The sequence below is a fragment of the Nonomuraea ceibae genome (assembly GCF_019396325.1).
Taxonomy (GTDB): Bacteria; Actinomycetota; Actinomycetes; order Streptosporangiales; family Streptosporangiaceae; genus Nonomuraea; species Nonomuraea ceibae.
On record NZ_JAHKRO010000063.1, the window covers coordinates 1 to 54,975 of the forward strand.

The following is a 54,975-nucleotide window of genomic DNA, read 5'->3' on the forward strand; positions in this document are numbered from 1 at the left end:
CGTCATACCCCGACCCTCCTCCGGCCCCGCCCCCCGCACCACCCGCCCCCAGGGGACCCCCCTCCCCCCTCCGGGGGACCTGCCCCCCGCATGCGCCGGGCCGCTCGGCGGGGTGCCGCTCGGCGGTGGGAGGTCGCGTACGGAGGAAGGTCAGGGGAGGGTGGCGGTCAGGGTCCAGCCTTCGGGGGTGGGGCCGGCGGTGAGGGTGCCGTCGGCAAGGCGGACGCGTTCGCGGAGGCCGGCGAGGCCGAGGCCGCCGCCGATCGGGAGGGCGGGGCGGGGGCCGGTGGCGGGGCCGTTGCGGACGGTGACGCGGTGGGGGCCGATCTCGACGGTGACGGCGGCGCCCGGGGCGTGTTTGGCCGCGTTGGTGAGGCCTTCCTGGACGACGGCGTGGGCCAGCCCGGGGACGGGGCCGGTGACGTCGAGGGTGATGCGCATGCCGGAGGCGCGGGCGCGTTCGACCAGGGCGGTGACGTCCTCGTGGACGGGGACGAGCGGCGCGGTGTCGGCGTCGTCGCGGAGCACGCCGATGATCTGGTGGAGCCGTTCGGTGGCGTCGGCGGCGGCGAGGCGGAGTTCGCCGGCGGCCTTGACCTGGGCGGGGTCGAGGTTCGGCGACATCTCGAGCCCGGCGGCGCGCACGGCGATGAGGGCGAGGTCGTGGCCGAGGGAGTCGTGCATGTCGCGGGCGATCCTGGCGCGTTCGCGCAGGCGGGCCTGTTCGGCGGTGGAGTGGCGGGCCTGGGCGCGTTGCTGGAGGAGACGGCGGCGCAGGAGCCCGAGCAGGTACGGCACGGCGTAGGTGCCGACGAGGCCGGAGGTCATGGTGACCCAGAGGGCGAGGGTGCCGCCTCTGGTAAGGACGAGGACGACGCCGATGCCGGTGGCGACGGCGGCCAGGGCGAGGGCGGGCCAGACGCGGGCCAGCCGCCGTCCGGTCAGGTACGCGTACCACATGACGAACGCCGAGACCGGCAGGAGCGGGAGGATCTTGACCCCGCTGGACGGCGGCGAGAGCCAGGTGAGGTCGCTGGTGGCGAAGCCTTCGCGGAAGTCCCACGGCCCGAACGGCAGCAGCAGCGCGACGGCGGCGAGCGGCCACGGCCGGCCGACGAGGACGACCACGCCCATCAGCGCGATGCGGGGCACGGTGACCAGGGCGAAGGCGGGCAAGCCGTCGAGCGGGTCGGGGCCCATGATGGAGACCGCGACGGACAGCAGGAACCAGAGGAGCACGTCCCGGATCACCTGTTGACGGTTCGCGCGGCGCAGTCGTTTCACGGGTCCGAAGCTACCGGCGGCGCACGACCGGCCGGTGCCGCCGATGGTCGGTTCGGGACCCTGACGAAAGTCAGGGGTGGTGCGCCGTCCCCCGGTTCGGGTGGGGCTAGCACCACCACAAAGGCGGATACCTCCACTCCTGTGCCGGGCTTCCTGAACCGGTTTGATCGAAGCAGGTCGCAGGCCGCCCCTGACGAAAGTCGGGGGTGGTGCATGCCGATCGGCCGATGTGCCGGCACCCGCGGGGTTCCTAGTTTCGGAGTGCGCTGGCCCTGACCCGGCTCGGGGAAGGGCCCGCGTTCGACCGGGGGCATCCCCGATGTCCCGTCGTCCCTCACGCCACCAGGCTTGAGAGCGCTCCTGACTGATCGGAGAACACACTGATGTCCCACACCGTCCTGGAGTGGCTCCAGCAGGTGATGTCGTCACCGTGGCTGTACGTCGCGCTGTTCGCGCTGGCCCTGCTCGACGGGTTCTTCCCTGTCGTGCCGGCGGAGACCTCGGTCATCACGGCCGGGGTGTTCGCGGCGAGCGGGCAGACGAACCTGGCGCTGGTCATCGTGGTGGCGGCGCTCGGCGCGTTCTGCGGCGACCACATCTCCTACCTGCTGGGCCACAAGGGCGGGGGCAGGCTGCGGGAGCGCAAGGCGTTCGTGTGGGCGCGCGGCGCGCTGGCGGAGCGTGGCGGGCTGGTGCTGGTCGTGGCCCGGTACATCCCGGGCGGGCGGACGGCGACGACGCTCACGATGGGCGCGGTGCGCTATCCGCTGCGGTCGTTCACGTTCTTCGACTCGATCGCGGCGGTCTCGTGGGGCGTCTATTCGGGGCTGATCGGGTTCTTCGGCGGGATGGCGTTCGAGAACGACCCGATCAAGGGTCTGCTGCTCGGCCTGGGCATCGCGCTGTCGGTCACGGCCGTCGTGGAGATCGTCCGGTGGGTCAGGAAGCGGCGCGCCATCAAGGCTTCTCCCGAGCGCCTTCCGGCGGACACGTCCGTTTGACCCTTTTTGGCGACTATCCAGGTTGAAAGGAGTGGGCATGACTGTGCTGGCCGCGGTGATCGCCCTGATCGGTTCGCTGTTCTTCGCGCTCGGAGCCGCGTTGCAGCAGTTCGAAGCGGTCGGCACGGCCAAGCCCGGCCTGCTCGCCCTGCTCCGGCGGCCGCGCTGGCTCATCGGTGGCGCGTCGATCCTGGTGGGAGGCGGGTTGCACATCGTGGCGCTCGGCCTCGGCCCGCTGACGGTCGTCCAGCCGATGGGGGTGGCGAGCCTGCTGTTCGCGCTGCCGATCGCCGCCGCGCTGCACGGCCGCAGGCCGGAGCGGCGGGAGCTGGCCGCGGCGGGCGTGGTGGCCGCGGGGCTGATCGGGCTGGTGCTGCTGGTGCCGGAGTCCGACGGCCCGACCAGGCTCGACCCGTCCGGCGTGCTCACGCTGCTCGGCGTCGCCGGGGTGGCGGCGGTGCTGCTGTGGGCGGGGTCGAAGGCCGCCTCCCACGCGGGCCGGGCCGCGCTCCTGGCGACGGCCTCGGGGGTCCTCTACGGCGCCACCGCCACGCTCCTGCGGGTGCTCGTCGACGGCGGCTGGAACTGGTGGTACCTGCTGGCGCTGCCCGTCCCGGCGCTGCTGGCGCTGATGATGCTGCAGCGCGCCTACGCCGTCGGCCACTTCGGGGTGTCCTTCGCCTCGCTGCAGATCGCCGACCCGCTCACCGCCGTCGCGTTCGGCGCGCTGCTGCTCGGTGAGCCGGTGCCGACGGGGGTCCTGCCGATCGCGGCGGCGGCGCTGACCGCCGCCGGAACCGTCGCCCTGGCCCGCACCACGCCGCTGGAGGCCAGGACATGACCGCCACAGCGCGCACCACACACGTGAAGCTCCTCCAACCTCGACACAACGGAGTCACCACCATGGCCATGCCCCTGCACGCGGTCGACGATTCGGCCGCCCTCGTCCCGGTCCCCGCCCGCCCGCGCCGCATCCTGATCTCCACCGACACCTACCCGCCCGACGTGAACGGCGCCGCCTACTTCACCCACCGGCTGGCCACCGGCCTGGCCGAGCGCGGCAACGAGGTGCACGTGGTGTGCCAGTCGGACCTGGGCCCGGCCAGCGCGGACGTGGTCGACGGGGTGATCGTGCACCGGCTGCGCTCGGCTCCGGTCCTGGTCCACCCGACCATGCGGGTGACCGTCCCGACGCGGCTGGACCGGCTCGTCGCCGCGATCGAGCCGGACGTGCTGCACACGCAGGGCCACTTCGTCGTCGGCCGGGCGGCCATCGCCGCAGCCCGCCGCCGCGACATCCCGGTGGTGGCGACCAACCACTTCATGCCGGACAACCTCTTCCAGTTCGGCCACATCCCGGCGCGGCTGCGGGCCAAGGCCGGGCGGCTGGCCTGGCGCGACTTCGGCCGGATCTTCGGCAAGGCCGACCACATCACGACGCCGACGCCGCTGGCCGCCAAGCTGCTGAGCGACCAGGGCTTCACCCGCGAGGTGGAGGCGGTGTCGTGCGGCATCGACCTGGCCCGGTTCCAGCCTCGGGCGGAGCCGAAGGCGTGGGCGCGCAAGGCGTTCGGGCTGCCGGACCGGCCCACGGTCCTGTTCGTCGGCCGGCTCGACGAGGAGAAGCGGCTCGACGAGATCGTCCGCGCGCTCCCGTACGTGCTGAACGACACCGACGCGCAGGTGGCGTTCGTCGGCAAGGGCAACCAGCGGGAGGTGCTGGAGCGGCTGGCCCGGCGCATCGGGGTGGGCGAGCGGACGTTCTTCCTCGGCTTCGTGCCGGACGAGAGCATGCCGCAGGCGTTCGCCGCGGCCGACGTGTTCGCCATGCCGGGCGTCGCCGAGCTGCAGAGCATCGCCACGCTGGAGGCGATGGCGTCGGGGCTGCCGGTGGTGGCGGCCGACGCGATGGCGCTGCCGCACCTGGTGGCGGGCAACGGCTACCTGTACGAGCCGGGCGACGTGATGGCGCTGGCCCGGCACCTGTCCGGCATCCTCTCGGACGACGCGCTCCGGGAGCGGCTGGGCAGGGCCAGCCGCGAGCTGGCGCTCACCCACGATCACCAGACGTCGCTCGCCCGCTTCGAGCAGATCTATGACGAGGTCACGCGATGACATCCAGGCAGGACGCCCCGCAGGGCGCGATCGGGTTCGCCGTCGGCGGGACGGTGGCGGGGGCGCTGGTCGCCGTGCTCGCCCTCGGCTACGCGCAGCTCGCGCTGCCGTCGCAGCCGCTGCTGAGCGACTACGCGCTGGTGTCCGGCGGGCTGCTGCCCGTGCTGGCCGGCATGCTGGCGCTCGCGGGGGCGTGCCTGACGCTGGCGTACGGGCTGGCCGTACGGGAGCCGGGGCGCACGGCGGCGACCAGGGTGCTGCTGCTGGCGGCGGCGGCCGGGCTGATGATGAGCGCGGTCTTCCCCACCGATCCGGGCGGGTCGGAGATCGGCACGCTGACCGGGGAGATCCACCGGTGGGCCGCCGCCGTCGTGTTCACCACGCTGCCGGTGGCCGGGTGGTCGCTGGCGCGGGGCCGGAAGGCGCTGCCGCGCTGGAACGCGGTCCGGGCGCTGAGCCTGACGTCCGTGGTCGCGCTGGCCGTCTACCTGGCGGCGCACCCCGCCTCGTTCACCTCGGCGTGGATCGGCGGCGCCGGCTACTACGGCCTGCTGGAGCGGGCGCTGGTGGTGGCTGAGATCGCGTTGATCGTCGCCATGGCGGTGGCCGCGGGCGGACGCGCCGTCGCCGCCCGGACGCCGCTTCCCGTCCCGGCGGCCGAGCCGGTGCGGCCGCCGCAGGAGAGCGAGCGGCTGGTCGCCTGATCAGCGCGGACGACCGGCATGGTTAGACGGGCGGCGAACCGTTGCCGGGCTAGCGTGATCACATGCTCGTCACACGTCATTCCGAAGCCTGTTCCGTGCTCGCCGACTCCCGGTACGTGCCGCCGCCCGTGCGGCAGGGCGCGCCGGTGGGGACGCTCGCCTGGCTGCGCGCCCGGGTGTCCAGGTTCAGCTCCGGGGAGGAGCACGCGCGCCGCCGGGCGACGCTGTCGGCGCCGCTCACCCGGCTCGGCCCGGCGGCGCTGCGGGAGGCGGCCCGGTCGCTGACGGCGGCCCGGCGGGGCGAGTGGCGGGACGTGCCCACGGAGGTGCTGGGCGAGGCGCTCGGGTTCGCGGAGCCCGGCCGCCTGGCCGAGGCCGTCCGGGCGGCGGCGCCCGGCTACCTGTCCGGCGAGGAGTCCGGCGCGGCCGACGCGGCGGTGGCCGAGCTGGTGAAGCTCGCCGAGCGGGCGGCCGGGCCGGAGGACGAGCGGATCGCCCTGGTCACGCTGCTGCTGCAGGCGCACGCCTCCGTGGAGGGGCTGATCGGCAACGCGCTGGCCCACGCGGCGCCCGGCGTCGCGGTGGACGACCTGCTGCACGAGACGCTGCGGCACGACCCGCCGCTGAAGGTGACGCGGCGGGTGGACCGCGAGAGCGGGGACGAGGTGGTGATCGACCTGGTGGCCGCCAATCGCGACCCTGAGGTGTTCGCGTCGCCGGAGCGGTTCGACCCGGCCCGCGGGGAGGCCCCGCATCTGACGTTCGGCGCCGGGCTGCGGCCCTGCCCGGCGTCACGGCACGCGCTGGCGCTGGCCGCCGGGGTGCTCGACGCGCTGGTGGAGATCGGAGCGGGACGATGAGCGAGAGGTTCCGGGCGCTGCACCGGCCGGGCGAGCCGCTGCTGCTGCCCAACGCGTGGGACTACGGGTCGGCCGCGGTGCTGGCCGGGGAGGGGTTCGCGGCCGTCGGCACCACCAGCCTGGGCGTGTCGGCCGTGCACGGCAAGCCTGACGCGGGCGGCGCGACCAGGGACGAGACGGTGGCGCTCGCCGCGACGATGCGGACGCTGGACGTGATGGTCAGCGTCGACGTCGAGGGCGGGTTCAGCGACGACCCCGGCGAGGTGGCCGAGCTGATCGCGACCTTGGCGGGGCTGGGCGTGGCCGGGGTCAACCTGGAGGACGGCCGGGCCGACGGCACGCTGCGGCCGATCGGCGTCCACCAGGCGATCATCGAGGCGGCCCGCGGGCACGGCGTGTTCGTCAACGCGCGGACCGACACCCGCTGGCTCGGGACCGGCGACACGCTGGAGCGGGTGCGCGCGTACGGGCACGCGGACGGCATCTTCGTGCCCGGTCTGAGCGATCTGGGGGAGATCGCCCGGCTGGTGGAGAGCACGCCGCTGCCGGTGAACGTGCTCTACCAGCCGGGCGGCCCGTCGCTCGCCGAGCTGGCCGGGGTGGGCGTCGCCCGGGTGAGCACCGGCTCGCTGCTCTATCGGGCGAGCCTGCGCGGCGCCCTGTCGGCGCTGCGGGCCGTACGCGGACAGGGCGAGCCGGACCTGCCCTCCTACGCGGACATCACCGCCATGCTGCCCGAGCCACGATAATCGGGGCATGCGCTTCGAGATCCTGGGACCCAGCGCCGCGCTGGGCGACGACGGCACCCCGGTGCCGCTGGGCGGGCCCCGGGTGCGCGCGCTGCTCGCGCTGCTGGCGCTGGAGGCCGGCCGGGTGGTGGGCGCCGAGCAGCTCGTCGACGGCCTGTACGGGTCGCGCCCGCCGGAAGGGGTCGCCAACGCGCTGCAGTCGCAGGTGTCGAGGCTGCGCCGGGTGCTGGGGCGGGACCGGGTGGAGTTCCATCCGGCGGGCTACCGGCTGGTGGCCGATCCGCTGGACGTCGACGCGCACCGGTTCGAGCGGCTGGCCGGTCAGGGCCGGGAGGCGCTGGCGGCCGGTGACGCGCGCCGGGCGGCGGCGCTGCTGCGCGAGGCGCTGGAGCTGTGGCGCGGGACGGCGCTGGCCGACGCGCCGCACGCGGAGGCGGCGGCGGCCCGGCTGTCGGAGCTGCGCCTGGCCGCCGTCGAGGACCGCGTCCAGGCCGACCTGGCGCTGGGCGGCCACCGCGAGGTCGTCGCCGAGCTGAGACGGCTGACCGCCGACCATCCGCTGCGCGAGCGGCCGCGCGCCCAGCTCATGCGCGCCCTGTACGGCAGCGGCCGGCAGGCGGAGGCGCTGGCCGCGTTCGAGGAGGGGCGGCGCATCTTGGACGAGGAGCTGGGCGTCGAGCCGGGCCCGGAGCTGGCCGCCGCCCACCTGGCGGTGCTGCGGGCCGATCCGTCGCTGGGCGCGCCGGCGGCGGGCTCGACCCGGCAGGGGCTGCGCGCCCAGCTCACCAGCTTCGTCGGCCGGGCCGAGGAGCTCGCGCAGGTGCGCGCCGAGCTGGCCGAGGCCAGGCTCGTCACGCTGATCGGCCCGGGCGGCTCCGGCAAGACGCGGCTCGCGGGCGAGGTGGCCGGGCGGGCCGCGGGCGACGTGTGCTTCGTGCAGCTCGCGCCGGTGTCCGACGGCGCGGAGGTGGCGGCGGCGGTGCTGGCCGCGCTGGACATCCGCGACCGCACGCACGGCGCCGAGCTGCCCGCCGTCGAGCCGGCCGAGCGGCTGGTCACCGCGCTCGCCGACCGCACGCTGCTGCTCGTCCTGGACAACTGCGAGCACCTGGTCGAGGCCGCGGCGGACCTGGCCGACCTGCTGCTGGCCTCCTGCCCGGGGCTGCGCGTGCTGGCGACCAGCAGGGAGGCGCTCGGCATCATCGGCGAGCGCATCCTGCCGGTGCCGCCGCTGCGGCTGCCGCCGCCGGACGCCGCCGACCCGCTCGGCTATCCGGCGGTGCGGCTGTTCGCCGACCGGGCGGCGGCGGTGCGGCAGGGGTTCACGGTCGGCGACGGCAACGCCGCGGACGTGACGCGCATCTGCCGGGCGCTCGACGGGCTGCCGCTGGCCATCGAGCTGGCCGCGGCCCGGCTGCGCACGCTGACGGTGCGGGAGGTGGCGGCGCGGCTGGACGACAGGTTCCGGCTGCTGGCGCGCGGGAGCCGGACGGCGCTGCCCCGGCACCAGACGCTGCGCGCGGTGGTGGCGTGGAGCTGGGACCTGCTGGACGAGGCGGAGCAGCGGCTGGCCAGGCGGCTGACGGTGTTCGTGGGCGGGGCGACGGCGGAGGCCGCCGAGCGGGTGTGCGGGGAGCCGGAGGAGGTGCTGTTCTCGCTGGCGGAGAAGTCGCTGGTCGAGTCCGTCGGCGGCCATTACCGGATGCTGGAGACGATCCGGGCGTTCTGCGCGGAGCGGCTGGAGGAGTCGGGCGAGAGCCACGAGCTGCGCGACAGGCATGCCGCCTACCACCTGGAGCTGGTCCGCACCGCCGACGCCCACCTGCGGCGCAGCGAGCAGCTGGAGTGGCTGGCCCGGCTGGACTCCGCCGGCGACGACCTGAACGCGGCTGTGCGGTGGGCGACGGAGTCGGGCCAGGCCGAGCTGGCGCTGCGCCTGGTGGCCTACTCCGCCTGCTACTGGTGGATGCGCGGGCACCGGGTCACCAGCGCGACGCTGGCGGCCGACCTGCTGGGGCGGCTGGACGACACGGTCCCGGAGGGCATGGACGAGGAGTACGCGATGTGCGTGCTCGTCGCCGCCTGGACCGGGCGGGCGATCGACGACCAGATGGCGGCGCGGCTGGAGGCGCTGCACGGGCTGCTGCCGGAGGAGTACCTGCTGCGGCGGCTGGAGTTCCTGACGCTGCTGCTGCCGATGTTCACCGGCCCGCCCACCGACTACCGGTCGGTGGACGTGGCCCGGCAGCTCGTCGACCGGCTGCCGCCCTGGCAGCGGGCGCTCATGCACAGCGGCGAGGCGTTCATCATGCAGTTCGAGGGCCGGCTGGAGGAGGCCAAGGCGCAGTTCGAGCAGTCGCTGGACATCTTCCGGGCGATGGGCGAGCGGTGGGGCGCCATGCTCGTGGTGTCGGGGCTCGGCGACGTGGCGTTCATGCAGGGCGACTACGCGGCGTCGGCCGCAATGGCCGACGAGGCGCTGCGGCTGTCGCGCGAGCTGGGCGCGCTGGCCGACACCAGCGACAACCTGTGCCGCCGGGCCGACACCCGGGCGCGGGTCGGCGACTTGGAGGGGGCGCGTGCCGACTACCGTGAGGCCGCGCGCCTGTCGCGGCGGATCGGCGCGTCCGACACGCTGGCCCGGGCGCACTGCGGGCTGGGCGAGCTGGCGCTGGCCGCGGGCGATCTCGCCACGGCGCGGCGGTGGGCCGAGCAGGCGAGCCAGGAGTGCCCGGAGGAGTGGCACAGCACGGCCGACGTGCGCGAGCGAGTCGCCGCCCTGCTGACGCGGGTCGGCGGGGCCGTCAGCCGGCGGTAGGCGGGCGGTCAGCGCCTGCCGCGACAGTGGCGGCATGACGAAGAAATGGGCCTGTCTGGCTGTCGCCTGCCTGGCCACGCTCCTGCTCTCGCTGGACATGACGGTCCTGCATCTCGCACTGCCCCGGCTGGTCGGCGACCTGGGCGCGAGCTCGACCGAGCTCCTGTGGATCGGCGACATCTACGGGTTCGCGCTGGCCGGCCTGCTCATCACGATGGGCAACCTCGGTGACCGGATCGGCCGCAAGCGGCTGCTGCTGATCGGGGCGGTGGCGTTCAGCGCGGCCTCGGCGGTCACCGCGTACGCGCCCAGCCCGGAACTGCTGATCGTGGCCAGGGCGCTGCTGGGCGTGGCCGGGGCCACGATCATGCCGTCCACGCTGTCGATCATCCGCAACGTGTTCACCGACGCCGCCGAGCGGACCACGGCCATCGGGATCTGGAGCGGCATGAGCGCCGCCGGGTTCGCGGTGGGGCCGGTGGTGGGCGGGCTGCTGCTCGACCACTTCTGGTGGGGCTCAGTCTTCCTGATCAACCTGCCGATCATGGCCGTGGTGCTGGTGTGGGGCTTCCTGGTGCTGCCGGAGTCGCGCAACCCGGACGCCGGGCGGATCGACCTGCCGAGCGTGGTGCTCTCGTTCGCCGGGGTCGTGGCGGTCATCTACGCGGTCAAGGAGGTGGCGCACCGGGGTCCCGACGCGGACGTGCTCGTCGCCGCCGCGCTGGGCGTGCTCTGCCTGGTGGTGTTCGTGTGGCGGCAGACGCGGCTGGCCGAGCCGCTGATCGACGTGCGGCTCTTCCGCAGGCGCGCGTTCACCGCGTCCATCAGCACGAACCTGCTGGCCATCTTCACGATGATGGCGATGTCGCTGATCTTCGCCTGGTACTTCCAGCTCGTGCTGGGCTGGTCGCCGCTGCAGGCGGGGCTCGCGGGGCTGCCGGGCGGCCTGAGCGGCGCAATCGGCGGCATCCTGGCCGGCAAGCTCATCGGCGTCATCGGCAGGAACGGCGTGGTCGCGCTGGGGCTGGCGATGAACGCGCTGTCGTTCCTCTACTACAGCACGCTCGGCATGGAGGTGAACTACCTGGCCATCGCCGCCGTGATGATGCTGGGCGGCATGGGGATCGGCCTGGCGTTCACCGTCAACAACGACAACGTGCTGGCCACGGCGCCGGCGCGGCGGGCGGGGGCGGCCGCGGCGGTGTCGGAGACGTCGTTCGAGCTGGGCGGCGCGCTGGGCATCGCGATTCTCGGCACCGTGCTCAACAGCACGTACACGAGCGGGGTGCGGGTGCCCGCCGGGGTGCCGGAGGAGCCGGCCAGGGAGTCGATCGCCGGGGCGATGGCGCTGGCCGAGACGCTGCCCGCCGAGCAGGCCGGGCAGCTCGTGCAGGCGGCGCGGACGGCGTTCGTGGAGGCGGTGCACGTCACCTCGCTCGCCACGGCCGGCATGCTGGCGCTGGTGGCTCTGCTGGCGCTGGTCGGGCTGCGCGGCGTGCCGAAGGTCATCCCCGAGGAAGTGCTGGCACGCGCTCACTCGTGACGGCCGGGCGGGGCAGCAGGGCGCGGCGGCGGGCCAGGACGAGGGCCGCCGCCAGGCCCGTGATCAGCGGCGGCACGACGAAGGCGAGCGACGGGCCGAACCGGTCCACGAGCTGCCCGGCCGCCGACGAGCCGACGGCTATGCCCAGCCCGATGGCGCCGTTGAGCCAGGTGAACGCCTCGGTGCGGGCGGCGGCGGGCACCAGTCCGTCGATGATGGTGTAGCCGGTGATCACGACGGGCGCGATCACCAGCCCGGCCAGCGCCGCCGCGCCGTACAGCAGGGGCAGGGAGCCGGCGAGGACGAGGGCGCTGGTCGCGGCGGCGAGCAGGACGAGCCCGCAGCCGAGCCGGACGGTCGCGGGGACGCGCCAGCGCACGGCCCCGTACAGCAGCCCGCCGGCCAGGCTCGCGCCGGAGAACGCGCCGTAGACGGGTCCGGCGGAGGCGGCGGTGCCCAGAGCCTCGGTCAGCGAGGTGATGCCGACCTGGAGGCTGCCGAACACCGACCCCATCGCGAGGAAGGCGGTCGCCAGCAGCGCCACGCCGCGCAGGCGCAGCACCCCGGCCGCCCGCTCGGGGCCGGGCGAGGCCGCCGAGCGGGCCGAGCCCGGCGGGGCGGCGGTGCGCACGGCGGCGAACGTGAGCGTGCCGGTGACGACGAGCACGAGCGCCACCAGCAGCGCCACCACCGGCGAGTACGACGTCGACAGGGCGACGAGGACGACCGGGGCGAGGGTGAAGGTGAGCTCGTCGGTGACGGACTCGACGGCGAAGGCGGTGTTGAGCGCCGGGCCGCTGAGCCGGTGCGCCCATCGGGCCCTGACCATCGCGCCCACCTGGGGCGCGCTCGCGCCGGTGAGCGCGGCGGCGGCGACCAGCAGCGGCACGGCGGCGTGGGCGGCGGCCAGCGCCACCAGCCCGCCGAGGGCCAGCGCGTGCGCGCCGACCTGCGGGACGAGGACCCTGGCCTGGCCGTGGCGGTCGGCGAGCCGGCCGAAGCGGGGCCCGGCGAGGGCCTGGGACACGGCCGCCGCCGCGGCGGCGACGCCCGCCGGCCCGTAGGCGCCGGTGGACCATTCCACCAGCAGCAGGACGCCGAGCTGGGTCATCGCGAACGGCAGCCGGGCCACGAGCGCGGGCAGCAGGAAGCGCCAGGCGCCGGGCGTGGCCAGCACCGGGAGGTAACTCTTCAAGGGGGGTCTCCGTCCAGGTCAAGACGGAGCCGTCCCGGAGGAGCGCACCGTCTGGTGGGCTTCGACCGGGGTGATACCGGCAGGAGGGCCGGCCGCCGAGCGGTCTATCAGGCGCGTGCGAGACGCGACGGAGTCATCCTACGCGGTCGGCCCGGCCTCGCAGGCCCGGGTCCTGCTGGGCGCGAGGGCGTCCAGGCGGTCGCCGACGAGCTTGGCCAGGCCCTCGATGGTGGCGATGCCGTGGCTCTCGCCGGGCTGGTGGTCGGTCTGGACCGACAGCAGCAGGTCGCGCCCCGGCCCGGTGACGCGGCCGTAGCTGGTAACGGCCCAGGTGTTGTGCACGAACGGCCGGGGCGTCCAGCCGTTCTTGAGCGCCACCCGCTCGCCGGGCCTGGCGGCGGCGCTGACGCCCCAGTCCTGGTCGCGGTGGACGCGGCCCATCAGCCCGAGCACGTGCTCCCGGTCGGCGGCCCGCAGTCCCCTGCCGCCTTCGGCGAGCAGTTTGAGCACCTTGACGCGGTCGGCGGGCGTGGTGGTGGTGCCGCCCCAGTAGCGGCCCGCTCCGGGCGTCGTCTCGCGCAGGCCGAGCTTGCGGTAGAAGGCGGCCAGCCCGGGGCCGCCGCCGGCCCGCCACCACAGCGTGTCGGCGGCCTGGTTGTCGCTCTCCCTGATCATGCGCGCGGCCAGGTCGCGCTCGCTGCCGCGCAGCGGCTGCTTCCGGCGGGCCAGCAGGGCCATGAGGATGTCGACCTTGGACCCGCTGGCGGTGATCATGCCGCGTTCGTGCGCGCGGTGGCCGATCGTCACGCCGGAGACCAGGTCGAGCGCGCTGTAGGCGACGCGCCCCGGCCTGCGGTCGAGGTAGCGGGCCACCTGGCGTGTCAGCTTGGCCTTGGCCGTCCGGCCCGCCTTCGCGTCGGGCAGCGTCAGCACGCACCGGGCCGCCGCGGCGGGCAGCCGCGCCGCCACGCCCGCCGAGCCCCGCACGGGCGCCGCGGCCTCGCTCTCGCACCCTGTCACCAGCAGCAGAACCGCCACCGCGGCCCATGATCGCGCACGCACGCCCTACCCCCCGTGATCTCACCGGGGGTCAGCCGATCTCCTGCCCAGCCGCCGCGCGCGCCAACCCTAGAGGTGCTCGCGCAGGAACCCGGCCGTCGCCTCGACGGCCTGCGTCACGTACGGCTCGCGGTCGTAGAGGTCGACGTGCTGCTTGGCGTCGATCCAGACGAGCCGCTTGGGCTCGTCGAGCCGCTTGTACGCCTCCTCGGCGCCCTCCGGCGAGCAGAACCGGTCCACGACGCCGTGCACGATCAGCGCCGGGCGGGGCGACAGGAAGTCGGCGCCCATCATGTTGTCCATCGTGACCAGCTCGCGGACGCTCGCCCGGGTGACCCGGTTGTCCCAGTGGGGGGACGCTGAGCGGTCGGTCCCGTAGTAGGCGTACGGCTCGTCGCCGGGCATGGCGGCCTCGCCCTCCTCGGCCACCGCGGGCAGGTAGGCGACCGGCCCGCCCTGGTCCTGGCGCTCCAGCACCTCGGCGAACGAGGCCAGCACCGCCGCGTAGTCCATCCCCGACCGCATCGCGTACGGGTTGTTGTAGGCCCCGGCGATGCCCGCGAACGCCTTGACGCGGGGGTCGAAGGCGGTGAACTTGAGCGCGTAGCCGCCGCCCAGGCAGATGCCCACGGCCCCGATCCGGCCGGCGTCGACCTCGGGCCGGGCGCGCAGGAACGACACCGCCGCGCGCAGGTCGTGCAGCTTGCCCTGGGGGTCCTCGTGGCAGCGCGGCTCGCCGCCCGACTCGCCCCAGTTGCGGTGGTCGAAGGCGAGCGTGACGAAGCCCTCGGCGGTCAGGCGCTCGGCGTAGAGCCCGGTGACCTGGTCACGCACGCCCGTGAAGGGGCCGGTGAACACGAGGGCGGGGTGCGGCCCCGGCCCGCCGGGCACCCGCAGGTCTCCCGCCAGCACGACGCCGTCGACGGCGAACTCGACTCTCATGCTCCCAGTGTGACGCGGAACGCCCGCGGCGCGGGGCCGCGGGCGTCGCGATCAGGAGTCGAAGCCGAGCCCCATCCGGTCCAGGGTGCGCAGCCACAGGTTGCGCCTGCCCTGGTGCTGGTCGGCCTGGGCGATGGACCAGCGGGTGAACTGGATCACCCCCGACCGCACCGGCTCGGGCGGGAACGGGACGGGCTTCTCCTTGACCATGCGCAGCTCGGTCCGCTCGGTCCGCTCGCCGGAGAGCAGGTCGAGCATGACGTTGGCGCCGAAGCGGGTGGCGCCGACGCCCATGCCGGTGTAGCCGGTGGCGTAGGCGAGCCTGCCGCCGTGCGCCTGCCCGTAGAAGGCGCTGAACCGGCTGCACGTGTCGATCACGCCGCCCCACCGGTGGGTGAAGCGCACCTCGTCGAGCTGCGGGAACGTGGTGTAGAAGTGCCCGGCGAGCTTGACGAACGTCTCGTCGCGCTGGTCGTACTCGGCCTTGACCTGGCCGCCGTTGTAGTAAACGGCGTCGTAGCCGCCCCACAGGATGCGGTTGTCGTCGGTCAGCCGGTAGTAGTGGAACTGGTTGGCCGAGTCGCCGACGCCCTGCCGGTTGCGCCAGCCGATCTCGGCGAGCTGGGCGTCGCTGAGCGGCTCGGTCATCAGCGCGTAGTCGTACACCGGCACCACGAAGTGCTTGAGCCGGCGCAGCAGCGGCGGGAAGACGCCGGTGCCGAGCGCCACCCGACGGCCGGACACGGCGCCCCGGGGGGTGCGCAGCTCGATCGTGTCGCCGTCGTCGTGCATCGAGCGGACCGGGCTGCGCTCGTACACCCGCACGCCGAGGCGCACGCACGCGTCGCGCAGTCCCCAGGCGAGCCGGGCCGGGTCGAGCATGGCGCAGCCGCTGCGCTCCCACAGCCCGCCCAGGTAGGTGGGCGAGTTGACCTCGGCCCGGACCTGGTCCTGGTCGAGGGGCACGTAGTCGAGGCCGAGCCGGTCTATGACGTCGAGGTTCTCCTGGAGAGCGTCGAGCTGCCACGGCTCGGTGGCGACGTTGAGCTCTCCGGTGCGTTCGAAGGAGCAGTCGACGCCGTAGCGCTCCAGCGTCCGCTCGATCTCGTCGAGGTTGTCGGCGCCCATGCGCTCCAGCCGGTCGATCTCGTCCGGCCAGCGCTCCAGCCCGTTGGACAGGCCGTGGGTGAGGGTCGCCATGCAGAACCCGCCGTTGCGGCCGGATGCCGCCCAGCCGATGCGGCGGCCCTCCAGCAGGACGACGTCCTGGCCGGGGTCGCGTTCCTTGGCCATCAGGGCCGTCCACAGCCCCGAGAAGCCTCCGCCGACGACGACGAGGTCGGCGGTGGTGTTGCTGTCGAGCCGCGGTCGCGGCTCGGGTCTGGCCGGGCTGTCCAGCCAGTACGGCTTGCGCTCCGCGTCAGCCAGCGCCTTCAGCGGATCCACAAATCCCACTTCCCTTACGGTGTCTTATTTTGTGAAATTGCGGGACCAAATTGGTGATCACGCGCGGGTTCCCCCCGCCGGAATCCGATCTCGCCTCCCTGTTCTGGGTCGGAAACTGCTCGTGGCAGAGAAGTACGTGTCACATCCGGCGGCGGGCGGCGACCGCGTTGACGATCGCGATCAGCACGCCGATGCCGAAGATCAGCGTACCCATCACGTTCACCTGCGGGGGAATGCCCGTCTTCACCGACCCGATGATCCACAGCGGGAACGTCGGGGTGGAGCCGTTGACGAAGCTCGTGACGACATAGTCGTCGATGGACAGCGCGAACGCCAGCATCGCCCCGGCCAGCACGCCGGGCATGATCGACGGCAGCGTGACCTGCCGGAACGTGCCCCACGCGGACGCGCCGAGGTCCTTGGCCGCCTCCTCCAGCGCCGGGTCCAGCGTGACGACCCTGGCCCGGACCGTCACGGTCACGAACGACAGCGAGAACAGCACGTGCGCGATCGTGATCGTCATCGCGTCACGCCAGACGCCGGCCGAGACGAACAGCGACAGCAGCGACGCGCCCATGACCAGCTCGGGCGTGGAGATCGCGGCGAACACCAGGAAGTTCGTCGCGCCCCGGCCGCGGAAGCGGTGCCTGCCGAGCGCCAGCCCCAGCGTCGTGCCGAGCACCACGGTGATGACGGTGCTGGCCAGCGCGATCTTCAGCGAGTTCGCGAGCGCCTCGGTCAGGCCCTCGATCGCGAACAGCTCCTCGTACCAGCGCAGCGTGAAGCCCTGCCAGCTCGCGTTGGACTTGCTCTGCTTGTCGTTGAAGCCGAACAGCACCATGACCGCGATCGGCGCCGACAGCCAGGCGATGATGAGCCAGGTGTAGGCGTGCAGCAGCCGGTCGCCCAGCCTGCCGCCCCTCATCGGGCCGCCGCCTCGAGGACGTTCTCGGTGCCCAGCACCCTGGCGTACGCGAAGATGCCCACCAGCAGCACCGCCATCAGCGTGAACGACAGCGCCGAGGCCGTCGGGTAGTCATTGTTGACCAGGTACTCGGTCTGGATGATGTTGCCGATCATGGTGTTGCCGGTGCCGCCGAGCACCTGTGCGTTGACCGGGTCGGCCGTCGCCGGCACGAACGTCATCAGCACCCCGGCGAACACGCCCGGCAGCGACAGCGGCAGCACCACCTTGCGGAAGGCCGCCCCGCGCGTCGCGTACAGGTCCTGGGCCGCCTCCACCACGCGCGGGTCGACCCGCTCCAGCGCCACGTAGATCGGCAGGATCATGAACGGCAGCCAGTTGTACGTCAGCCCCGCCACCACCGCGAACGCCGTGGCGAGCACGTGGAAGCCGGCCGGCAGCAGCCCCCACGACTTCAGCGTGCCGAGCAGGACGCCGTCGTCGGCCAGCAGGAAGCCCCACGAGATCGTGCGCAGCACGAACGACACGAAGAACGGCAGCAGCAGCAGGAACAGGTAGACCGACTTGCGGCTGCCGCCCTTGAACGCGATCCAGTACGCCACCGGATAGCCGATGACCAGCATCGCCACCGTGGCGCACGCCCCGTACACGAGGGAGCGGACGAGCTGGGTGCTGTAGCCGCCGATGGCGTCGCCGTAGTTGGAGACGCTGAACGTCATGACGAAGCCGTCGATCACGTTGCCGGTCTGCAGCGACACCGACGCCATCGCGGCCAGCGGCACCACCAGGAAGATCGCCAGCCACATCCAGCCCGGCAGCGCGAGCAGGTAGGGGGTGAGACGTCGCATCGGCCTAGGCCTGGGTGATCGACTGGAAGATCGGGTTGAACACCTGCTCCTGCGCCGTGGTCAGCTTGGTGTAGTTGCGCAGCTTGGCGTAGTCGGCCTCGGTGGGGAACATCAGCGGGCTGTCGGCCATGTCGAGCAGCGCCTGCTTGTCCTCGCCCGAGGCGGTCTCAGCCTTCTTGCGCAGCAGGTCCTGCACGGCGGGCACCGGCGTGACGAACTGGATGAACTCATCCAGCTCGGCGGCGATCTCCGGCTTGTAGAAGTAGTCCATCAGCGTCATGGCGTCGACCGGGTTGGCGGCGTTCTTGGGGATGAGCATGTTGTCGGTCCAGATCGTGCCGCCCTCCTCGGGCACGTAGAACTTGACCGGCTCACCCGCGAGCTGCCGCTGGAACACGTCGCCCGACCAGGCCATGGTCAGCCACACGTCGCCCCTGGAGACGGCGTCGATGTAGTTCTGGTCGTAGTACTTGCGCACGATCCCGGCCTCGCGCTGCGCCTTGAGCTTCTCGCCGGCCCGCTTCCAGTCGTCCTCGGTGGACTTCTCCGGGTCGACGCCGAGGGCGATCATGCCGAAGTTGCCGATCTCCTGGGCGTCGGCCATCATGCCGACCCGGCCCTCGTACTTGGCGTCGAACAGCGCCTCGATGCTGGTCAGCTCGTCCTTGACGTACTTGGTGTTGTACGCGATCCCGGTCACGCCGGAGGCGTAGGGCATCGTGTAGACGTTGCCGGGGTCGTAGGAGCGCTCCTTGTACTTGGCGCCCGCGTTGGCCTGGAAGTTCGGCATCCTGCTCTGGTCGAGCGCCACCGCGTAGCCGAGCTCGATCATGTGCTGGAGCTGGATGCCGTTGGTCATCACGACGATGTCGTAGCCCAGCGACTGGCCCGCCCGCAGCACCGGGTCCGCCTTGCCGAAGAACTCCGCGTTCTCGTTGATGTCCTCTTTGTACTCGTAGGAGATCCCGGTCTCCTGCTGGAACTTCTTCAGCGGCCCGTGGTCCTCGGGCATGTACTCGGGCCAGTTGGCGAAGACGACCTTGCCGTTCTTCTTCTGCTTGGCCCAGAAGTCCTTGACGGCGTCGGGCTTGGGGGGCGCGGCCTTCTGGCCCTGAACGCCGCAGGCGGCCAGCGCGAGCCCGGCGGCGGACAGGCCGGCCAGCCTGAACGCGTCGCGGCGGGTGCGGGGCTGGGTCATCCCTCTGACGAGGGCGGGGGTGTGCAGGCGGTCCATGATGTGCTATCGACTCTCCATCACGTAGGAGTGGCGCGCCTGCCACGACAGCCACACGGAGTCGCCCCGCTCCGCGGTGGTGGTCGCGTCCTGCGCGTTCTGCTGGAACACCGTGATCTCGGCCCCGTCGGCGAGGGTCACGGCATAGCTGGTGTAGGTGCCCAGGTAGACGACCTCCGCCACGGTGCCCGGCAGCGCGCTCAGCTCGCCGTCGGGTTTGTCCGCGGAGATGCGGATCTTCTCGGGCCGGATCGTCACCGACACCTCGCCGTCGTGGCCGGGCACCAGCACCCGGCCGCCGCCGGTCTCCAGCACGCCGCCGGCCGCGGTGCCGGACAGCAGGTTGGAGGTGCCGATGAAGCCCGCCACGAAGGTGCTGGCGGGCCGCTCGTAGATCTCGCGCGGCCCGGCGAGCTGCTCGACGAGGCCGTCGTTCATGACCGCGATGCGGTCGCTCATGGTCAGCGCCTCGCTCTGGTCGTGCGTCACGTACACGAACGTGATGCCGACCTCGCGCTGGATGCGCTTGAGCTCCAGTTGCATCGCCTGGCGGAGCTTGAGGTCGAGCGCGCCGAGCGGCTCGTCGAGCAGCAGCGCGCGTGGCCGGTTGACCAGCGCCCGGGCCAGCGCGACCCGCTGCTGCTGCCCGCCGGACAGCTCGCGCGGGCGGCGCTTCTCCCGGCCGCCGAGGTCGACGATCTCCAGCATCTCGCCGACCCGCCGCCGGATCTCCTCCTGCGGCGTCTTCTTCTGCTTCAGCCCGAAGGCCACGTTGTCCCACACGCTCATGTGCGGGAACAGCGCGTAGGACTGGAAGACCATGTTCACGTCACGCCGGTTCGGCGGGACGTTCGTGACGTCCTGGCCGTGCAGCCGGACCACGCCCTTGGAGGGCTCCTCGAAGCCCGCGATCATGCGCATCGTCGTGGTCTTGCCGCACCCGGACGGGCCGAGGAGGGAGAAGAACTCCCCCTCGGCGATGTCCAGCGTCACGCCCTTGACCGCCTGGACGACCTCGCCATGTGAGAGGTATTCCTTGACAACCCCCTCAAGCTCGATCGCACTCCGCTCGATCAAACCTTGCTCGGCCATATCCAGGTTTCGTCCCTTGTACGTTATTCGCCGATGTAGTGCATGACGTGCTTGACCCTCGTGTAGTCGTGCAGGCCGAACACCGAGAGGTCCTTGCCGTAGCCGGAGTGCTTGAAGCCGCCGTGCGGCATCTCCGAGACGAACGGGATGTGCGTGTTGACCCACACGACGCCGAAGTCGAGCCGGTTCGACATCCGCATCGCCCGGCCGTGGTCGGAGGTCCACACCGAGCTGCTCAGCCCGTAGCGGACGTCGTTGGCCTTGGCCAGGGCGTCGGCCTCGTCGGTGAACGTCTGGACGGTGATGACGGGGCCGAAGACCTCGTTCTGCACCATCTCGTCGTCCTGCTTGAGGCCGTCGATGACGGTCGGGGCGAAGAAGTAGCCCTTCTCCCCCACGCGGTGACCGCCGGTGAGCACCTTGGCGTGCGCGGGGGCGCGCTCGACGAAGCCCTGCACGCGGGCGAGCTGCTGCTCGTTGTTGAGCGGGCCGTACAGCGCGTCCTCGTTGGACAGGTCGCCGGTCACGGTCGCGGCGGCGGCCTCGGCGAGCGCGGCGACGAACTCGTCGTGGACGCTCTCCTGCACGAGCACGCGGCAGGCGGCGGTGCAGTCCTGGCCGGCGTTGTAGAGGCCGGCGACGGCGATGTCGGCGGCGGCCTTGCGCAGGTCCTTGACGTCGTCGAAGACCACGACGGGCGCCTTGCCGCCGAGCTCCAGATGGACGCGCTTGAGGTCGTCGGCGGCGCTCCTGGCCACCGACATGCCGGCGCCGACGGAGCCGGTGATGGCGACCATGGCGGCGGTCGGGTGGCCGACGACCAGGGCGCCGGTCTCGCGGTCACCGGTGACGACGTTGAACACGCCCGCGGGCAGCACGCTGCCCAGGATCTCGGCCAGCTTCAGCGTGGAGGCCGGGGTGGTGTCGGACGGCTTGAGCACGATCGTGTTGCCGGCCGCCAGCGCGGGGGCGATCTTCCAAACCGCCATCATCATCGGGTAGTTCCACGGCGTGACCTGGCCGATGACGCCGATCGGCTCGTGCCTGATGACGCTGGTGTGCTCAGCCAGGAACTCCCCGGCCGTCGGGCCCTCCAGGGTGCGGGCGGCGCCGGCGAAGAAGCGGAAGTGGTCGGCGGCGACCGGGGTCTCGTCCTCGGCCATGCGGGCGCGCGGCTTGCCGGTGTTGAGGCACTCGGCCTCGTTGATCTCGTCGGCCCGCGCCTCGATCGCGTCAGCGACCTTGAGCAGCAGGTTCGCCCGCTCCCCCGGGGTCGTCCGCCCCCACGACTCGAACGCGGCTGCCGCGGCGGCGTACGCCGCGTCGACGTCCTCGGCGCTGGAGATCGGGGCCTGGAGGTAGGCCTCCCCGGTGCACGGGTCGACGACGTCGGAGAAACGGCCGCTCTTGGCGTCCACGAACTCACCGTTGACGTAGTTCTGCAGACGGGTGGTCAAGGTGATGACCTCCTGGTGGGGTGGCTGAGATGCCGCGACTCTTACAGAGCACTTGCATCAGGACAAGGGATTTCGTGGTGAAGATATCAAATTGCTACGAATTCGCTTGACAGAGCGCCGAGAACTGACAACATGTCGCACCAGGACGGCAACCCGGCGGGAACGCCCCCGTAACGCCGGACCGCTAGGAGGATTCCTCGCCATGACGACGCCGCCTCGGGTGCGCCGCGGCTCCGGCGCCTCGCCGGGTCCGGTCGTTCTCGACGACCTGGCCAAGCAGATCATCGAGCAGCTCCAGGCGGACGGCCGCAAACCCTACGCCGCGATCGGCAAGGCGGTCGGCCTGTCCGAGGCAGCCGTGCGGCAGCGGGTCCAGCGCCTCCAGGACGCCGGGGTCATGCAGATCGTCGCGGTGACCGACCCGCTGACGCTCGGCTTCCCCCGCCAGGCCATGATCGGCGTCACCTGCGAGGGCGACCTGGAGGCCGTGGCCGACGAGCTCTCGGCGATCGCGGAGATCGACTACGTGGTGCTCACGGCGGGCTCCTTCGACGTCATCGTGGAAGTGGTGTGCGAGGGCGACAGCCACCTGCTGGAGATCCTGAGCAAGATCCGCGCCATCCCGGCGGTGCGCGCCACCGAGTCGTTCGTCTACCTGAAGCTGCGCAAGCAGACCTACTCCTGGGGCACGCGCTGACCCAGGCGGGCCACCGCCCGCACCGGCGCCCCGTCGGCGCCGCCGAGCCGGATCGGCATCAGCCACACCTCGACCGCCAGGCCCGCCGCCTGCGCCTCCAGCAGCCGGTCGAGCCCGGTGAGGTTCTCGGCGATCACCGCGTGGGCGCCGCACAGCACCCGGTGCGCGGGGAAGTCCGCCGCCGGCGTCGGGTCGACGCTCAGCGCGTCGATCCCCACCGTCCGCGTCCCCGCCGCGACCAGCAGCTCCGCCGCCTCCTCGGTCAGGTACGGATGCGCCTGGTACGCCTCGCTCCCCCAGTGGGCCGACCAGCCGGTGGCCACGAGCACGATCGGCGCCCCGGCAGGCACGGCCCCCAGACGCTCCGGCGTGATGGCCGCCCGCGGTCCCAGCCCGCGCGCGTCCACCACCACGGCGGGCCCGGCGAAGCGGTCCAGCGGCAGGGCGTCGAGCCGGGGCAGCGTGTCGTCGACGTGGTAGGGCGCGTCGACGTGGGTGCCCGACTGCGAGCCCAGGTGCAGCCGCAGCACGTTGACGCCGTCTCGGCCGGTGGTCAGCGCGGGCTCGACGCTCACCTCGGGGTCGCCCGGGTAGACCGGCATCCCGGTGGTCAGCGGCACCGACAGGTCGACGAGCTCCCCGCTCACGCCGCCGCCTCGGCCCCGGCGATCGGCGGCACCGGGGTGTCGGCCGAGCGCACCAGGCGCGGCCCGTCGGGGCCGTAGACCTCGCGCGGCTCCGGGAAGGCGGCCAGCAGCGCCAGGTAGAGCACCGCCGCCATGCCCAGGCCGACCGGCAGCGAGATGTCGATCCCGCCCGCCAGCCCGCCGAGCGGCCCGACGAACTGGCCGGGCAGGTTGACGAACGCCAGCGCCAGCGCCGCCGAGACGAGCCAGGCGGCCAGTCCCCGCGCGTTCCAGCCGTGGGCGAACCAGTAGCGGCCGCCTGTCTGCCTCCGGTTGAACACCTGCAACGCCTCCGGGTCGTACCAGCCCCGGCGGGTCACGTACCCCAGCATCATGATCACCATCCACGGCGCGGTGCAGGTGATGATGAGGGTGGCGAACGTGGAGATGCTCTGCGTGAGGTTGGCCGCGAAGCGGCCGACGAAGATGAACACGATCGACAGCGTCCCGATGAACACCGTCGCCCGCACCCGCGAGAAGCGCGGGAAGACGCTGGAGAAGTCCAGCCCGGTGCCGTAGAGGGACGTGGTGCCGGTGGACATGCCGCCGATCAGCGCGATGAGGCAGACGGGCACGAAGTACCAGGCGGGAGCGATGGCCAGCAGCCCGCCGACGTAGTTGGGCGCGGCCGGGTCCATGTACTCGGCGGCCTTGGCGGCGATGATCGACGCGGTGGCCAGGCCGAAGAAGAACGGCAGGATGGTGGCGATCTGCGACAGGAACGCGGCGGCCATCACCTTCGAGCGCGGCGTCGAGGCCGGGATGTAGCGGGACCAGTCGCCCAGGAACGCGCCGAACGACACGGGGTTCGACAGCACGATGAGCGCCGCCCCGATGAACGACGGCCAGAACAATGGGTCACCGGCGGCCAGCGTCCCCGGGTAGGACGGGTCGAAGTCGCCGGCGAACGCGACCGCGCCCAGCACGAACAGCAGCGACGCCGCCGCCACCGCGATCTTGTTGACGAACAGCATGAAGCGGAACCCGTACACGCACACCACCAGCACGAGCCCGGCGAACAGCGCGTACGCGACGCCGTAGGTGACGTCGGTGTCGGGCAGCCCCACCAGCCGGTGCGCGCCGCCGACGAGCGCGTCGCCGGAGGACCACACGGAGATGGAGAAGAACGCGATCGCCGTCAGCAGCGACAGGAACGAGCCGACGATCCGGCCGTGCACGCCCAGGTGCGCCGAGGACGACACCGCGTTGTTGGTCCCGTTCAGCGGCCCGAACAGCGACAGCGGCGCCAGGATGAGCGCCCCGACGGCCAGCCCGAGCACGGTCGCGGCCAGCCCCTGCCAGAACGACAGCCCGAACAGGATCGGGAAGGCGCCCAGCACACAGGTGGCGAAGGTGTTCGCGCCGCCGAACGCGACCCGGAACAGGTCGACCGGCCGGGCGGTGCGCTCGGCGTCGGGGATGCGCTCGACGCCGTACGTCTCGATCTCGGTGATGCTCGTGCTCATGGCTTCTCCCGCAGGGCGAGCAGGCTGACCAGGTCGTAGGCGACGTGGGAGGCGGCGACGGAGGTGATCTCGGCGTGGTCGTAGGCGGGGGCCACCTCGACCACGTCCGCGCCGACGAGGTTCGTCCCGGCCAGGCCGCGCAGGATCTCCAGCAGCTCGCGGCTGGTCAGGCCGCCCGCCTCCGGGGTGCCGGTGCCGGGGGCGTGCGCCGGGTCGAGCACGTCGATGTCGACCGACACGTACAGCGGCCGGTCGCCGATCCGCTGCCGCAGCGCGTCGATCACCTCGTCGAGGCCGCGGCGCAGCACGTCGGCGGCGGTGAGGATGCCGAAGCCGAGCCGCCGGTCCTCCTCCAGGTCCTTCTTGCCGTAGAGGGGGCCGCGGATGCCGACGTGGCTGAGCGCCTCGGTGTCGAGGATGCCCTCCTCGACGGCCCGCCGGAACGGGGTGCCGTGCGTGTACTCGGCGCCGAAGTAGGTGTCCCACGTGTCGAGGTGGGCGTCGAAGTGCAGCAGCGCCACCGGCCCGTGCTTCCTGGCGGCCGAGCGCAGCAGCGGCAGCGCGATCGTGTGGTCGCCGCCGATCGTCACCAGGCGGGCGTCCAGCGCGTCGGCGGCGGCCTCGATGCTCTCGATGGCCTCGCCGATGTGGAACGGGTTGGCCGCGATGTCACCGGCGTCGGCCACCTGGACCCGCTCGAACGGGGAGACGTCCAGGCCGGGGTGGTAGGGCCGCAGCAGCCGCGACGCCTCGCGCACGGCCGACGGGCCGAACCGGGCGCCGGGCCGGTAGGAGACGCCGCTGTCGAACGGCACTCCGACCACGGCCACGTCGGCGCGGCCCACCTCGTCGAGGCGGGGCAGACGGGCGAAGGTGGCGGGTCCGGCGAAACGCGGGACCCGGGCGGAGTCGACGGGGCCTGTGTGCATGCACGCAGTCAACGTCACGCCGCTGACCTGCGGCAATTGGGCGATTCACGAAGTACTACGGTGGGGGTTGTGGCTGAGCACAAGGTGACGGTCGAGGATCTGCTGCGCTCGCCCGCGCTCCAGCTCCGCCTGCTCGCCGGCGAGGCCGGGGTGGGGCGGTCGGTGTCGTGGGCGCACGTGAGCGAGCTGGACGACCCGACGCCGTGGCTGCTCGGCGCCGAGGTGATCATGACGACGGGCATCGGCGTGCCACGCGCGGCGGCCCGGCAGCGCGCCTACCTGGAGCGGCTGGACGACGCGGGCGTCTCGGCGCTGGCGCTGTCGGCGCAGCTCCACGTGCCGCCGCTGCACGAGGCGTTCTTCGAGGCGGCCGAGGCGCGCGGGATGCCGGTGCTGGAGGTGCCGCTGGCGGTGCCGTTCATCGCGATCGCCCAGGAGGTGGCCGCGGCCGTGCAGGAGGACGCCCGGCACCGGCTGGGCGCGCAGTTGCAGGTGTTCGGCGCGCTGCGCTGGCTGGCCGCCGAGGACCTGGACACGGCCACGCTGTTCAAACGGCTGGAGCGGCTGTCGGGCTACGACGTCTACCTGTGCACGCCGCAGGGGCGCCCGCTGCTGCCCGGGGTGCCCGTGCCGTCGCTCGACGCGCTGCCGTCGGCCCCCGACGCGCCGCCCACGATCCCGGGCGGCTTCGCGCTGCCGGTGCCCGCGCCCGGCGGCCCGGCCGGGTTCCTGGTGGCCTTCGAGCGGGAGGGCGCCAGGCCCGCCGGGCTGGCCGTGGTGCAGCACATCGCCACGGTCGCGGCCCTCCAGGTGGCGATGGCCAGGCACGAGCGCGAGACGCTGCGCCGCGAGGGCGCCGAGACGCTGGCCGAGCTGCTGCAGGACGTGCTCGACCCGGCCACGGCCCGCCGCCGCCTGGCCCGGCTCGGCCTGGCCGCCGACGGGGAGACGGTCCTGATGGTCGTACGGGGCGCGGCCGACGACGCGCTGCGCCGGGCGCTGGCCGACCATCCGCACCTGATGCTGCGGCGCGGCAGCGACCACTACGTGCTCGGCGCCCCCGGGCTGGGCGACGCGCTCACGGCGCCGGCCGGGGCGCGGACCGGGGTGAGCAGGCCGTTCGCGGCGGGCGGCTCCACCCGGGTGGCCCGGCGCGAGGCCGTCTGGGCCGCCGACCGGGCCGCCGCGTCAGGCCGGCCGCTCGTCCACTACGGCGACGACACCACCGGCCGGTGGCTGCCCGACGACGCCGACACGCTCACCGCGCTGGTGGACGACGTGCTGGGCGAGGTGCTCGCCTACGACGAGGCGCACGACTCACGACTGCTCACCTCGGTGCGCACCTGGATGGAACGCGACCGCCGCACCGAGGACGCGGCGGCCGCCCTGCACGTCCACCCCAACACGCTCGCCTACCGGCTGCGCCGCTTCGCCGCCCTGACGGGCCGCGACCTGTCGTCCAGCGCCGCCTTCGCCGAGGTCTGGCTGGCCCTCCAGGCGGCCCGTCAGCTCGGCCTGCACGACTAGGAGAGCTGCACCGTCGCGATCTCCCAGGCCGACAGCGGCAGCCGCAGCACCCCGCCGGTCAGCGGCACCTCCGCGCCGGGACGCCCGCGCAGGTCGGCGAGGCGCGCCCGGGTGAACCCGCCCTCGACGACCGCCTCGGTCGACTCGTCCGTGAGCGCGACCACGCGCAGCTCCTGCCACCCGTCGCGGACCCGCAGCGACGTCATGACGACGCCGTCACCGGCCACCGACAGCCCCGCGGCGGGCGCGGGCAGCGGCAGCGCCGGGTCGCCGGTGCCCGCCACGGCCAGCAGGTCGTGCCGGAACGTCTCGGCCGCCTCGGGCACCGCCTTCCAGGTGCCGCTGTAGGGCATCAGCGCCAGCTCCACCGAGCGCAGCCCGCGCGACTGCGCCGCCGGGGTCGGCAGCTGCGGCCCGGCGGGCTCGGGGCGCAGCACGTGACGGTTGCGCGACAGGAAGCCGATCGAGCGCAGCAGCGTGAGCGCCAGCTCCTTCCCGTCGTCGACCAGCTCGTACTCGGTGACGTGCTCCAGCAGCGCCGCCACTCCCCCGGCCGCCACCCACGAGGAGGCGGGGAACGTCGGCAGCGGCTCCTCGCCGCAGCCGCCCTCGGCGTCCAGGCCGCGCGTGACGACGGCGAACTGCCCCTCGGCGTGCGACCGCGTCGCCCGCTCGGGCAGCGGCACGTGCAGCCGCACCCGGTGGTCGGCGCACCGGTTGTCGAACTCCACGGTCAGCCGCGCGAACGGCTCGCCCGCGCGCAGCTCGACCCGGGTGCGGACGGCGATCTCCTCGGTGACCTCGGTACGCGACTGCGCCGGGATCTCCGGGGTGCCGTCGATCCCGTCGCCGGCGGCCGGCCACTGGTAGGTGCGCCACACGTCGAACGCCGCCACCAGCGGCCCCGAGCACACCTTCGACACGTGCACCGACTCCGGGTCCTGCACGACGCGGTCGTGGGCCGGAGGCGCGTAGTTGTAGCTGTCGCCCACGTCGCCGCCGTCGACGATCCGCCCCGCCCCGGTCAGCGTGACGCCGTCGGCGCTGGTCAGCGTGAGCGTGCCGTCACGCGCCACCTCGACGTTGAGCAGCCCGTTGTCGAGCATCCGCTCCTCGGCGCGCACCGGCACGAACGGGTCGCCGGACGGGGCCCCGGCCACCTCCGAGTAGGGGGCGGTGCGCACCGCGGCGTGGCCGAGCGGCGGCGTGCTCACGTACGCGGCGAGCGTGCGGCGGGCCTCGGCGAGGATGCGGACGCGGGTCACGCCCTCCAGCGCGCCGCGCACCTGGCCCACGTTGAAGGCCGCGCTCGACTCGCGGGCGACGGTGAAGGTCAGCACGCCGTCGTCGACCGACCAGCCGGTGATGTGCTGGCCGTACAGCTCGGTGCCGTGGATGAAGGTCAGCGCGGTGGCCGGGTCCATCTCCTCGTCGAGCAGCAGCGTCGGGGCGTACTCCAGCGGCTGGAGCGGGACCTTGACCCCGTCGGCGTCGAGCAGCGGGTCGCTGCCGGCCACGTTGATCGCCACGACGCCGCGTCTCGGGGCGGGCGTCGGGTTGACGACGAGCACGGCGCCGGACGGCACCGTTCCGGCCAGCCGGGCGGTCACCATGTCGCGCACGGCCTGGCCCAGGTGCTCGGCCTCGGCGATGCGGGCCGCCACCTGCTGGGCGGTCTCGTCCACGCCGCAGCCGGTGACCGAGTCGTGGCCGCTGGCGTCGACCAGCCGCCACCAGGCCATGTCGAGGAAGCGGCCGGGCCACTCGCCGCCCCAGAGCGCGGCCAGCGGCTCGGCGTAGCGCTCGACCATCCGCTCGGCGCGGCTCATCGCCTGCTTGACGTGGGCGCGTACGGAGATCACGCCCGGCAGGATGTTGGCCCGGGCGTGCGAGCGCAGCTCGCCGGTGACGCGGGGCAGCCCGGTCACGTCGGCGGAGTGCGCCTCGATGTAGCCGGACAGGGTGTCCATGCGGGCGCCGAGCTGCTTGACCATGTCGGGCAGGCCGCGCACCGGGGCCGAGTGGTCGGTGCCGTACATGGCCAGCAGCGGCCCGTCGGGACCGTGCCAGCCGCGCATGGTGCGGACGAACGCGGCGCCGCGCTCGCCGAGCTGGGCGGGGTCCTCGAACAGGTGGGCGCCGTTGCCGTAGCCGCCGGCGGGCAGGTACTGGGCCCGGATGGCGGTGCCGTCGGGCGCGACCCAGGCGAAGGCGTCGGTGGTGACGGACGCGGGCACGCCCCGGTAGACGCAGGCGTGCAGCAGCCCGGCCCGCCTGAGGATCTGCGGCATCTGCGCGGTGTGCCCGAACATGTCCGGCAGGTAGCCGACGGCCATCGCGCCGCCGAGCTTGTCCGCCCTGGCCATGCCGAGCTCCAGGTTGCGCACGATGTTCTCGCCCGAGCACAGGAACTCGTCGAGCAGGATCTGCCACGGCCCCACCGCCAGCCGCCCGGACTCGACCAGGGCGGCGATCCGGTCGCGGTTCTCCGGGCGCACCTCCAGGTAGTCGTCCACGCAGGCGAGCTGCCCGTCGAGCGTGAAGTGGTAGTCGGGGTCCTTCTCCATCGTGTCGAGCACCTCGTCCAGCAGCGCCACCAGCCGCAGCCGGAAACGCTGGAAGGGCTCGTACCACTCGCGGTCCCAGTGGGTGTGCGGGACGACGACGATCTCCGCGGTCATGCGGCTTCGCCTCCGATCGGCAGGTCGTGCTGGACGGCGTAGCGGGCGGCGATGCGCTGAGCGGTGACGATGTCCTCCAGCGCTCCGGCGGCGTCGGTCAGCGGCGGCTTGCCGTCGTTGACGAACGCGTGGAAGGCGGCCAGCTGCACCTCGAACGCCTCGGTCACGTCACGCCACTCGGTGCGGCTCTCGCCGCCGGACACGACGGTGAGCGTGGTGGGCGCGTTCATCAGGTAGGGCGAGGGGAAGACCAGTTCCAGCGAGCCGCTGTCGTGGTGGATGACCACGCTCTCGCGGTAGGCCGGGTAGTCCTCCAGGTAGTGCCAGCGGATGGCGAACCGGCCGGCGGCGGGCAGCGGCCCGGAGATCTCGATCGACCCGGGCGCCTCCCCCCAGGTCTCGACGTACGCGATCTCGTGGGGGGAGCCGGTGAAGCGGCGCAGCAGTGACAGGTCGTGACAGATCGACCCAAGCGCCACCCCGTACAGGGAGCGCACGGCGGCGGGCGCGGACTCGCCGAGCGCCTTCGACACCAGCCCGTCCTCGGCCGCCCGCAGCGAGGCGAGCAGCTCCGGGGACACGTCGCGGGCCTGGGTCAGGTTGGCGAAGGCGAGCTGCGACTCCCCGCTCGGGTGCAGCACGGTCACCTCGACCGACCGGATCCGCCCCGGGCCGCCGAGCTCGGCCAGCAACTCCTCGGCCCGGCGCACGGCCGGGTCGTACTGCTTCATGTAGCCGACCATGAGCCGCCCCTCGGGCAGCGCGTCCACCTCGGCGCGGGTCAGCGCCAGCGGCTTCTCGCACAGCACGGCGTAGCCGGCCGCGAGCGCCTGCCGCACGGTCTCGCCGTGGGAGCCGGAGGCGAGCACGAGCACGGCGTCGAAGCCGCCGGCCTCCAGCATCCGGGCGAGCTCGGTGTGGCGGCCGGGGGCGCCGAGCCGGTCACCCACGGCGTCGGCGAGCGTCCGCGACAGGTCGCAGACGGCCGTCACCTCGAACAGATCTCGGCGGCGCGACAGCAACGGCACGTACACCGCTTGCGTGACGGCTCCGCATCCGACAAGCGCGATCTTCAAACCCGCTCCTCCAGCATGGTCTCAACCAGCCAGCCCCTCCGGCGTGGCCTCAAAGTCCGAGTTCCCGTAGCTTCTCGCGATTGGCAGCTTGATCGGCGATGTTCCGCTCAACTGACCGGCGTCCGGGCAGCGTGTCCTGCTCGATGATGACCCAGCCCTGGTAGCCGATCTCGCCGAGCGTGCTGATCACTCCGGGCAGGTCGAGCTCGCCCTCGCCGAGCGGCGCGAAGCCGCCGCGGCCCATCAGCTCGCGCAGGTCCACGCCGTCGGCCAGGGCCTGGGCGAGGATCGCGCGGTCGCCGTCCTTGACGTGGACGTGGCCGACGCGGCCCGACCAGTCGCGCAGCGCGGTCACCGGGTCGCCGCCGGCCAGCAGCAGGTGGCCGGTGTCGAGGCAGAGCTGCACGTCGGTCAGCTCCAGCAGCCGCTCGACGTCCTCGGGCGTCTCGACGTACGTGCCGAGGTGGTGGTGGAAGGCGGGCTCGTAGCCGCGGTCGCGGCAGCGCTGGGCCGCCTCCTGGACGCGGGAGGCGTAACCGGCCCACTCGGACGCCGCCAGCCCGGGCGCGTTCCCGCCGGGGCGGGCGAAGCGCGCGGGCGAGCCGGAGCAGCCGAGCGTGGGCCGGGGCGCCAGGTGCGCGGGCGCGGCCGGGGCGGCGTCGAACACGTCGAGCGTCGCGTCGAGCGCGGCCAGCCCCTGCTTGAACGCCTCGGCGTCGCTGTAGCGCAGGTCGGCCCAGCCGCCTGCGAGCAGCAGCCCGCCCAGCCGCTCGGCCAGGTCGTCCTTGGTGCCGAGGTAGCCGATGGGGCCGAGGTCGATGCCCGCGTAGCCGGCGCCGGCGATCGCGCCGACCATCTCGGCGGCGGTCAGCGGCGGCGGGGCGTCGCTCAGCTCGAACACGCCGAAGCTCACCGGGGCGTTGGCGACACTGATCAGGCGCATAGAGCCATCACCTCGTTCTCGTAGGTTTCGAGTCGGTGCCGCCCTTCGGCGGCGGGCAGCAGCACGCGGTCGCCGCGGATCACCTGGCGGGCGCCGCCGGGGCGGACCAGGATGAGCCCGTCGGCGTCCAGGGCGAGCAGTTCGTCGCCCAGCCGCAGGAGCAGCGGCGCGCCGGGCCCGGCGGAGATCGCCGTGCGGCCCGCCGCTACGGCGTCGAACGCCGCGCCGGGGTCCTCGGCCAGCACCCACGTGGTGGGCGAGCCGGGCAGCCCGTCGGAGCCGGGCCGGTGGAAGTCGCTGGCGCCGATCGCCACCAGGTCGGGGTGCCAGGCGTCGGCCCAGGCCAGGGGCGCGCCCCAGCGGCGGTCCCACCAGCCGGAGTGCCAGACCTCGGCGATCCTGGGCCGCTCGGTGAGCGGCTGCAGCCACGCGCAGTCGCCGCCGAGCGGGTGGTTGATGGAGATCAGCCCGCCCGCCCGATCGGCGTGCTCGACCCAGGAGTCGGCGGGCTGCCGGAAGTCGACCCAGCCGACGTCGCCGAACACGTTGGCGTGCCCCCGGTCGGTGGTGACCTCCTGGCCGGGCAGCAGCGTGATGGCCCGGCCGGCCTTGGCCAGCTCGGGGTGGTGGCTGACGGTGTTGTGGTCGGTGACGGCGAGGAAGTCCAGGCCGCGCCCCAGCGCCAGCTCCGCCAGCTCGGCGACGGTGAGCGCCCCGTCGCTGTGCAGCGTGTGGGCGTGGAAGTCGCCGGCGAACCAGCGCAGCCCGCCGACGTCCGGGATGTCGCGGCGCGGCGGGCGCTCCCCGTGCGGCGGCTCGGCGCTCTCCGGCTCGGGCACGGGCGCGGTGTCGATCTCCAGCGTGTAGTCGAGGCCCTGCGGCGGGACGCGGTGCAGCCGCAGCCACACCTGCCACTGGCCCGCTTCGAGCTCGCCGGGCAGGTAGCCGGGCGTGGCCCAGCCCGGGGTGATCGTGTAGGAGTCGCGGGCGCCGCCCGACCAGCCGCGGAACCCGCCGGGGCCGCCGCAGCCGAGGTCGAGCACGCCCTGCGACCGGTCGTAGGACAGCCGTACGGTGACCGCCGGGGCGCCCTCGGGCACCTCGAAGGGCACCTCGCGCAGGATGCGCTCCAGCCGGTCGTCCAGGCTCCAGTGCCCGCGGATCACGCTCATGCCGTCACCAGCTCGCCGTCACGGTAGACCAGCGCCCGGTCGCCCCGGGGCACCGCGTAGCCCTGCTCGCCCAGCGCCGGCTCGTGCCCCTCGGGGACGACGGCCTGCACGAGCACGCCCGCCACGTCCAGGGTGACCAGGTGGGAGGCCCCCAGGTTCTCCAGGATGACGACGCCGCCGGTCAGCGACCCGTCGACCGGCTGCGCCGAATAGGTCATGTATTCGGGACGCACCCCGTACACCAGCTTCTCCCCCTCGGTCAGGAGTCCTTCCGCGGAGGCGGGGACGGGCAGCTTGCACCCGGCCACCTCCAGCGTGTCACCCCTGACGACGGCGTCCAGCAGGTTCATCGGGGTGGAGCCGATGAAGGCGGCCACGAACGTGTTGGCGGGCCGCTGGAACACCTCGGCGGGGGTGCCGATCTGGCGGATGTGCCCGGCCTCCATGACGGCCATGCGGTCGGCCATCGCCAGCGCCTCGGCCTGGTCGTGGGTGACGAAGACGGTCGTGACGCCGAGCTCGCGCTGGAGCTTCTTCAGGAACGTGCGCGCCTCCAGCCGCAGCCGGGCGTCCAGGTTGGACAGCGGCTCGTCGAACAGGAACGCCTGCGCTTGGGTGGCCATGACGCGGGCCAGCGCGACGCGCTGCTGCTGGCCGCCGGAGAGCTGGCCGGGCCGCCGGTCCATGAGCTGCTCCAGGCCGAGCCTGGCGCCGACCTCGGCGGCCTTGGCGTGGCGGGCGGCCTTGGGGACCTTCTTGATGCGCAGCGGGTAGGCGATGTTGTCGCTGACGTCCATGTGCGGGAACAGGGCGTAGTCCTGGAAGACCATGGCGATGTCGCGTCCGCCCGGCTGCACGCCGGTCACGTCCCGCCCGCCGATCACGACGGCGCCGCCGGTGGCGGTCTCCAGCCCGGCGATCGTGCGCAGCAGCGTGGTCTTCCCGCAGCCCGAGGGGCCGAGCAGGGCGAAGAACTCGCCGTCGGGGACGGTCAGGTCGAGCGAGTCGAGCGCCTTCACCCCGCCGGGATAGACCTTGGTCAGGCCCCGAAGTTCGATAGCGGCCATTTAGCGCTTGATCCCTCCGTGGAAGCGGAAGCCGTACTTCTTGCTGACGAACAGGTACATGAGCACGACCGGTACCGAGTAGAGCAGGCCGAAGGTCGACAGCACCCTGAGGTTGGCCTGGCCGCCCTCGGTGTAGAGGGTGTACATGATCACCGCGGCCGGCTGCTTCTCCACGTCGCTGAGCAGCAGGAACGGCATCAGGAAGTTGCCCCACACGTTGGCGATCGTCCACACCGCGATCGTCGCCAGGCCGGGCCGCACCACGGGGGTGACCACGTGGCGGACGATCTGGAGCGGCGAGGCGCCGAACACCCGCGCCGACTCCTCGTAGGACTTCGGCGTGGCGTCCATGAAGTCCTTGATCATGAAGATCGCGGCCGGCAGCAGGCCGCCGGTCAGGATGAGGATCAGCCCGGTGTGCGAGTCGATCAGGCCGAGCTCGATGGCGAGCTGGAACAGCGGCACCATCGCGGCGGTCCCGGTGATGATCGACGAGAGCAGCAGCAGCGCGTAGAGCAGCGCGTCGCGGCCCGGGATGCGCACCCGGCTGAGCGCGTAGGCGGCCAGCGCCGACAGCACCACCACGAGCAGCGCGGTGCCGATCGCCAGGATCAGCGAGTTCACCAGCGAGCCGAGCGCGTACGGGTGCTCGATGATCGTCTGGAAGTTCTCGAACGTGAAGTCCGGCATCCGGACCTCGTACGTCGGGTCCGAGGTGAACGGCGCCGCCGCCAGCCACAGCAGCGGGATCGTGAAGAAGGCCAGGAGCACCGCGATCAGCGTGTAGAAGCCGATCCGGCCGGCCCAGGTGCGGGTCATTTCTTGCTCCTGAGCAGCCGCAGGTAGAACACCGCCACGACCAGGTTGATGAGCAGGATCACGGTGGAGATCGCCGCGCCGTAGCCCAGGTCGCCGTTCTGCAGCGCGACCTTGTACACGTGCACGGCCAGCACCTCGGACTTGCCGTCGGGGCCGCCCGCCGTGAGCAGGAAGGGGCTGAAGTCGTTGAACGTCCACAGGCTGATCAGCAGCAGGTTGGTCAGGATGTGCCCGCGGATGTGCGGGAACACCACGTCGCGCAACTGCTGCCAGCCGGACGCCCCGGCCAGCCGGGCGCTCTCCAGGTGCGACGGCGGCACGTTCCCGAGCGCCGCGCCGTAGAGCATCATCGAGAACGCGGTGCCGCGCCAGGTGTTGAAGATGATGATCGACAGCATCGGGTGGTCGAGCAGCCAGGCGAAGCCGGGGATGCCGAGCAGCGCGTTGAGGGTGCCGGCGTCGCGGTCGAGCAGCGCCACCCACAGGAACGACACCACGGCGCTCGGCAGGATCCAGGCCAGGATGACCAGGCCCTCGACCACGCTCTTGAGCGTGCCTCGCCGGTCCTTCAGCATCCAGGCCAGGGTGAAGCCGAGCACCACCTGCCCGATGACGGCCGAGCCCAGCACGAACTGGAAGGTCAGCCAGGTGGAGTCCCAGAACTCCGGGTCGGTGACGGCCTTGACGAAGTTGTCCAGCCCGACGAACTGCGGCTCGGCCGCGGCGGCGCCGGTCAGCCGGTAGTTCGTCAGCCCCAGGTAGATCACCCAGAGCGCGGGGAAGACCAGGAAGACCGCGATCAGCGCCAGAGCGGGCGCCACGAAGGCGCCCGCCCGCAGCCGGCCCAGGCCCGCCGCATCGGAGCTGTAGCGGCGGGCAGGGGCCGGGCTGACGACCTCGGCCGGCTTAGGAGGCGATGTTACCTGCGCCACCGACGAGCCCTTCGAGCTTCTTCTGGTAGTCCGCGGCCGCCTGGTCGGCCGGGGTGCCGCCGGCCACCGCGGCGGTGGCCTCCTGCAGCGCGACCGACACCTGCGGGTAGAGCGCGACCGGCGGCCGGTAGGCCGTCAGCGGCAGCACCTGCTCGGAGATGTAGGTCAGCAGCGGCTCACCGGCCAGGATCTCCTTGTTGACGTCGCTGCGCGGGGTGATCCGGACGTTGCCGTCCTTGGTCTCCTCCTTCAGCGCGTCGGCCGAGAGCGTGAAGGCGAGCAGTTCGAAGGCTTCCTTCGGGTGCTTGGTGTTGGGGTTGACCGTGCGCAGCGCGCCGCCGGACATGCTGACGAAGTCCTGGCCGCGGATGCCCTTGCCGGGCTCGATGGCCGGGATCTTGGCGTAGCCGACGACCTGGTCGCGGTCGTCCATCTTGGCGACGCCGTCCTTGGGGTTGACCACGCCGCGCCAGAAGTAGTCGCCTTCGAGCAGGATGCCGATCTTGCCCTCGGCGAACTGCTGGAACGACTTGTCGCGGCCCTTGGCCTCCTGCTGGAGCTTGGGGTCGCCGAGGCCGCCGCCGTAGATCTTCTGGTAGAGGCCGAGGGTGTCCTTCAGCGGCTGGGACGCGCCGGTCCACTTGCCGTCCTTCTGCACCTCGCCGCCCGCGCCCGCGAGCAGCGGCAGCACGCCCTGCATCGTGGTGGCCTCGCCCATCGCGGTGCCGGCGTTGATCTGGATCGGCACGGGGACGCCGGACGACTTGAGCTTGGCGGCCGCGTCGAGGATCTCCTGCCAGCTCGCGGGCTGCCAGTCGGCGGGCAGCCCGGCCTTGGTGAACAGCGTCTTGTTGAAGTAGAGGACGCGGCCGTCGGTGCCGACGGGCAGCGCGTACTTCTTGCCTTCGAAGGTGGCCAGGCCCTGCACGGCCTCGGGGATCTGCTGCCAGCCGTCCCAGCTGTCCGCCTCGGGGCCGACCAGCTCGGCCAGCGGCTTGATGTAGCCGGCCTCGGCGAACTCGCCCGCCCAGATGCCGTCGATGTCGATCACGTCCGCGCCCTTGCCTGACTTCAGGTCCAGGGAGAGCTTGGTCTTGTACTGTTCGTCGTCGACTCCGCTGGGGACGAACTTGACCGTGACGTCCTTGCCCTTGGCCTTCTGGGCCTCCTCGAACTTGGGGATCACCCAGTTGGCGATGTGGTCGGCGGCTGCCGCGTTCTTGCCGCCGGCGATGGCGTTCTGGCTGATCGTCAGCTCGATGGCGTCACCTCCGCCACCGCCGGACGACTGGCCGCACCCGGCGAGTCCCAGCGCGGACGCGGCCAACACCGCGACCACCGACCTTTTCCGCAACACCATGCAAACCCTCCGACACGTCCTAAAAGGGAGGAAGTCAGGGCCAATATGTCATGACATCCATATGACGTAAAGACCTTGCCATATCCAGGAGCGTGCCCTCATGCTGCGACTTTGCCCGTTGGGAGACGGACCGCCAGCCCGACACTATGCGACGCGCCGGCGGGGCCGCCCATCGGGGGATACGGCCAGGGCACATTCAGTAACATAGCGGACATCCGAATGTCATGACAATATGCCATAGTGTTGGGCGGAAGGCTCCATCTCTGGAGGTGCGTTGTTCGACCTGATCACGATCGGCCGCTGCGGCGTCGACATCTATCCGCTGCAGACCGGCGTGGGCCTGGCTCACGTCGAGACCTTCGGCAAGTTCCTCGGCGGCAGCCCGACCAACGTCGCGGTGGCGGCGGCCCGACACGGGCTGCGCTCCGCCGTGGTGACCGCCGTGGGCGCGGATCCCTTCGGCGAATGGGTACGGCAGGCGATCCGCGGGTTCGGTGTGGACGACGCCTTCGTGGGCACGGTCGACGGGCCGCCCACCCCGGTCACGTTCTGCGAGATCTTCCCGCCCGACCACTTCCCGATCTACTTCTACCGGGGCGAGCATCCGCCTGACCTGCAGGTGAAACCCGAGTCGCTGGACCTGGCCGCGATCCGCGAGGCGTCGGTCTTCTGGTTCACCGGCACCGGGCTGAGCCAGGAGCCCAGCCGGTCCGCGCACGCCACCGCGCTGGAGGCCCGCACGTCCGGGTGGACGGTGTTCGACCTGGACCACCGCCCCACGCTGTGGGAGTCGCCCGAGGCCGCCCGCCGCGAGGTGCGCCGCGCGCTCGGGCACGCCAACGTGGCCGTCGGCAACCTCGACGAGGTGGAGATCGCCGTCGGCACCCGCGACCCCGAAGAGGCGGCGCAGGCGCTGCTCGACGCCGGTATGGAGGTGGCCGTGGTCAAGCTGGGCCCCGCCGGGGTGCTGGCCCGCACCAAGGACGAGCACGTCGTCGTCGAGCCCGTGCCCGTCGAGGTGGTCAACGGGCTCGGCGCCGGCGACGCGTTCGGCGGGGCGCTCTGCCTCGGCCTGGTGCGCGGCTGGCCGCTGGAACGTACCCTCCGCTTCGCCAACGCGGCCGGCGCGCACGTCGCCGCCCGCCTGGCCTGCGCCGACGCGATGCCCTCCACCGACGAGGTGCTCGCGCTCCAGACGGGAGCCCGTCCTTGAGCGACATCACGCTGCCCCGAAGCGTCGGCTACGAGCAGCTCACCCACATCCGCGCCACCCGGCCCGAGGAGATCGCCCACGCCGCCGCCCGCAGGCAGCGGCGCGGCCTGCCCGCCGAGGACGAACGCCTGCTGATCATCGCCGCCGACCATCCGGCGCGCGGCGCGCTGGCCGTACGCGACCGGCCGCTGGCCATGGCCAGCCGCGTCGACCTGCTCGACCGGCTCCAGGTGGCGCTGGCCAGGCCCGGCGTCGACGGCATCCTGGCCTCCCCCGACGTGCTGGAGGACCTGCTCCTGCTCGGCGCGCTCGAAGGCAAGCTCGCCTTCGGCTCCATGAACCGGGGCGGGCTCCAGGGCTCGGTGTTCGAGCTGGACGACCGCTTCACCGGCTTCGACGCGGCCTCCATCGGCGACATGCGCCTCGACGGCGGCAAGATGCTCTGCCGCATCGACCCCGGCGACCACGCCAGCGTGGCCACCCTGGAGTCGTGCGCCCGCGCCGTCACCGACCTGGCCCGGCGCCGGCTCCTGGCCATGGTCGAGCCGTTCTGGTCGGTGCGCTCGGAGAGCGGGGCCGTGCGCAACGACCTGTCGCCCGACGCCGTCATCCGGGCCATCAGCGTCGCCCAGGCCCTCGGCGTGACCTCCGCCTACACCTGGCTGAAGATCCCCGCGGTCGCCGAGATGGAGCGCGTCATGGCCGCCACCACGCTGCCCGCGCTGCTGCTCGGCGGCGACCCGCCCGACGTGGCCGCCGCCTACGCCGACTGGGGGCGCGCGCTCCTGCTGCCCGGCGTGCGGGGGCTCGTGGTCGGGCGCGCTCTGCTCTACCCTCCGGACGACGACGTCGCCACCGCCGTGGACGGCGCCGCGACCCTGGTGCGAGAGGCTGGTTCATGACTTACATTCCGTACGGCAAGGCCGCCGCGGCTCCCTGGGCCGTCGAGATCACCCCCGGCCTGGCCGGGTGGGACTACTCCGGGCTGCGGATCGCCGACCTGGACGGCGCCCCGGTCGCCTTCGACACCGGCGGCGAGGAGATGCTGGTCCTGCCGCTGTCGGGCTCGTGCACGGTCACGCACGGCTCCGGCACGTTCGAGCTGTCCGGCCGGCCGTCGGTGTTCGACGGGCCGTCCGACTTCGCCTACGTCCCGATCGGCGAGCACGTCGTGCTGGAGGGCGCCGGCCGGATCGCGCTGCCGTCCGCGCGGGCCGGCCGCCGCCTGGAGGCCCGGTACGTGCCCGCGTCGGCGGTCTCCGTCGAGCTGCGCGGCGCCGGGCAGGCCAGCCGCCAGGTCAACAACTTCGCCTCCCCCGAGGCGTTCGCGTGCGACAAGCTCGTGGCCGTCGAGGTGCTCACGCCGGGCGGCAACTGGTCGTCCTACCCGCCGCACAAGCACGACACCGCCGGCCCCGGCGAGGCCGTGCTGGAGGAGATCTACTACTTCGAGGTGGCCGACCAGGGCCTCGGCTACCAGCGCGTCTACGGCTCCGGACGGGGCCACGTCGACACGCTGGCCGAGGTCGGCTCCGGCGACGTGGTGCTCGTGCCCTACGGCTACCACGGGCCGTCGATGGCCGCGCCCGGCTACGACCTGTACTACCTGAACGTGCTGGCCGGACCCGCCGCCGAGCGGTCGATGGCGTTCTGCGACGATCCCCGCCACGCCTGGATCCGCGGCTCCTGGACCGGCCAGGAGATCGACCCCAGGCTGCCCTTCGGGAGGACCTCATGAGGCTTACCGTGGCCCAGGCCGTGGTGCGCTTCCTCGCCGCCCAGCGCACCGAGCGCGACGGCGTGGAGCACCGGCTGTTCGGCGGCTGCTTCGGCATCTTCGGTCACGGCAACGTCGCCGGGCTCGGCCAGGCGCTGGCCGCCCCCGGCGCGGAGCTGCCCTACTACCTCAGCCGCAACGAGCAGGCGATGGTGCACACCGCCGCCGCCTACGCCCGCGCGAGCAACCGGCTGTCCACGCTGGCCTGCACGAGCTCCATCGGGCCCGGCGCGACCAACATGATCACCGGCGCGGCCGGGGCGACGATCAACCGGCTGCCGGTGCTCCTGCTGCCGGGCGACATCTTCGCCACCCGCGTGGCCAGCCCGGTGCTCCAGGAGCTGGAGGACACGCGCTCGTACGACATCTCCGTCAACGACGCGTTCAAGCCGGTCTCCCGGTTCTGGGACCGGATCAACCGGCCCGAGCAGCTCCCGTCGTCGCTGCTGGCGGCCATGCGGGTGCTCACCGACCCTGCCGAGACCGGCGCGGTGACGCTGGCGCTGCCGCAGGACGTGCAGGCCGAGGCCGCCGACTGGCCCGCCGAGCTGTTCGCCCCGCGCGTGTGGCACGTCCCCAGGCCCCGGCCCGAACGCGCCGCCCTGGCCCGCGCCGCCGAGGTGATCAGGTCGGCCGAGCGCCCGCTGATCGTCGCGGGCGGCGGCGTCCTCTACAGCGAGGCGTCCGCCGAGCTGCGCGCCTTCGCCGAGACCTACGGCGTCCCCGTCGCCGAGACGCAGGCGGGCAAGGGCGCGCTGCCGTACGGGCACCCGATGGCGATGGGCGCCGTCGGCGCGACCGGCACCACGGCCGCCAACGCGCTGGCCCGCGAGGCCGACGTGATCATCGGGATCGGCACCCGCTACAGCGACTTCACCACGGCCTCCCGCTCGCTGTTCGCGCCGGACGCCCGGTTCGTCAACCTGAACGTGACCGGCTTCGACGCGGCCAAGCTGTCCGGGCTCCAGCTCGTCGCCGACGCCCGCGAGGGCTTGGCCGACCTGGCCGCCGCCTGCGACGGCTGGGCCGCCCCCGCCGCCCACCGCGCCCGCGCCGCCGAGCTGTCGCGCGCCTGGGACGCGCTGGTCGACGAGGCGTACGCGCTCGACGGCTCGCCGCTCCCGCAGCCCGCGGTGATCGGCGCGGTCAACGCCGCGGCCGGCGACGACGGCGTGGTGATCTGCGCCGCCGGGTCCATGCCCGGCGACCTGCACAAGCTCTGGCGGCCCAGCGGGCCGGGCAGCTATCACGTCGAGTACGGCTACTCGTGCATGGGCTACGAGATCGCCGGCGGGCTCGGCGTCAAGCTCGCCGACCCGTCACGCGAGGTGTTCGTCATGGTGGGCGACGGGTCCTACCTGATGATGGCGCAGGAGCTCGTCACGGCCGTCGCCGAAGGGGTCAAGCTGACCGTGGTCCTGGTGGACAACTCCGGCTTCGCCTCCATCGGCCGCCTCTCCGAGAGCGTCGGCGCCGAACGGCTCGGCACCGCCTACGCCTACCGGGGCGGCGGACGCTACGACGGCGGGCCGCTGCCGGTGGACCTGGCGGCCAACGCGGCCAGCCTCGGCGCCACCGTCGTGCGCGCCGGCACGCTCGCCGAGCTGCGCAAGGCCCTGGACGAGGCCCGCGCCGCCACCACGACCACGGTGATCCACGTGGTCACCGACCCGCACGTCGACACCCCGTCGTCCGAGGCGTGGTGGGACGTCCCGGTCGCCGAGGTGTCCACCACCCGGGCGGCGGGCGAGGCGCGCGGCGCGTACGAGAAGGACAAGCTGGAGCAACGCCCGCACCTGGCTCCGCCCGCTTAGCCCTCTCGGAGGGGTTGCCCCGGGCCGCGGAGGGAAGGCCTCTGAGCAGCGAAAAGGGGGCGGGGATGAGGCCGTGGCGGGCGCTGGGCTGGATCGCGATCATCGCGGTGGTGCTCTACTGCTACTCCATCGTGAGCACCGTGGTCCTCTCGGTGATCATCGGCCTGTTCATCACCGCCCTGCTCTACCCGCCCGCCCGCTGGCTGATGCGGCGCGGGCTCAACCGGGCGCTCGCCACCACCGTCGTCTTCGTCGGCGGCCTGCTGCTGGCCGTCGGCCTGGGCGCGCTGCTCGTGCCGCCCACCATCGCCAGCGTGGCCGAGATGCACGCCAGCGTCGGCAAGGTGCTGGAGGAGCTGCACCGGTTCACCGCCTGGCTGGGGCTCGACGACCAGCAGCTGCTCCAGCAGGCGCGCGACTACTTCGCCAAGCAGGAGCACCAGATCACCACGGGCGCGATCGCCGGCGTGCGGACCGCCGGCGAGATCGTGGTGGGCGGCGTGCTGGCCGTCATCCTGGCGGTCTACTTCGTGCACGGCGGCGACCGGCTGTGGCACTGGCTGGTCGAGCTGTTCCCCGCCTCGGCACGGCAGCGGCTCATGGAGACCGGGGAGCTGGTGTTCTCCGTGATCGGCCGCTACATCCGCGGGGTGGCGCTCGTCGGGCTCGTCGACGCGTTCTTCATCGGGCTCGCGCTGTGGATCCTCGGCGTGCCGATCGCGCTGCCGCTGGCGGTGCTCACGTTCGTCGGCGCGTTCCTGCCGGTCGTGGGGGCGTTCATGGCCGGGCTGCTGGCGGCGGTGGTCGCGTTCGTGGCCAAGGGCTGGCTGATCGCGCTGATCGTCGTCGCGGTGACCGTGCTCGTGCAGCAGATCGAGGGCCACGTGCTGGCGCCGCAGATCTACGGCAAGGCCCTCGACCTGCCCGGCGCGGTCATCCTCGTGGCCATCACGGTCGGCAGCGTGATCGCCGGCATCACCGGCGCGTTCCTGGCCGCCCCGGTGACCTCGGTCATCGTGGCCCTGCTCAGCCACGGGCACCTCAGAGGATCCGGCACTCCGGCTCCGGCTCGCGCCTGACCGGCGCGACGGGTCGCGTAAAGATCGCCAAGGGCGCATGATGAGCCTTATGCGATGGGTCACGTTCGACTGTTTCGGCACGCTCGTCGACTGGCGGCACGGCATCCGCTCCGGCGCCGAGCTGATCGCCCCCGGTCACGGCGAGCGCCTGCTGGAGGCGTACGTCAGGCACGAGCTCGACGTGCAGGCCGAGAACCCCGCGATGCGCTACCGGCAGGTGCTGGCCGAGGCGCTGCGCCGGGCCTGCGCGCAGGAGAAGGTGACGCTCGCCCCCGACGACGCCTTCGTGCTCGGCGACACCCTGCCCTACTGGCCGGTCTTCCCCGAGGTCGGCACCGAGCTGTCGGCCGTGCGCGAGGCCGGCTGGAACCTGGCGCTGCTCACCAACTGCGACCGCGACCTCATCGCCGGGACCCTCCGCCGGCTCCCGGTGCCCTTCGACGCCGTGGTGACCTCCGAGCAGGTGGGCGCCTACAAGCCGTCGCACGCCCACTTCAGCGCCTTCGAACGCGCCCACCGGCCCGCCCACTGGGTGCACGTGGCGCAGAGCTACGTGCACGACCTCGTCCCGGCGCACCAGCTCGGCATCCGCCGCGTGTGGATCAACCGGCAGGGCGAGCGGCCCGCCGACCCCGCGATCCCCCAGGAGACGCAGCCCGACCTGCGCGGGCTCGTCCGGGCGATCTGAGCCGCCCTCGGGTCCTCAGGCCCGCTGCTCCAGCACGTCCGCGATGCCCGCCAGGAACTCGTCCACGTCGGCGATCAGATAGCCCGCCCGGAACATCACGGTGGCGAACTTCGCCTCCCTGACCTCGGCCGCCGACACCGGGTAGTCCGTCGTGCCCCGCAGCGTGGCCACGATCCGGTCCAGGAACGCGTCGACCTCGTCCTCGTTGTAGCCGGTGCCCATCCGGCCGGGCCGGAACGCCACCCGCTCCACCCGGGCCGCCTGGCCCTCGAACCACTCCTCGCGCAGCATCTCCCCCGTCGGCTCGGCCATCGCCAGCCGGACCGGCGCCTTGGCCATCGTCTCCAGCGCCACCACGAACGCCTCCAGCGCGAAGTCGACCGCCGTCTCCTGATAGCCGCCGCGCCGCGCCCGGAACGTCGCCGTGCGCACCTCGTCGGCGGTGACGCGCTCCAGGTCGCGCGGCCCCCTGCCCAGCGTCGCCTCGATCCGCCCGATCAGCGTGTCGACCTCGACGGGGTCATAGCCTGAACGCATACCCATGACGCGCGGAAAGCGGTTCAAGCCCACTCCTCCTGAGTTCTGCCGGGGTCGCCTCCCATTGTGGAGTTCATTTATCACGACAATGCGAGCCGGGCTATACCGTTACAGCACCATGCGCCTGACCAACGTGTCCTTCCGCTACAGAAGACGTGACCAATCCGTCATCCGGGATGTCAACGCACAGGCGTCCCCCGGCGACGTGATCGAGCTGACCGGCGTCAACGGCGCCGGCAAGTCCACGCTCCTGCGCCTGCTGGCCGGGCTGCTCACCCCCACCTCCGGGACCATCGCGGACCGGCCCGCGGTCGTCGGCCTGGCCCCCGACCGCTTCCCCACCGAGCAGCCGTTCACCGTGGCCCGCTACCTCGACCACATGGCCCGGGTGCGCGGCGGCGCCCGCTGGCGGCCGTGGGCCGAGCGCCTCACCATGCAACACCTGCTGGACGTGCGGCTCGGCGAGCTGTCCAAGGGCAGCGCGCACAAGGTGGGGCTGGCCCAGGCACTGATGGGCGAGCCGGGGCTCCTGCTGCTCGACGAGCCGTTCGCCGGGCTGGACGCCGACACCCGCGACGCCCTGCCGCCGATCGTCGCCGACCTGTCCGCGCGCGGCGTCGTCGTCGTGGCCAGTGACCACCAGGGCGGGCTGCGCTGCCTGCCGTCGCTGCGCCACTGGTCGCTCACCGGCGGCCTCCTCACGGAACCCGCTGCCCCGGCGGAGCCGGTCCAGGAGACGCGGCCCGTCACGGTCGAGGTGACGGTGCCGGCCGGGGAGGTCGGCGCGTTCCTCGGCCGCATGCGCGCCGAAGGCTACGCGGCCCGCGAGCTGAGCGAGGAGACCCGATGATCGCCCTGGCCGCCTTCCGCGTCGCCGCCTACGTCCGCTCCCACCGCGTCTACCAGGCGCTGCTGGCGATCCTGGCGCTGCTCGCCATTCTGCACGGCAGCCGCGCGCCCCGGGGGCTGGAGGCGGCGGCGCTGACCGACTCGGCGGCCCTGATCATTCCGTTCCTCGCCTGGGCCGCCAGGAGCCTGCTCGACACCGAGCCGGACCGCCAGCGCGAGCTGTCGGCCACCCTCGCGGGCGGGCGCCGGCGCGAGCTCGCCGCCGGGCTGCTGGCCGCCCTCGCCGCCTGTGTCGCCTTCGACGCGCTGGCCCTGGGGTGGGGGCTGCTGCTCGGCGTGAGCGCCACCCCGCAGGGCGCCGAGCTGGCCGCCGTCCTGGCCCTGCACGCCCTGGCGATCCTCACCGGCCTGGCGCTCGGCGCGCTCACCAGCCGCGCGATCCTGCCGTCACCGGCCGTCTCGATCATGGCGCTGGTCGGCGGCTTCCTGGCGATGCTGATGGTGAGCGCGTCGCCGCTGCACTGGCTCAGCGTGCCGGTCACCGCCTGGATGCGCGCCGCGAACTCCGGGCTGCTGGCCGACCGGCTCCCCGCGCTGGCCGCCGCCTCGCTGGCCTGGTGCCTGATCGGCCTGGCCGCGTACGCGTGGCTGCGCCGTACCCGCCCCTGAGGCGGGGGCTTCCTTTCGGGCGGGTGTTATTCGGCGGCGGCGAGCTGGCCGCAGGCGCCGTCGATCTCGCGCCCGCGCGTGTCGCGGACCGTCACCGGCACGCCGTGGAACTGCAGCCGCCGCACGAACGCCCGCTCGTCCTCCGGCCGCGAGGCGGTCCACTTGGAGCCCGGCGTCGGGTTGAGCGGGATCAGGTTGACGTGCACCAGCTTGTTCTTGACCAGCTTGCCGAGCAGGTCGGCCCGCCACTCCTGGTCGTTGATGTCCTTGATCAGCGCGTACTCGATGGAGACCCGCCGCTTGGTCCTGGCGGCGTAGGCCCAGGCGGCGTCGAGGACCTCGGCCACCTTCCAGCGGGTGTTGATCGGCACCAGCGTGTCACGCAGCTCGTCGTCGGGCGCGTGCAGCGACAGCGCGAGCGTCACCGGCAGGCCCTCGTCGGCGAGCTTGCCGATGGCGGGCACCAGGCCGACCGTGGAGACGGTGACGCCCCGGGCCGAGATGCCCAGGCCGTGCGGCGCGGGCTCCACCAGGCGGCGCACCGCCCCGATCACCTGCTTGTAGTTGGCCAGCGGCTCGCCCATGCCCATGAACACCACGTTGTTGACCCGGCCGGGCCCGCCGGGCACCTCGCCGGCCGCGAGCGCGCGGGCGCCGGAGACGACCTGCTCGACGATCTCTGCGGTGGACATGTTACGGGTCAGCCCCGCCTGGCCGGTGGCGCAGAACGGGCAGTTCATGCCGCAGCCGGCCTGCGACGAGACGCACATCGTGGCCCGGTCGGGATAGCGCATGAGCACCGACTCCACCAGCGCGCCGTCGAACAGCCGCCACAGCGTCTTGCGCGTGGTGCCGCCGTCGGTGGTCATCTCCCTGACGGAGGTGAGCAGCGGCGGCAGCAGCGCCGACAGCTTCTCGCGGGCGGCGGCGGGCAGGTCGGTCATCGCCTCGACGTCGGTGGTCAGCCGCTCGAAGTAGTGGCGGGAGAGCTGGTCGGCGCGGAACGCCTTCTCGCCGAGCTCGGCGACGGCCGCCCTGCGCTCGGCCATGGACAGGTCCGCCAGGTGCCTGGCCGGCTTGGCCCGGCGCGGCGCGACGAAGGTGAGCTGGCCTGGCTGCTGGGACACGTTCCTGCCTTTGTTCGTACGGTTTCCGACCAGGGTAGTGAACGCCTACCTCGCCGGTGTCATTCCGGAGAGCCTGGCCGGGGATCTACAGTTCTCACGTATGGCGATTTTCCGGTCTGCGTCGGGCGAGGGGCATACCGAGGTCGTCCTCACGGCCGGCAATCCCTACGGTAGCCGGACGCTCGTGGTCGAACGGGACGAGGACTCCTCGGTCGCTTACCTGTGCGCGCCCGACGGCGCCGTGCGGGGCGCGGTCTGGCTGGCCAACCATCGGCCCGCGCCCGCCGTGATCGACCTGTCGCGTGTCAACGCCGGGCTGCCGCCGCTGATGCCCCGCCCCAACACCCTCCACCCGGACGGGCGCCGGCCGCTGGGGCAGCTCACGCCGCTGTGGTTCGAGGAGGGCGACGGGGTGGCGCTCTACGAGGAGGACGACCTGCTGGCCGTCATCCCCGGCTGGGCCAACATGCACCGCGGCATGCCCGGCTACGCGCGTGACGCGGTGGGCGAGTCGCCGTTCGCCTGGGCGCTGTCGGAGGCCCTGGAAGGGCTGCGCCCGCGCATCTCCAACGCGCACTCCTACTGGCGCTGGCGGCAGGCGGAGGGGTCGTGGCCGTCGTTCCAGGAGTTCGTGCTGGGCCACCTCGACCGGGTGCTCGGCCCGGCGGGCCGCTACTGGGACGCCAGCGGCGACCGGCTGCCCACGGTCGGCATCACCGAGCGTCCGCCCCACGGCGAGCGCGGGTTCACCGTGCTGTCGACGGTCGGGATGAGCTGCCAGCGGATGCCGACGGTCGAGCAGTGGCTCGACACGCCAGGCGCGTACGCCAGGATCGAGCTGGCCGTCGCCACCCGCGAGGATCCGCGCGACGCGGCGCTGCTGCTGGTGTGGCTGGCGCAGTATCCGTGGCACTCGGTCACCTGGCTCGGCAACGGGCACACCGCGAAGTGGTATCACGACCCGTCGACGTTCCCGATGGGCGCGCGGTACGCGGGGGTGACCATGGAGGCCGACGCCCCCAATATGCCCGACATGTCAGGATTTGCGTTTGGCGGGGAGATCGTCCGCTGGCTCTGGCTCACGCCCGCCACCGCCGACGCGCTCAGCTGACTTTCACACGAGCAGCCGGCCCTCAGACGAACAGCGCCAGGAGCAGCCACACCGGCACCAGCGTGGCCACCAGCGAGTCCAGCCGGTCCATCAGCCCGCCGTGCCCCGGCAGGATCGTGCCCAGGTCCTTGATGCCGAGATCCCGCTTGATCATCGACTCGATGAGGTCGCCCACGGTCGCCAGCAGCGCCGCCAGCACCCCGATCACCGCGCCCTGCCACGGCTCGCCGTCCAGCAGCCACGTCACCAGCCAGGCCCCCACGGCCGTGCACGCCACCGCCGACCCGGCCAGCCCCTCCCACGTCTTCTTCGGGCTGATCGGCGAAAGCTGGTGCCTGCCGAACAGCACCCCCGCCACATAGCCGCCGACATCACTCGCCACCGTCACCGCGATGAACACCACCACCCGGTGCGCCCCGTCGTCCGGCGCCAGCAGCAACGCGACGAACCCGGCCAGCAACGGCGGATAGAACAGAGTGAAGACCGACGCCGTCGCGTCCCGCACGTACCCCTCGGTGCCGGCACTGACCATCCGCCAGATCAGCAGCGCGAACGCGAACACCACGAACGTGCCCAGCAGCCACACGCCGCCGCCCCAGTAGGCGCCCGCCTGCATGGCGACCACGCCCGCCAGCACCGGCACGGCCGGAACCTGGATCCCGCGGGTCGCGAACGCCCGCACCAGTTCCATCACGCCCACGCCCACGGCCCCCGCGACCACCACGAGGAAAAGCTCCTTGATGGTGTAGAGGGAGACGATGACCAGCGCGCCCAGCCCCACGCCCACCGCGATCGCGGCAGGCAGGTTCCGGCCGGTGCGGCTGGTCCCGGCCGTACGTTCTTCCACAGAGTCTCCATGAGCCACGGCCCCCGCCATCAGGCGAGGGCCGCGCGGCGAACCGCTCAGACTTCGAGCAGCTCGGCTTCCTTGTGCTTCAGCAGCTCGTCGATCTTGGCGACGTGCTTCTGCGTGAGGTCGTCAAGCTCCTTCTCGGCACGCCTGACCTCGTCCTCGCCCGCCTCGCCGTCCTTGACCATCTTGTCGAGGATCTCCTTGGCGGAGCGGCGGATGTTGCGCACCGACACCTTGGCGTGCTCGCCCTTGTTCCTGGCGACCTTGATGTACTCCTTGCGGCGCTCCTCCGACAGTTCGGGGAACGACACGCGGATCACCTGGCCGTCGTTGCCAGGGTTGACGCCGAGGTCGGAGTCGCGGATCGCCTTCTCGATCGCGGCCATCGAGCCCTTGTCGTAAGGCTGGATGATGACCATGCGGGCCTCGGGCACATGGAACGAGGCCAACTGCTGGATCGGGGTCGGCGAACCGTAGTACTCAGCGTTGATCTTGTTGAACATCGAGGGGGTGACACGGCCCGTACGGATGCCCGCGAAGTCTTCCTTCGCGACCGAAACGGCCTTGTCCATCTTTTCCTCGGCTTCGAGGAGGGTTTCGTCGATCACAGCGGCTCCCTGTCTTCTAGCTGGCGGTGTCGGGCTCGCACCCTCATTTGCCTGCGGGACTCACCAGCGTGCCGATTTTCTCACCGCGGACCGCACGCAGGATGTTGCCCTCGCCCATCAGGTCGAAGACCACGATCGGCAGGTCGTTGTCCTTGCACAGGCTGATCGCGGTGGCGTCCATGACCGCCAGGTCACGAATCAGCACCTCGCCGTAGTCCAGGTGGTCGAACCTCACCGCATCGGGATTCTTCCGTGGATCGGAGTCGTAGATCCCGTCCACCTGGGTGCCCTTGAGCAGCGCCTCCGCGCCGATCTCCAGGGCACGCTGGGACGCGGCGGTGTCGGTGGAGAAGTACGGCGAGCCGAGCCCGGCGCCGAAGATGACCACGCGCCCCTTCTCCAGGTGCCTGATCGCCCGGCGCGGCAGGAACGGCTCGGCGACCTGCTGCATGGTGATGGCGGTCTGCACGCGCGTCTCGACGCCGCGCCGCTCAAGGAAGTCCTGCAGCGCGAGGCAGTTGATGACCGTGCCGAGCATGCCCATGTAATCGGCGCGGGCCCGGTCGATGCCCCCCTCCGACAAGGTCGCGCCGCGGAACATGTTGCCGCCGCCCACCACGACCGCGACCTGCACGCCCTCGCGCACGGCCTCGGCGATCGAATCGGCCAGCTGCTCGACCACGCCGGGGTCGATGCCCAGCGGCTCGCCGCCGGCGAACGCCTCACCCGACAGCTTCAACATCACCCGCTTCCAGCGCAGCGGACTCTGGTTCCGGGACGAAGAAGCCGCCGACGTGGCGGGCTCCTGACTGTCCTGCACGGCGGCGGCCTCCCTCTATTGGCGGTTCTGTTGGACTTGCTCCGGCCGGCGGGGCGTTCAGCCCCGATCCGACCGGATTCCACGCGTTACGTCGCGTGACGTCGCACCGGAACCGGCCTTGGCCGGTGCGACGCCGGAGAACTTCGCTCCAGCCTATGCCTGGCCGACCTTGAACCGGACGAAAGCCAGAACCTGCGCGCCGTTCTCCTCGGCGTACTTGCCCACGCTCTTCTTGTTGTCCTTCACGAACGCCTGCTGGAGCAGCGTGAAGTCCTTGTACCAGCCGTTGACCCGGCCCTCGACGATCTTGCCGATCGCGGCCTCGGGCTTGCCCTCCTCGCGGGTCATCTCCTCGAAGAGCTTGCGCTCCTTCTCGATGACCTCGGCCGGCACGGCGTCCGCGTTCAGGTACTGCGGGGCCATCGCGGCAGCGTGCTGCGCGACGTCCTTGGCCACCTCGGGGTTGGCCTTGTCGAGCTGCACGAGCACGCCGACGGCCGGCGGCAGCGCCGGGTCGGTGCGGTGCATGTAGGCGCCGATGTAGCCGCCCTCCAGCACCTTGAAGCGGCGGATCTCGATCTTCTCACCGAGCGCGGCGTTGGCCACGTCCAGGTGCTCCTTGACCGTCTTGCCGTCGAAGGACGACTCCAGCAGCGACGGCACGTCGGCCGGCTTGGTGGCCAGCACGTGCGCGACGACCTGGGAGGCCAGCTCCTGGAAGCGCTCGCCCTTGGCCACGAAGTCGGTCTCGCAGTTGAGCTCGAGCAGCGCCGCGGCGGAGTCGCCGTCCTGCTGGAGCGCGACCAGGCCGTTGGAGGCGGTGCGCGCCTCGCGCTTGCCCACATCCTTGGCGCCCTTGAGACGGAGCAGCTCGATGGCGCGGTCGAAGTCGCCCTCAGCCTCCTCAAGAGCCTTCTTGCAGTCCATCATGCCTGCAGCGGTGATCTCGCGAAGCCGCTTGACGTCGGCCATGTTCACGGAAGCCATTGCGTTTTCCTCGTGGGATGTCGTCGTGGGTTGTTCGTCGTGGAAGGGGTGGGGGCCGCCCACCCGCTTGTCGGTACGGCACCGGGTGCCGCACAGAAGCGTCTCGATGGGCCCGGGAGCCATACCCTCTGCCCCGGGCCGTGCCCTTCGACCCTCGCCCGGGGGCTCCCGAACCGCTTCACCGTCTCATCCGCGGCCCCTGAGTCCGACCCGCAAGCCGTACGCCCTGAGCCGTCGCCCGTGAGCCGTGGCCCTTGGACCGTGGAGCCTGGGACCGTGGCCCTTGGATCGTGGCCCTTGGAGCCTGGGACCGTGGCCTTGTGGGGCCTCGGGACCCTGGGCCTCGGGGCTTTGGCGGTCACCCGCCCGAACCCCGCGGCCCGCCGTACTGCCGCCTGCGACCCCGGCCCTGCGCCCACCTGCGGCGGCCCACCGACCGGACGTGCGGTCAAGCGTCCCGCCACCTGCGGCTGCCCGCCGATCCCGGCCCGTGGCATCCACCGACCGGAGCCTGCGGACCCCACCGACTGCGGCCTGCGGACCCCACCGGCCTGAGCCTGCGGAAGTCCACCAGCCCGTCGCCTGCGGCGTCGGCCCACCGCTCCAAGCTAGCGGTCCGCCTACCGGAGCCTGCGGCGGCCCACCGGTCCGGCCGGCGATCCGGCGGCTCACCGCTTGCGGCGGCCTGTCGGCTGCGGCGGGCTCACCCCGGGTGCCACCTGTGGCGGCCACTCGCGGCGGCCACCGAGCCGGCCCGGCGGCGAGCCGTCGACCCGAGGGCGGTGGCGAACCACCACCCCGAGCCCCTGGCCCGCCGGTCCGATGCCCCGGCGTCCCGGTGGGCGTCCGGCCGACCTCTCGATCAGCCGGACCCCGGAACCCCTGGCCCGGTCCGGACCCGAAGGCCCGGGCGGGAAGGCGTCAGGCCTGCTGCTCGGTCTCGGCGGCCTCGACGGTCTCGCCCTCGGCCGCGGCCTCAGCCTCGGCGGGAGCCGCCTCAGCCTCGGGAGCGGCTTCGGCGACCGGGGCCTCAGCGGCCGGAGCCTCGGCGACGGCCTCCTCAGCGGCGGGCGCCTCGGCCGCGGCGGCCTGCTCGCCACCACCCTGCTCGATGAGCTCGCGCTCCCACTCGGCCAGCGGCTCGGCGGCGGCCGGCTTCTCGTCGCCGCGGGCGGCGCCGGAGCGGGCCATCAGACCGGCGGCGACACCGTCGGCCACGACGCGCGTGAGCAGCCCGACGGCGCGGATGGCGTCGTCGTTGCCCGGGATCGGGTAGTCGACCTCGTCGGGGTCGCAGTTGGTGTCGAGGATCGCGACGACCGGGATGCCAAGCTTCTTGGCCTCGCTGATCGCGATGTGCTCCTTCTTGGTGTCCACGATCCACACCGCGCTGGGCACGCGGCCCATGTCACGGATGCCGCCGAGCGTGCGCTCGAGCTTGTCCTTCTCGCGGCGGCGCATGAGGAGCTCCTTCTTGGTGAGCCCCGACGCGGCGACGTTGTCGAAGTCGAGCTCCTCGAGCTCCTTCAGACGCTGAAGCCTCTTGTGCACGGTGGAGAAGTTGGTGAGCATGCCGCCCAGCCAGCGCTGGTTCACGTACGGCATGCCGACCCGGGCGGCCTGCTCGGAGATGGCCTCCTGAGCCTGCTTCTTGGTGCCGATGAACAGGATCGTGCCGCCGTGGGCGACGGTCTCCTTGACGAAGTCGTACGCACGGTCGATGTACGACAGCGACTTCTGCAAGTCGATGATGTAGATGCCGTTGCGCTCGGTGAAGATGAAGCGCTTCATCTTCGGGTTCCAGCGGCGGGTCTGGTGGCCGAAGTGAACGCCGCTCTCGAGCAGCTGTCGCATGGTGACGACGGGGGCCATGTGCTGGTCCTCCAAGTCAGGGCGCCCCGCGAGTGGGCGCGATTCTCGGTTGTGCCGCGGCAGCCGGCGAGCTACCGCCCTGATGCCCCGGAACCGCTCCAGCCGGGCCGAGGCCCGGACCGATGGTGCGGTCCTTCGTGAGGCATGCGAAGTCGGCCTGTGGTCACAGGCCATCGAAAAGTCTACCTCCCATGCCACCCCCGCCTGACCGTCGAGGTCAACCGGCGGCGCGCACGGCTCAGCCGCCGGCGTCGTGGTCCTCGCTGGGCAGCCCGGGCACCGGCCGGTCGGCTTGCGGGAACAGGCTCACCTGCGCCTCCGCCACCCTCGCCCCGGGTGGCGCGTCCTCCGGGCTGCGGTGACGGGCGATGTACGGGGCGAGCAGCTTCTCGATGTCGGCGTAGAGGCGTCCCATCTCCTGCGCGTCGAGGCGCAGCGTGATCCGGCTGAAGCGGCTCGCGTCCCGCCATTCTTCGGGCTCCTGCGGCAGGTTGGACAGGGCCCGCTCCAGCTCCTTCTCGGCGTCCTTGCGCACCGCCCGGATGAGCAGGTCCTTGGCCTCCCGCACCTCGGGCCGGTCGCCGGGCAGGATGCCGATCGCGAGTGACCTGTCGACGGCCTTCCACAGCCGTTCGCGCCCGTCGCCGCGCGGCGGGGCGTCCTCCACGAAGCCGTACTTGGCGAGCATCCGCAGGTGGTAGCTGGCCGCGCTGGGGGTGATCCCGGCGTCCTCGGCGACCTCGGTGGCGGTCGCGCTCCTTCCGGCGCCGAGCCGGTTCAGTATGGCCAGCCTGGCTGGATGGGCCAGTGCCCGCATCGCCTTCGGATCGTCCAGCTCCATGCGCCAACGGTACCGGGACATTCGTGAAAGGTTGCCTTCACAACTCTGAAGGACTACTTTCAGAGTTGTGAAGGGTTTCCTTCACAACTTTGCATCCTCTTGGAGTCCCCCATGACCGGCGCGCCCCACACCGATTCCCCGCTGCCAGACCCTCCGCTGTCCGACCTTCCTCTTCGCAAGCAGCGCGACTACCGGCTGCTGTGGTCGGCCCGTACGATTTCCATCACCGGCTCGGAGGTCTCCAAGCTGGCGATCCCCCTCACAGCGGTCACCCTCCTGGCCGCCGGCCCCGCCGAGATGGGCATCCTGACCGCCGCCGCCTCGCTGCCCGCCCTGCTGTTCGGCCTGCAGGCAGGAGCCATCGCGGACCGCCTCAGCCGCCACCGCCCCCTGATGATCGCCTGCGAGCTCGTGTCGGCCGTGGCCGCCGTGACCGTCCCCGTGGCCTGGCTGCTGGGCGTGCTCACGGTCCCGTGGCTGATCGTCGTCGCCCTCGTGATCGGCACCGCCGGCGTCACCTTCCGCGCGGCGAACTTCCCCCACCTGGCCGCGATCGTCCCCGAGAACCAGCGGACCAGCGCCCTGGCCGGCTTCCACGCCTCCTACTCGATGGCGTCCGTGGCGGGCCCCGGCCTCGCCGGCCTGCTGGTGCAGATCCTCACCGCACCGCTGGCCGTGCTCGCCGAATCGCTCTCCTTTCTGAGCTCGGCGCTGCTCCTGCGCTCGATCCGCACCCCCGAACACGCCGAACCCGCCCCCACTCGCGGCATGTGGCGCGACATCGTCGAGGGCCTGCGCACGAGCATCACCATCCCGACCCTGCGCGCCCTGCTCGGCGCCGGCGTCACGATCAACTTCTTCGCCATGGCCTACACGGCCGTCCACATCCTCTACATGGTGAACACCCTGGGCATCCCCCAGGGCCTGATCGGCGTCCTCATCGCCCTCAGCGGCGCCGGCGGCCTGCTGGGCGCCTGGGCCACCACCCGCCTGGCCAAGCGCTTCGGCGAGAACCGGATCCTCCTCGGATCGGTGCTGTTCTTCCCCCTGGAGATCCTCGCGGTGGGCCTCCTCAACGGCGCCCTCTGGTGGAAGCTCGTCGTCCTCGCCACCACGGGCGTCCTCACCGGCGGCATCGTCGTCGCCTTCGCCACCTGCATGGGCGCCATCACCCTGCGCGACTCCCCCACCGAACTCCGCGCCCGCGTCAACGCCACCATGACCTTCGCCGTCCAGGGCGTCATGGCCCTCGGCGGCCTCGCAGGCGGCCTCCTCGCCGAGGTCCTCGGCCTACGCCCCGTGATCTTCATCTGCGCGGCGGGCATCGCCCTCAGCACCGCCTGGATCTGGGCCTCCCCGCTCCGCTCCCGCTGAGCCCTTCCCCTTATCCACAGAACCCCTTATCCACAGAACCCCGCTCGGCCCCCCGCACCCCCTGCCCCCGCCGCAGACTCCCCCCATGCCCCGCCGCCCCTCACCCCGCACCACGCTGAGGTTCCTGGC

49 protein-coding genes are annotated in these 54,975 nt (G+C 72.6%); 20 read left to right on the forward strand and 29 right to left on the reverse strand.

The genetic code is table 11. From position 1 onward, the window contains the following. Nucleotides 1-150: 150 nt before the first annotated feature. The gene (locus tag KME80_RS30850; protein ID WP_219509954.1) at nucleotides 151-1,284 is read right to left on the reverse strand and encodes a sensor histidine kinase; all 1,134 of its coding nucleotides are present in this window, start codon (nucleotides 1,282-1,284) and stop codon (nucleotides 151-153) included. Between the two features lie 383 nt (nucleotides 1,285-1,667). Here KME80_RS30850 and KME80_RS30855 point away from each other — a divergent pair, with 383 nt between their 5' ends. The 8 genes from KME80_RS30855 to KME80_RS30890 all read left to right on the forward strand — a co-directional run bounded on the left by KME80_RS30855 (nucleotide 1,668) and on the right by KME80_RS30890 (nucleotide 11,074). After that, nucleotides 1,668-2,285, forward strand: coding sequence for a DedA family protein (locus tag KME80_RS30855; protein WP_219509955.1), 618 nt, complete (start codon nucleotides 1,668-1,670; stop codon nucleotides 2,283-2,285). 37 nt (nucleotides 2,286-2,322) lie between these two features. Beyond that, nucleotides 2,323-3,126, forward strand: coding sequence for a DMT family transporter (locus KME80_RS30860; RefSeq protein ID WP_246646047.1), 804 nt, complete (start codon nucleotides 2,323-2,325; stop codon nucleotides 3,124-3,126). A 62-nt stretch (nucleotides 3,127-3,188) separates the two neighbouring features. Continuing rightward, nucleotides 3,189-4,400, forward strand: coding sequence for a glycosyltransferase (locus KME80_RS30865; RefSeq protein ID WP_219509957.1), 1,212 nt, complete (start codon nucleotides 3,189-3,191; stop codon nucleotides 4,398-4,400). Next, nucleotides 4,397-5,104: a DUF998 domain-containing protein gene (locus tag KME80_RS30870; RefSeq protein WP_219509959.1), complete on the forward strand. Its 708-nt coding sequence runs from the start codon at nucleotides 4,397-4,399 to the stop codon at nucleotides 5,102-5,104. The genes KME80_RS30865 and KME80_RS30870 overlap by 4 nt, the downstream gene beginning before the upstream one ends. A 62-nt stretch (nucleotides 5,105-5,166) precedes the next feature. Further along, nucleotides 5,167-5,964, forward strand: a complete 798-nt coding sequence (locus KME80_RS30875) for a cytochrome P450 (protein ID WP_219509961.1) — start codon at nucleotides 5,167-5,169, stop codon at nucleotides 5,962-5,964. Next, on the forward strand, nucleotides 5,961-6,713 hold the full coding sequence (locus KME80_RS30880; protein ID WP_219509963.1) for an isocitrate lyase/PEP mutase family protein: 753 nt from the start codon (nucleotides 5,961-5,963) through the stop codon (nucleotides 6,711-6,713). The genes KME80_RS30875 and KME80_RS30880 overlap by 4 nt, the downstream gene beginning before the upstream one ends. A 7-nt stretch (nucleotides 6,714-6,720) precedes the next feature. Next, a complete protein-coding gene (locus KME80_RS30885) occupies nucleotides 6,721-9,531 on the forward strand; it encodes an AfsR/SARP family transcriptional regulator (protein WP_219509966.1) in 2,811 nt (936 codons plus the stop codon). A gap of 34 nt (nucleotides 9,532-9,565) precedes the next feature. Further along, nucleotides 9,566-11,074 carry a DHA2 family efflux MFS transporter permease subunit gene (locus tag KME80_RS30890; RefSeq protein WP_219509967.1) on the forward strand — a complete coding sequence of 503 codons (1,509 nt, stop codon included), beginning with the start codon at nucleotides 9,566-9,568 and terminating at the stop codon, nucleotides 11,072-11,074. On the opposite strand, the gene KME80_RS30895 is transcribed toward KME80_RS30890, so the two are convergent. The 9 genes from KME80_RS30895 to KME80_RS30935 all read right to left on the reverse strand — a co-directional run bounded on the left by KME80_RS30895 (nucleotide 11,037) and on the right by KME80_RS30935 (nucleotide 21,272). After that, entirely contained in the window at nucleotides 11,037-12,269 is a 1,233-nt protein-coding gene (locus KME80_RS30895; protein ID WP_219509968.1) for an MFS transporter, read from the reverse strand. The genes KME80_RS30890 and KME80_RS30895 overlap by 38 nt on opposite strands. 138 nt (nucleotides 12,270-12,407) lie before the next feature. Then, nucleotides 12,408-13,307 carry a serine hydrolase gene (locus KME80_RS30900; RefSeq protein WP_219509969.1) on the reverse strand — a complete coding sequence of 300 codons (900 nt, stop codon included), beginning with the start codon at nucleotides 13,305-13,307 and terminating at the stop codon, nucleotides 12,408-12,410. A gap of 90 nt (nucleotides 13,308-13,397) precedes the next feature. Further along, complete coding sequence (locus tag KME80_RS30905; protein WP_219509970.1) at nucleotides 13,398-14,270, reverse strand: alpha/beta hydrolase; 873 nt, start codon at nucleotides 14,268-14,270, stop codon at nucleotides 13,398-13,400. A gap of 51 nt (nucleotides 14,271-14,321) precedes the next feature. Next, nucleotides 14,322-15,716 carry an NAD(P)/FAD-dependent oxidoreductase gene (locus KME80_RS30910; RefSeq protein WP_219510006.1) on the reverse strand — a complete coding sequence of 465 codons (1,395 nt, stop codon included), beginning with the start codon at nucleotides 15,714-15,716 and terminating at the stop codon, nucleotides 14,322-14,324. 139 nt (nucleotides 15,717-15,855) lie between these two features. After that, on the reverse strand, nucleotides 15,856-16,641 hold the full coding sequence (locus tag KME80_RS30915; RefSeq protein WP_219509971.1) for an ABC transporter permease: 786 nt from the start codon (nucleotides 16,639-16,641) through the stop codon (nucleotides 15,856-15,858). After that, on the reverse strand, nucleotides 16,638-17,489 hold the full coding sequence (locus KME80_RS30920) for an ABC transporter permease (RefSeq protein WP_219509973.1): 852 nt from the start codon (nucleotides 17,487-17,489) through the stop codon (nucleotides 16,638-16,640). Before KME80_RS30920 ends, KME80_RS30915 begins: the two co-directional genes overlap by 4 nt. A 4-nt stretch (nucleotides 17,490-17,493) precedes the next feature. Further along, complete coding sequence (locus KME80_RS30925; protein WP_219509974.1) at nucleotides 17,494-18,723, reverse strand: polyamine ABC transporter substrate-binding protein; 1,230 nt, start codon at nucleotides 18,721-18,723, stop codon at nucleotides 17,494-17,496. A 6-nt stretch (nucleotides 18,724-18,729) separates the two neighbouring features. Continuing rightward, entirely contained in the window at nucleotides 18,730-19,800 is a 1,071-nt protein-coding gene (locus KME80_RS30930) for an ABC transporter ATP-binding protein (RefSeq protein ID WP_246646048.1), read from the reverse strand. 38 nt (nucleotides 19,801-19,838) lie between these two features. After that, nucleotides 19,839-21,272, reverse strand: a complete 1,434-nt coding sequence (locus tag KME80_RS30935; RefSeq protein WP_219509976.1) for a gamma-aminobutyraldehyde dehydrogenase — start codon at nucleotides 21,270-21,272, stop codon at nucleotides 19,839-19,841. 202 nt (nucleotides 21,273-21,474) lie between these two features. Here KME80_RS30935 and KME80_RS30940 point away from each other — a divergent pair, with 202 nt between their 5' ends. Continuing rightward, nucleotides 21,475-21,969: an Lrp/AsnC family transcriptional regulator gene (locus KME80_RS30940; protein WP_219509977.1), complete on the forward strand. Its 495-nt coding sequence runs from the start codon at nucleotides 21,475-21,477 to the stop codon at nucleotides 21,967-21,969. Here the strand turns inward: KME80_RS30940 and KME80_RS30945 are convergent. The 3 genes from KME80_RS30945 to speB are packed head-to-tail and all read right to left on the reverse strand — an operon-like array spanning nucleotide 21,948 to nucleotide 25,050. Continuing rightward, complete coding sequence (locus KME80_RS30945) at nucleotides 21,948-22,616, reverse strand: cyclase family protein (protein WP_308125993.1); 669 nt, start codon at nucleotides 22,614-22,616, stop codon at nucleotides 21,948-21,950. The two genes, KME80_RS30940 and KME80_RS30945, sit on opposite strands and share 22 nt — an antisense overlap. Then, the gene (locus KME80_RS30950; RefSeq protein WP_219509978.1) at nucleotides 22,613-24,121 is read right to left on the reverse strand and encodes a purine-cytosine permease family protein; all 1,509 of its coding nucleotides are present in this window, start codon (nucleotides 24,119-24,121) and stop codon (nucleotides 22,613-22,615) included. The genes KME80_RS30945 and KME80_RS30950 overlap by 4 nt, the downstream gene beginning before the upstream one ends. Then, nucleotides 24,118-25,050, reverse strand: coding sequence for an agmatinase (speB, locus tag KME80_RS30955; RefSeq protein ID WP_219509979.1), 933 nt, complete (start codon nucleotides 25,048-25,050; stop codon nucleotides 24,118-24,120). The genes KME80_RS30950 and speB overlap by 4 nt, the downstream gene beginning before the upstream one ends. Before the next feature lie 69 nt (nucleotides 25,051-25,119). Here speB and KME80_RS30960 point away from each other — a divergent pair, with 69 nt between their 5' ends. Then, nucleotides 25,120-26,577 carry a PucR family transcriptional regulator gene (locus KME80_RS30960; RefSeq protein WP_308125994.1) on the forward strand — a complete coding sequence of 486 codons (1,458 nt, stop codon included), beginning with the start codon at nucleotides 25,120-25,122 and terminating at the stop codon, nucleotides 26,575-26,577. Here KME80_RS30960 and KME80_RS30965 read toward each other — a convergent pair. Genes KME80_RS30965 through KME80_RS31000 form a run of 8 tightly spaced genes read right to left on the reverse strand, consistent with a single transcriptional unit; the run spans nucleotide 26,574 to nucleotide 36,627 of the window. After that, nucleotides 26,574-29,258 carry a glycoside hydrolase family 38 N-terminal domain-containing protein gene (locus tag KME80_RS30965; RefSeq protein ID WP_219509982.1) on the reverse strand — a complete coding sequence of 895 codons (2,685 nt, stop codon included), beginning with the start codon at nucleotides 29,256-29,258 and terminating at the stop codon, nucleotides 26,574-26,576. The genes KME80_RS30960 and KME80_RS30965 overlap by 4 nt on opposite strands. After that, nucleotides 29,255-30,334 carry a Gfo/Idh/MocA family protein gene (locus KME80_RS30970; RefSeq protein ID WP_219509983.1) on the reverse strand — a complete coding sequence of 360 codons (1,080 nt, stop codon included), beginning with the start codon at nucleotides 30,332-30,334 and terminating at the stop codon, nucleotides 29,255-29,257. The genes KME80_RS30965 and KME80_RS30970 overlap by 4 nt, the downstream gene beginning before the upstream one ends. Nucleotides 30,335-30,383: 49 nt before the next feature. After that, entirely contained in the window at nucleotides 30,384-31,277 is an 894-nt protein-coding gene (locus KME80_RS30975) for a TIM barrel protein (RefSeq protein ID WP_246646050.1), read from the reverse strand. Beyond that, nucleotides 31,268-32,449, reverse strand: a complete 1,182-nt coding sequence (locus KME80_RS30980; protein WP_246646051.1) for a CehA/McbA family metallohydrolase — start codon at nucleotides 32,447-32,449, stop codon at nucleotides 31,268-31,270. Before KME80_RS30980 ends, KME80_RS30975 begins: the two co-directional genes overlap by 10 nt. Continuing rightward, the gene (locus KME80_RS30985; RefSeq protein WP_219509984.1) at nucleotides 32,446-33,516 is read right to left on the reverse strand and encodes an ABC transporter ATP-binding protein; all 1,071 of its coding nucleotides are present in this window, start codon (nucleotides 33,514-33,516) and stop codon (nucleotides 32,446-32,448) included. The genes KME80_RS30980 and KME80_RS30985 overlap by 4 nt, the downstream gene beginning before the upstream one ends. Beyond that, complete coding sequence (locus KME80_RS30990; protein WP_219509985.1) at nucleotides 33,517-34,335, reverse strand: carbohydrate ABC transporter permease; 819 nt, start codon at nucleotides 34,333-34,335, stop codon at nucleotides 33,517-33,519. Beyond that, nucleotides 34,332-35,267, reverse strand: a complete 936-nt coding sequence (locus KME80_RS30995; RefSeq protein ID WP_219509986.1) for a carbohydrate ABC transporter permease — start codon at nucleotides 35,265-35,267, stop codon at nucleotides 34,332-34,334. Before KME80_RS30995 ends, KME80_RS30990 begins: the two co-directional genes overlap by 4 nt. Beyond that, the gene (locus tag KME80_RS31000; RefSeq protein ID WP_246646052.1) at nucleotides 35,242-36,627 is read right to left on the reverse strand and encodes an extracellular solute-binding protein; all 1,386 of its coding nucleotides are present in this window, start codon (nucleotides 36,625-36,627) and stop codon (nucleotides 35,242-35,244) included. Before KME80_RS31000 ends, KME80_RS30995 begins: the two co-directional genes overlap by 26 nt. A 274-nt stretch (nucleotides 36,628-36,901) precedes the next feature. On the opposite strand from KME80_RS31000, the gene iolC reads away from it, so the two are divergent. The 6 genes from iolC (at nucleotide 36,902) to KME80_RS31030 (ending at nucleotide 43,198) form a co-directional block, all read left to right on the forward strand. Further along, nucleotides 36,902-37,840 (forward strand): 5-dehydro-2-deoxygluconokinase, encoded by a 939-nt coding sequence (iolC, locus tag KME80_RS31005; protein WP_219509987.1) that lies wholly within the window; start codon nucleotides 36,902-36,904, stop codon nucleotides 37,838-37,840. After that, nucleotides 37,837-38,742, forward strand: a complete 906-nt coding sequence (locus KME80_RS31010; protein WP_246646053.1) for a Cgl0159 family (beta/alpha)8-fold protein — start codon at nucleotides 37,837-37,839, stop codon at nucleotides 38,740-38,742. The genes iolC and KME80_RS31010 overlap by 4 nt, the downstream gene beginning before the upstream one ends. After that, nucleotides 38,739-39,578 carry a 5-deoxy-glucuronate isomerase gene (gene iolB / locus KME80_RS31015; RefSeq protein WP_219509988.1) on the forward strand — a complete coding sequence of 280 codons (840 nt, stop codon included), beginning with the start codon at nucleotides 38,739-38,741 and terminating at the stop codon, nucleotides 39,576-39,578. The genes KME80_RS31010 and iolB overlap by 4 nt, the downstream gene beginning before the upstream one ends. Continuing rightward, nucleotides 39,575-41,431 (forward strand): 3D-(3,5/4)-trihydroxycyclohexane-1,2-dione acylhydrolase (decyclizing), encoded by a 1,857-nt coding sequence (gene iolD / locus KME80_RS31020; RefSeq protein ID WP_219509989.1) that lies wholly within the window; start codon nucleotides 39,575-39,577, stop codon nucleotides 41,429-41,431. Before iolB ends, iolD begins: the two co-directional genes overlap by 4 nt. A 65-nt stretch (nucleotides 41,432-41,496) precedes the next feature. After that, nucleotides 41,497-42,510: an AI-2E family transporter gene (locus KME80_RS31025; protein ID WP_219509991.1), complete on the forward strand. Its 1,014-nt coding sequence runs from the start codon at nucleotides 41,497-41,499 to the stop codon at nucleotides 42,508-42,510. Between the two features lie 49 nt (nucleotides 42,511-42,559). Continuing rightward, the gene (locus tag KME80_RS31030) at nucleotides 42,560-43,198 is read left to right on the forward strand and encodes an HAD-IA family hydrolase (protein ID WP_219509992.1); all 639 of its coding nucleotides are present in this window, start codon (nucleotides 42,560-42,562) and stop codon (nucleotides 43,196-43,198) included. 15 nt (nucleotides 43,199-43,213) lie between these two features. Here KME80_RS31030 and KME80_RS31035 read toward each other — a convergent pair whose 3' ends face one another. Continuing rightward, nucleotides 43,214-43,735: a DivIVA domain-containing protein gene (locus KME80_RS31035; protein ID WP_219509993.1), complete on the reverse strand. Its 522-nt coding sequence runs from the start codon at nucleotides 43,733-43,735 to the stop codon at nucleotides 43,214-43,216. A 118-nt stretch (nucleotides 43,736-43,853) separates the two neighbouring features. Between KME80_RS31035 and KME80_RS31040 the strand changes: the two genes are divergently transcribed. Then, a complete protein-coding gene (locus KME80_RS31040) occupies nucleotides 43,854-44,585 on the forward strand; it encodes an ATP-binding cassette domain-containing protein (protein ID WP_219509994.1) in 732 nt (243 codons plus the stop codon). After that, entirely contained in the window at nucleotides 44,582-45,253 is a 672-nt protein-coding gene (locus KME80_RS31045; RefSeq protein WP_219509995.1) for a hypothetical protein, read from the forward strand. The genes KME80_RS31040 and KME80_RS31045 overlap by 4 nt, the downstream gene beginning before the upstream one ends. 26 nt (nucleotides 45,254-45,279) lie before the next feature. Here KME80_RS31045 and rlmN read toward each other — a convergent pair whose 3' ends face one another. Beyond that, the gene (rlmN, locus tag KME80_RS31050; RefSeq protein WP_219509996.1) at nucleotides 45,280-46,380 is read right to left on the reverse strand and encodes a dual-specificity RNA methyltransferase RlmN; all 1,101 of its coding nucleotides are present in this window, start codon (nucleotides 46,378-46,380) and stop codon (nucleotides 45,280-45,282) included. Nucleotides 46,381-46,480: 100 nt separating this feature from the next. Here rlmN and KME80_RS31055 point away from each other — a divergent pair, with 100 nt between their 5' ends. Then, the gene (locus KME80_RS31055) at nucleotides 46,481-47,491 is read left to right on the forward strand and encodes a suppressor of fused domain protein (protein ID WP_219509997.1); all 1,011 of its coding nucleotides are present in this window, start codon (nucleotides 46,481-46,483) and stop codon (nucleotides 47,489-47,491) included. A 22-nt stretch (nucleotides 47,492-47,513) separates the two neighbouring features. Here the strand turns inward: KME80_RS31055 and KME80_RS31060 are convergent, their stop codons facing one another. The 6 genes from KME80_RS31060 to KME80_RS31085 form a co-directional block, all read right to left on the reverse strand. Then, nucleotides 47,514-48,338: a phosphatidate cytidylyltransferase gene (locus KME80_RS31060; protein ID WP_308125995.1), complete on the reverse strand. Its 825-nt coding sequence runs from the start codon at nucleotides 48,336-48,338 to the stop codon at nucleotides 47,514-47,516. A 56-nt stretch (nucleotides 48,339-48,394) separates the two neighbouring features. Beyond that, a complete protein-coding gene (gene frr, locus KME80_RS31065) occupies nucleotides 48,395-48,952 on the reverse strand; it encodes a ribosome recycling factor (protein WP_219509999.1) in 558 nt (185 codons plus the stop codon). 43 nt (nucleotides 48,953-48,995) lie between these two features. After that, the gene (gene pyrH / locus KME80_RS31070; RefSeq protein WP_246646054.1) at nucleotides 48,996-49,694 is read right to left on the reverse strand and encodes a UMP kinase; all 699 of its coding nucleotides are present in this window, start codon (nucleotides 49,692-49,694) and stop codon (nucleotides 48,996-48,998) included. A 231-nt stretch (nucleotides 49,695-49,925) separates the two neighbouring features. Further along, nucleotides 49,926-50,759: a translation elongation factor Ts gene (tsf, locus tag KME80_RS31075; protein ID WP_219510001.1), complete on the reverse strand. Its 834-nt coding sequence runs from the start codon at nucleotides 50,757-50,759 to the stop codon at nucleotides 49,926-49,928. 921 nt (nucleotides 50,760-51,680) lie between these two features. Further along, nucleotides 51,681-52,631: a 30S ribosomal protein S2 gene (rpsB, locus tag KME80_RS31080; RefSeq protein WP_219510002.1), complete on the reverse strand. Its 951-nt coding sequence runs from the start codon at nucleotides 52,629-52,631 to the stop codon at nucleotides 51,681-51,683. Between the two features lie 238 nt (nucleotides 52,632-52,869). Beyond that, nucleotides 52,870-53,472: an ArsR/SmtB family transcription factor gene (locus tag KME80_RS31085; protein ID WP_219510003.1), complete on the reverse strand. Its 603-nt coding sequence runs from the start codon at nucleotides 53,470-53,472 to the stop codon at nucleotides 52,870-52,872. A 111-nt stretch (nucleotides 53,473-53,583) separates the two neighbouring features. On the opposite strand from KME80_RS31085, the gene KME80_RS31090 reads away from it, so the two are divergent. Further along, nucleotides 53,584-54,846 carry an MFS transporter gene (locus tag KME80_RS31090; RefSeq protein ID WP_219510004.1) on the forward strand — a complete coding sequence of 421 codons (1,263 nt, stop codon included), beginning with the start codon at nucleotides 53,584-53,586 and terminating at the stop codon, nucleotides 54,844-54,846. Nucleotides 54,847-54,975 lie beyond the last annotated feature (129 nt).

What these genes read in the sequence shown, in the direction of transcription:
- KME80_RS30855 (WP_219509955.1), top strand. Translation starts at nt 1,668, where the DNA reads ATGTCCCACACCGTCCTGGAGTGGCTCCAGCAGGTGATGTCGTCACCG.
- KME80_RS30860 (WP_246646047.1), top strand. Translation starts at nt 2,323, where the DNA reads ATGACTGTGCTGGCCGCGGTGATCGCCCTGATCGGTTCGCTGTTCTTC.
- KME80_RS30865 (WP_219509957.1), top strand. Translation starts at nt 3,189, where the DNA reads ATGGCCATGCCCCTGCACGCGGTCGACGATTCGGCCGCCCTCGTCCCG.
- KME80_RS30870 (WP_219509959.1), top strand. Translation starts at nt 4,397, where the DNA reads ATGACATCCAGGCAGGACGCCCCGCAGGGCGCGATCGGGTTCGCCGTC.
- KME80_RS30875 (WP_219509961.1), top strand. Translation starts at nt 5,167, where the DNA reads ATGCTCGTCACACGTCATTCCGAAGCCTGTTCCGTGCTCGCCGACTCC.
- KME80_RS30880 (WP_219509963.1), top strand. Translation starts at nt 5,961, where the DNA reads ATGAGCGAGAGGTTCCGGGCGCTGCACCGGCCGGGCGAGCCGCTGCTG.
- KME80_RS30885 (WP_219509966.1), top strand. Translation starts at nt 6,721, where the DNA reads ATGCGCTTCGAGATCCTGGGACCCAGCGCCGCGCTGGGCGACGACGGC.
- KME80_RS30890 (WP_219509967.1), top strand. Translation starts at nt 9,566, where the DNA reads ATGACGAAGAAATGGGCCTGTCTGGCTGTCGCCTGCCTGGCCACGCTC.
- KME80_RS30905 (WP_219509970.1), bottom strand. Translation starts at nt 14,270, where the DNA reads ATGAGAGTCGAGTTCGCCGTCGACGGCGTCGTGCTGGCGGGAGACCTG.
- KME80_RS30915 (WP_219509971.1), bottom strand. Translation starts at nt 16,641, where the DNA reads ATGAGGGGCGGCAGGCTGGGCGACCGGCTGCTGCACGCCTACACCTGG.
- KME80_RS30920 (WP_219509973.1), bottom strand. Translation starts at nt 17,489, where the DNA reads ATGCGACGTCTCACCCCCTACCTGCTCGCGCTGCCGGGCTGGATGTGG.
- KME80_RS30925 (WP_219509974.1), bottom strand. Translation starts at nt 18,723, where the DNA reads ATGGACCGCCTGCACACCCCCGCCCTCGTCAGAGGGATGACCCAGCCC.
- KME80_RS30940 (WP_219509977.1), top strand. Translation starts at nt 21,475, where the DNA reads ATGACGACGCCGCCTCGGGTGCGCCGCGGCTCCGGCGCCTCGCCGGGT.
- KME80_RS30950 (WP_219509978.1), bottom strand. Translation starts at nt 24,121, where the DNA reads ATGAGCACGAGCATCACCGAGATCGAGACGTACGGCGTCGAGCGCATC.
- speB (WP_219509979.1), bottom strand. Translation starts at nt 25,050, where the DNA reads ATGCACACAGGCCCCGTCGACTCCGCCCGGGTCCCGCGTTTCGCCGGA.
- KME80_RS30965 (WP_219509982.1), bottom strand. Translation starts at nt 29,258, where the DNA reads ATGACCGCGGAGATCGTCGTCGTCCCGCACACCCACTGGGACCGCGAG.
- KME80_RS30975 (WP_246646050.1), bottom strand. Translation starts at nt 31,277, where the DNA reads ATGCGCCTGATCAGTGTCGCCAACGCCCCGGTGAGCTTCGGCGTGTTC.
- KME80_RS30980 (WP_246646051.1), bottom strand. Translation starts at nt 32,449, where the DNA reads ATGAGCGTGATCCGCGGGCACTGGAGCCTGGACGACCGGCTGGAGCGC.
- KME80_RS30985 (WP_219509984.1), bottom strand. Translation starts at nt 33,516, where the DNA reads ATGGCCGCTATCGAACTTCGGGGCCTGACCAAGGTCTATCCCGGCGGG.
- KME80_RS30990 (WP_219509985.1), bottom strand. Translation starts at nt 34,335, where the DNA reads ATGACCCGCACCTGGGCCGGCCGGATCGGCTTCTACACGCTGATCGCG.
- KME80_RS31000 (WP_246646052.1), bottom strand. Translation starts at nt 36,627, where the DNA reads ATGGTGTTGCGGAAAAGGTCGGTGGTCGCGGTGTTGGCCGCGTCCGCG.
- iolB (WP_219509988.1), top strand. Translation starts at nt 38,739, where the DNA reads ATGACTTACATTCCGTACGGCAAGGCCGCCGCGGCTCCCTGGGCCGTC.
- iolD (WP_219509989.1), top strand. Translation starts at nt 39,575, where the DNA reads ATGAGGCTTACCGTGGCCCAGGCCGTGGTGCGCTTCCTCGCCGCCCAG.
- KME80_RS31025 (WP_219509991.1), top strand. Translation starts at nt 41,497, where the DNA reads ATGAGGCCGTGGCGGGCGCTGGGCTGGATCGCGATCATCGCGGTGGTG.
- KME80_RS31030 (WP_219509992.1), top strand. Translation starts at nt 42,560, where the DNA reads ATGCGATGGGTCACGTTCGACTGTTTCGGCACGCTCGTCGACTGGCGG.
- KME80_RS31035 (WP_219509993.1), bottom strand. Translation starts at nt 43,735, where the DNA reads ATGCGTTCAGGCTATGACCCCGTCGAGGTCGACACGCTGATCGGGCGG.
- KME80_RS31040 (WP_219509994.1), top strand. Translation starts at nt 43,854, where the DNA reads ATGCGCCTGACCAACGTGTCCTTCCGCTACAGAAGACGTGACCAATCC.
- KME80_RS31045 (WP_219509995.1), top strand. Translation starts at nt 44,582, where the DNA reads ATGATCGCCCTGGCCGCCTTCCGCGTCGCCGCCTACGTCCGCTCCCAC.
- KME80_RS31055 (WP_219509997.1), top strand. Translation starts at nt 46,481, where the DNA reads ATGGCGATTTTCCGGTCTGCGTCGGGCGAGGGGCATACCGAGGTCGTC.
- pyrH (WP_246646054.1), bottom strand. Translation starts at nt 49,694, where the DNA reads ATGTTGAAGCTGTCGGGTGAGGCGTTCGCCGGCGGCGAGCCGCTGGGC.
- tsf (WP_219510001.1), bottom strand. Translation starts at nt 50,759, where the DNA reads ATGGCTTCCGTGAACATGGCCGACGTCAAGCGGCTTCGCGAGATCACC.
- rpsB (WP_219510002.1), bottom strand. Translation starts at nt 52,631, where the DNA reads ATGGCCCCCGTCGTCACCATGCGACAGCTGCTCGAGAGCGGCGTTCAC.
- KME80_RS31085 (WP_219510003.1), bottom strand. Translation starts at nt 53,472, where the DNA reads ATGGAGCTGGACGATCCGAAGGCGATGCGGGCACTGGCCCATCCAGCC.
- KME80_RS31090 (WP_219510004.1), top strand. Translation starts at nt 53,584, where the DNA reads ATGACCGGCGCGCCCCACACCGATTCCCCGCTGCCAGACCCTCCGCTG.